The sequence below is a fragment of the Streptomyces sp. NPDC055632 genome (assembly GCF_053618675.1).
This window is the reverse complement of sequence record NZ_JBSHHY010000038.1, coordinates 1-55,621: the sequence shown is the minus strand read 5'-3', so window position 1 is coordinate 55,621 and position 55,621 is coordinate 1. Positions and strand designations below refer to the sequence as shown.

54 protein-coding genes and 2 pseudogenes are annotated in these 55,621 nt (G+C 72.8%); 35 read left to right on the top strand and 21 right to left on the bottom strand.

The annotated features are described in order from the left end of the window. Positions 1–168: 168 nt before the first annotated feature. Positions 169–540, top strand: coding sequence for a hypothetical protein (locus ACWGSR_RS32295; protein ID WP_453571934.1), 372 nt, complete (start codon positions 169–171; stop codon positions 538–540). A gap of 42 nt (positions 541–582) precedes the next feature. Here ACWGSR_RS32295 and ACWGSR_RS32290 read toward each other — a convergent pair whose 3' ends face one another. After that, on the bottom strand, positions 583–774 hold the full coding sequence (locus ACWGSR_RS32290; RefSeq protein ID WP_453571931.1) for a hypothetical protein: 192 nt from the start codon (positions 772–774) through the stop codon (positions 583–585). Between the two features lie 339 nt (positions 775–1,113). Between ACWGSR_RS32290 and ACWGSR_RS32285 the strand changes: the two genes are divergently transcribed. The 3 genes from ACWGSR_RS32285 to ACWGSR_RS32275 all read left to right on the top strand — a co-directional run bounded on the left by ACWGSR_RS32285 (position 1,114) and on the right by ACWGSR_RS32275 (position 2,627). Next, the gene (locus ACWGSR_RS32285) at positions 1,114–1,641 is read left to right on the top strand and encodes an RNA polymerase sigma factor (protein ID WP_453571928.1); all 528 of its coding nucleotides are present in this window, start codon (positions 1,114–1,116) and stop codon (positions 1,639–1,641) included. Next, on the top strand, positions 1,638–2,357 hold the full coding sequence (locus ACWGSR_RS32280) for a hypothetical protein (RefSeq protein ID WP_453571925.1): 720 nt from the start codon (positions 1,638–1,640) through the stop codon (positions 2,355–2,357). Before ACWGSR_RS32285 ends, ACWGSR_RS32280 begins: the two co-directional genes overlap by 4 nt. Before the next feature lie 93 nt (positions 2,358–2,450). Then, positions 2,451–2,627: a hypothetical protein gene (locus ACWGSR_RS32275; RefSeq protein WP_453571922.1), complete on the top strand. Its 177-nt coding sequence runs from the start codon at positions 2,451–2,453 to the stop codon at positions 2,625–2,627. 37 nt (positions 2,628–2,664) lie between these two features. Here ACWGSR_RS32275 and ACWGSR_RS32270 read toward each other — a convergent pair whose 3' ends face one another. Then, positions 2,665–3,201, bottom strand: coding sequence for a hypothetical protein (locus ACWGSR_RS32270; protein ID WP_453571919.1), 537 nt, complete (start codon positions 3,199–3,201; stop codon positions 2,665–2,667). A gap of 65 nt (positions 3,202–3,266) precedes the next feature. On the opposite strand from ACWGSR_RS32270, the gene ACWGSR_RS32265 reads away from it, so the two are divergent. Together ACWGSR_RS32265 and ACWGSR_RS32260 are read left to right on the top strand one after the other, a co-directional pair. Continuing rightward, positions 3,267–3,752 (top strand): hypothetical protein, encoded by a 486-nt coding sequence (locus ACWGSR_RS32265; protein WP_453571916.1) that lies wholly within the window; start codon positions 3,267–3,269, stop codon positions 3,750–3,752. A gap of 113 nt (positions 3,753–3,865) precedes the next feature. Continuing rightward, positions 3,866–4,384 (top strand): hypothetical protein, encoded by a 519-nt coding sequence (locus ACWGSR_RS32260; RefSeq protein WP_453571913.1) that lies wholly within the window; start codon positions 3,866–3,868, stop codon positions 4,382–4,384. Positions 4,385–4,412: 28 nt separating this feature from the next. Here the strand turns inward: ACWGSR_RS32260 and ACWGSR_RS32255 are convergent, their stop codons facing one another. Together ACWGSR_RS32255 and ACWGSR_RS32250 are read right to left on the bottom strand one after the other, a co-directional pair. Further along, on the bottom strand, positions 4,413–4,667 hold the full coding sequence (locus ACWGSR_RS32255; RefSeq protein ID WP_453571910.1) for a hypothetical protein: 255 nt from the start codon (positions 4,665–4,667) through the stop codon (positions 4,413–4,415). Between the two features lie 156 nt (positions 4,668–4,823). Next, complete coding sequence (locus ACWGSR_RS32250; RefSeq protein ID WP_453571907.1) at positions 4,824–5,513, bottom strand: hypothetical protein; 690 nt, start codon at positions 5,511–5,513, stop codon at positions 4,824–4,826. A gap of 41 nt (positions 5,514–5,554) precedes the next feature. Here ACWGSR_RS32250 and ACWGSR_RS32245 point away from each other — a divergent pair, with 41 nt between their 5' ends. Continuing rightward, positions 5,555–5,854 (top strand): transposase, encoded by a 300-nt coding sequence (locus ACWGSR_RS32245; RefSeq protein ID WP_453571905.1) that lies wholly within the window; start codon positions 5,555–5,557, stop codon positions 5,852–5,854. Next, on the top strand, positions 5,851–6,738 hold the full coding sequence (locus tag ACWGSR_RS32240; protein ID WP_453571902.1) for an IS3 family transposase: 888 nt from the start codon (positions 5,851–5,853) through the stop codon (positions 6,736–6,738). The genes ACWGSR_RS32245 and ACWGSR_RS32240 overlap by 4 nt, the downstream gene beginning before the upstream one ends. Here ACWGSR_RS32240 and ACWGSR_RS32235 read toward each other — a convergent pair. Beyond that, on the bottom strand, positions 6,684–6,956 hold the full coding sequence (locus ACWGSR_RS32235; RefSeq protein ID WP_453571899.1) for a DUF5959 family protein: 273 nt from the start codon (positions 6,954–6,956) through the stop codon (positions 6,684–6,686). The two genes, ACWGSR_RS32240 and ACWGSR_RS32235, sit on opposite strands and share 55 nt — an antisense overlap. Positions 6,957–7,123: 167 nt before the next feature. Here ACWGSR_RS32235 and ACWGSR_RS32230 point away from each other — a divergent pair. Then, positions 7,124–7,264, top strand: a pseudogene (locus ACWGSR_RS32230) (IS1380 family transposase); the annotation flags it as partial. 205 nt (positions 7,265–7,469) lie between these two features. On the opposite strand, the gene ACWGSR_RS32225 reads toward ACWGSR_RS32230, so the two are convergent. Together ACWGSR_RS32225 and ACWGSR_RS32220 are read right to left on the bottom strand one after the other, a co-directional pair. Beyond that, positions 7,470–8,555, bottom strand: a complete 1,086-nt coding sequence (locus tag ACWGSR_RS32225; protein WP_453571896.1) for a hypothetical protein — start codon at positions 8,553–8,555, stop codon at positions 7,470–7,472. 13 nt (positions 8,556–8,568) lie between these two features. Further along, entirely contained in the window at positions 8,569–9,588 is a 1,020-nt protein-coding gene (locus tag ACWGSR_RS32220) for a hypothetical protein (protein WP_453571893.1), read from the bottom strand. Between the two features lie 375 nt (positions 9,589–9,963). On the opposite strand from ACWGSR_RS32220, the pseudogene ACWGSR_RS32215 reads away from it, so the two are divergent. Beyond that, a pseudogene (locus ACWGSR_RS32215) lies at positions 9,964–10,738 on the top strand (transposase); the annotation flags it as partial. Positions 10,739–10,941: 203 nt separating this feature from the next. On the opposite strand, the gene ACWGSR_RS32210 reads toward ACWGSR_RS32215, so the two are convergent. Continuing rightward, on the bottom strand, positions 10,942–11,184 hold the full coding sequence (locus ACWGSR_RS32210) for a DUF6411 family protein (RefSeq protein WP_453571890.1): 243 nt from the start codon (positions 11,182–11,184) through the stop codon (positions 10,942–10,944). 242 nt (positions 11,185–11,426) lie between these two features. Beyond that, entirely contained in the window at positions 11,427–12,119 is a 693-nt protein-coding gene (locus ACWGSR_RS32205) for a TetR/AcrR family transcriptional regulator (RefSeq protein ID WP_453571887.1), read from the bottom strand. 114 nt (positions 12,120–12,233) lie between these two features. On the opposite strand from ACWGSR_RS32205, the gene ACWGSR_RS32200 reads away from it, so the two are divergent. The 5 genes from ACWGSR_RS32200 to ACWGSR_RS32180 all read left to right on the top strand — a co-directional run bounded on the left by ACWGSR_RS32200 (position 12,234) and on the right by ACWGSR_RS32180 (position 16,688). Further along, a complete protein-coding gene (locus ACWGSR_RS32200; RefSeq protein ID WP_453571884.1) occupies positions 12,234–13,190 on the top strand; it encodes an NAD(P)-dependent alcohol dehydrogenase in 957 nt (318 codons plus the stop codon). A 770-nt stretch (positions 13,191–13,960) separates the two neighbouring features. Continuing rightward, positions 13,961–14,434: a hypothetical protein gene (locus ACWGSR_RS32195; RefSeq protein ID WP_453571881.1), complete on the top strand. Its 474-nt coding sequence runs from the start codon at positions 13,961–13,963 to the stop codon at positions 14,432–14,434. A gap of 185 nt (positions 14,435–14,619) precedes the next feature. Then, a complete protein-coding gene (locus tag ACWGSR_RS32190) occupies positions 14,620–14,853 on the top strand; it encodes a hypothetical protein (protein WP_453571878.1) in 234 nt (77 codons plus the stop codon). Between the two features lie 622 nt (positions 14,854–15,475). Then, positions 15,476–16,141, top strand: coding sequence for a hypothetical protein (locus tag ACWGSR_RS32185; protein ID WP_453571875.1), 666 nt, complete (start codon positions 15,476–15,478; stop codon positions 16,139–16,141). A gap of 1 nt (position 16,142) precedes the next feature. After that, on the top strand, positions 16,143–16,688 hold the full coding sequence (locus ACWGSR_RS32180; protein ID WP_376242331.1) for a hypothetical protein: 546 nt from the start codon (positions 16,143–16,145) through the stop codon (positions 16,686–16,688). A gap of 232 nt (positions 16,689–16,920) precedes the next feature. Here the strand turns inward: ACWGSR_RS32180 and ACWGSR_RS32175 are convergent, their stop codons facing one another. Next, a complete protein-coding gene (locus tag ACWGSR_RS32175) occupies positions 16,921–17,715 on the bottom strand; it encodes an SDR family NAD(P)-dependent oxidoreductase (RefSeq protein ID WP_453571872.1) in 795 nt (264 codons plus the stop codon). A gap of 59 nt (positions 17,716–17,774) precedes the next feature. On the opposite strand from ACWGSR_RS32175, the gene ACWGSR_RS32170 reads away from it, so the two are divergent. After that, on the top strand, positions 17,775–18,170 hold the full coding sequence (locus ACWGSR_RS32170) for a MerR family transcriptional regulator (RefSeq protein ID WP_453571869.1): 396 nt from the start codon (positions 17,775–17,777) through the stop codon (positions 18,168–18,170). Between the two features lie 142 nt (positions 18,171–18,312). Here ACWGSR_RS32170 and tpg read toward each other — a convergent pair whose 3' ends face one another. Both tpg and tap read right to left on the bottom strand, forming a co-directional pair. Next, positions 18,313–18,870, bottom strand: a complete 558-nt coding sequence (gene tpg / locus ACWGSR_RS32165; RefSeq protein ID WP_453571866.1) for a telomere-protecting terminal protein Tpg — start codon at positions 18,868–18,870, stop codon at positions 18,313–18,315. A 12-nt stretch (positions 18,871–18,882) separates the two neighbouring features. Beyond that, entirely contained in the window at positions 18,883–21,048 is a 2,166-nt protein-coding gene (gene tap, locus ACWGSR_RS32160; RefSeq protein WP_453571863.1) for a telomere-associated protein Tap, read from the bottom strand. Positions 21,049–21,292: 244 nt separating this feature from the next. Between tap and ACWGSR_RS32155 the strand changes: the two genes are divergently transcribed. Both ACWGSR_RS32155 and ACWGSR_RS32150 read left to right on the top strand, forming a co-directional pair. Next, positions 21,293–22,540 carry a ParA family protein gene (locus ACWGSR_RS32155; RefSeq protein WP_453571860.1) on the top strand — a complete coding sequence of 416 codons (1,248 nt, stop codon included), beginning with the start codon at positions 21,293–21,295 and terminating at the stop codon, positions 22,538–22,540. Continuing rightward, the gene (locus tag ACWGSR_RS32150; protein ID WP_453571857.1) at positions 22,537–23,802 is read left to right on the top strand and encodes a ParB/RepB/Spo0J family partition protein; all 1,266 of its coding nucleotides are present in this window, start codon (positions 22,537–22,539) and stop codon (positions 23,800–23,802) included. Before ACWGSR_RS32155 ends, ACWGSR_RS32150 begins: the two co-directional genes overlap by 4 nt. 86 nt (positions 23,803–23,888) lie before the next feature. Here the strand turns inward: ACWGSR_RS32150 and ACWGSR_RS32145 are convergent, their stop codons facing one another. Further along, positions 23,889–24,266 carry a DUF6009 family protein gene (locus tag ACWGSR_RS32145; RefSeq protein ID WP_453571854.1) on the bottom strand — a complete coding sequence of 126 codons (378 nt, stop codon included), beginning with the start codon at positions 24,264–24,266 and terminating at the stop codon, positions 23,889–23,891. Continuing rightward, positions 24,263–25,780: a DNA primase family protein gene (locus tag ACWGSR_RS32140; protein WP_453571852.1), complete on the bottom strand. Its 1,518-nt coding sequence runs from the start codon at positions 25,778–25,780 to the stop codon at positions 24,263–24,265. Before ACWGSR_RS32140 ends, ACWGSR_RS32145 begins: the two co-directional genes overlap by 4 nt. An 876-nt stretch (positions 25,781–26,656) precedes the next feature. Between ACWGSR_RS32140 and ACWGSR_RS32135 the strand changes: the two genes are divergently transcribed. Next, positions 26,657–27,772 (top strand): bifunctional DNA primase/polymerase, encoded by a 1,116-nt coding sequence (locus ACWGSR_RS32135; protein ID WP_453571849.1) that lies wholly within the window; start codon positions 26,657–26,659, stop codon positions 27,770–27,772. A gap of 145 nt (positions 27,773–27,917) precedes the next feature. Here the strand turns inward: ACWGSR_RS32135 and ACWGSR_RS32130 are convergent, their stop codons facing one another. Both ACWGSR_RS32130 and ACWGSR_RS32125 read right to left on the bottom strand, forming a co-directional pair. Beyond that, positions 27,918–28,583 carry a ScbR family autoregulator-binding transcription factor gene (locus ACWGSR_RS32130; RefSeq protein WP_376242310.1) on the bottom strand — a complete coding sequence of 222 codons (666 nt, stop codon included), beginning with the start codon at positions 28,581–28,583 and terminating at the stop codon, positions 27,918–27,920. 264 nt (positions 28,584–28,847) lie between these two features. Next, entirely contained in the window at positions 28,848–29,819 is a 972-nt protein-coding gene (locus tag ACWGSR_RS32125) for a ScbA/BarX family gamma-butyrolactone biosynthesis protein (protein WP_453571845.1), read from the bottom strand. A gap of 513 nt (positions 29,820–30,332) precedes the next feature. Between ACWGSR_RS32125 and ACWGSR_RS32120 the strand changes: the two genes are divergently transcribed. The 5 genes from ACWGSR_RS32120 to ACWGSR_RS32100 all read left to right on the top strand — a co-directional run bounded on the left by ACWGSR_RS32120 (position 30,333) and on the right by ACWGSR_RS32100 (position 36,185). After that, positions 30,333–30,707 (top strand): DUF6009 family protein, encoded by a 375-nt coding sequence (locus tag ACWGSR_RS32120; RefSeq protein ID WP_376242306.1) that lies wholly within the window; start codon positions 30,333–30,335, stop codon positions 30,705–30,707. Between the two features lie 350 nt (positions 30,708–31,057). Continuing rightward, on the top strand, positions 31,058–31,678 hold the full coding sequence (locus ACWGSR_RS32115) for a ScbR family autoregulator-binding transcription factor (protein WP_453571841.1): 621 nt from the start codon (positions 31,058–31,060) through the stop codon (positions 31,676–31,678). A 231-nt stretch (positions 31,679–31,909) separates the two neighbouring features. Further along, positions 31,910–32,755, top strand: a complete 846-nt coding sequence (locus ACWGSR_RS32110) for an AfsR/SARP family transcriptional regulator (protein ID WP_376242302.1) — start codon at positions 31,910–31,912, stop codon at positions 32,753–32,755. A 66-nt stretch (positions 32,756–32,821) separates the two neighbouring features. Further along, on the top strand, positions 32,822–33,643 hold the full coding sequence (locus ACWGSR_RS32105) for an acyl carrier protein (protein ID WP_453571838.1): 822 nt from the start codon (positions 32,822–32,824) through the stop codon (positions 33,641–33,643). Positions 33,644–33,656: 13 nt separating this feature from the next. Next, positions 33,657–36,185: a LuxR C-terminal-related transcriptional regulator gene (locus ACWGSR_RS32100; protein WP_453571836.1), complete on the top strand. Its 2,529-nt coding sequence runs from the start codon at positions 33,657–33,659 to the stop codon at positions 36,183–36,185. A gap of 11 nt (positions 36,186–36,196) precedes the next feature. On the opposite strand, the gene ACWGSR_RS32095 is transcribed toward ACWGSR_RS32100, so the two are convergent. After that, on the bottom strand, positions 36,197–37,921 hold the full coding sequence (locus ACWGSR_RS32095) for a 3-hydroxyacyl-CoA dehydrogenase family protein (protein WP_453571833.1): 1,725 nt from the start codon (positions 37,919–37,921) through the stop codon (positions 36,197–36,199). An 11-nt stretch (positions 37,922–37,932) separates the two neighbouring features. Further along, positions 37,933–39,276 (bottom strand): crotonyl-CoA carboxylase/reductase, encoded by a 1,344-nt coding sequence (gene ccrA / locus ACWGSR_RS32090; protein ID WP_453571830.1) that lies wholly within the window; start codon positions 39,274–39,276, stop codon positions 37,933–37,935. Between the two features lie 203 nt (positions 39,277–39,479). Here ccrA and ACWGSR_RS32085 point away from each other — a divergent pair, with 203 nt between their 5' ends. Continuing rightward, a complete protein-coding gene (locus tag ACWGSR_RS32085; protein WP_453571828.1) occupies positions 39,480–40,499 on the top strand; it encodes a 3-oxoacyl-ACP synthase III family protein in 1,020 nt (339 codons plus the stop codon). 57 nt (positions 40,500–40,556) lie between these two features. On the opposite strand, the gene ACWGSR_RS32080 is transcribed toward ACWGSR_RS32085, so the two are convergent. Beyond that, positions 40,557–41,525 (bottom strand): AfsR/SARP family transcriptional regulator, encoded by a 969-nt coding sequence (locus ACWGSR_RS32080; protein ID WP_376242289.1) that lies wholly within the window; start codon positions 41,523–41,525, stop codon positions 40,557–40,559. Positions 41,526–41,780: 255 nt separating this feature from the next. On the opposite strand from ACWGSR_RS32080, the gene ACWGSR_RS32075 reads away from it, so the two are divergent. Further along, positions 41,781–42,602, top strand: a complete 822-nt coding sequence (locus ACWGSR_RS32075) for an AfsR/SARP family transcriptional regulator (protein ID WP_376242287.1) — start codon at positions 41,781–41,783, stop codon at positions 42,600–42,602. 197 nt (positions 42,603–42,799) lie between these two features. Next, positions 42,800–43,537 (top strand): thioesterase II family protein, encoded by a 738-nt coding sequence (locus ACWGSR_RS32070; protein ID WP_453571823.1) that lies wholly within the window; start codon positions 42,800–42,802, stop codon positions 43,535–43,537. 157 nt (positions 43,538–43,694) lie between these two features. Here the strand turns inward: ACWGSR_RS32070 and ACWGSR_RS32065 are convergent, their stop codons facing one another. Further along, positions 43,695–44,171 (bottom strand): nuclear transport factor 2 family protein, encoded by a 477-nt coding sequence (locus ACWGSR_RS32065; RefSeq protein WP_376245909.1) that lies wholly within the window; start codon positions 44,169–44,171, stop codon positions 43,695–43,697. A 246-nt stretch (positions 44,172–44,417) separates the two neighbouring features. On the opposite strand from ACWGSR_RS32065, the gene ACWGSR_RS32060 reads away from it, so the two are divergent. Beyond that, entirely contained in the window at positions 44,418–46,190 is a 1,773-nt protein-coding gene (locus ACWGSR_RS32060) for an FAD-dependent oxidoreductase (RefSeq protein ID WP_453571821.1), read from the top strand. Further along, positions 46,187–47,101: an SRPBCC family protein gene (locus ACWGSR_RS32055; RefSeq protein ID WP_453571818.1), complete on the top strand. Its 915-nt coding sequence runs from the start codon at positions 46,187–46,189 to the stop codon at positions 47,099–47,101. The genes ACWGSR_RS32060 and ACWGSR_RS32055 overlap by 4 nt, the downstream gene beginning before the upstream one ends. On the opposite strand, the gene ACWGSR_RS32050 is transcribed toward ACWGSR_RS32055, so the two are convergent. Next, entirely contained in the window at positions 47,034–47,876 is an 843-nt protein-coding gene (locus ACWGSR_RS32050; protein WP_376245918.1) for a thioesterase II family protein, read from the bottom strand. The genes ACWGSR_RS32055 and ACWGSR_RS32050 overlap by 68 nt on opposite strands. A gap of 120 nt (positions 47,877–47,996) precedes the next feature. Between ACWGSR_RS32050 and ACWGSR_RS32045 the strand changes: the two genes are divergently transcribed. From ACWGSR_RS32045 to ACWGSR_RS32020, 6 genes are all read left to right on the top strand, one after another. Continuing rightward, positions 47,997–48,542 (top strand): acyl carrier protein, encoded by a 546-nt coding sequence (locus ACWGSR_RS32045; protein WP_453571815.1) that lies wholly within the window; start codon positions 47,997–47,999, stop codon positions 48,540–48,542. After that, positions 48,532–49,500: an aromatase/cyclase gene (locus ACWGSR_RS32040; RefSeq protein WP_376245924.1), complete on the top strand. Its 969-nt coding sequence runs from the start codon at positions 48,532–48,534 to the stop codon at positions 49,498–49,500. Before ACWGSR_RS32045 ends, ACWGSR_RS32040 begins: the two co-directional genes overlap by 11 nt. Positions 49,501–49,673: 173 nt before the next feature. Beyond that, entirely contained in the window at positions 49,674–51,452 is a 1,779-nt protein-coding gene (locus ACWGSR_RS32035) for an acyl-CoA dehydrogenase (RefSeq protein WP_453571812.1), read from the top strand. Positions 51,453–51,610: 158 nt separating this feature from the next. After that, a complete protein-coding gene (locus ACWGSR_RS32030) occupies positions 51,611–52,450 on the top strand; it encodes a 4'-phosphopantetheinyl transferase family protein (RefSeq protein WP_383321461.1) in 840 nt (279 codons plus the stop codon). A gap of 204 nt (positions 52,451–52,654) precedes the next feature. After that, positions 52,655–55,015, top strand: coding sequence for a condensation domain-containing protein (locus tag ACWGSR_RS32025; protein WP_453571809.1), 2,361 nt, complete (start codon positions 52,655–52,657; stop codon positions 55,013–55,015). 64 nt (positions 55,016–55,079) lie between these two features. Next, a partial coding sequence (locus tag ACWGSR_RS32020) for an S-adenosylmethionine synthetase N-terminal domain-containing protein (RefSeq protein ID WP_453571807.1) occupies positions 55,080–55,621 on the top strand: 542 nt, incomplete at its 3' end.

Genomic DNA, 55,621 nt, shown 5'->3' with positions numbered 1-55,621 from the left:
CCTGGCCGCTCCGAGTCACCGGAGTCGCCAAGCCACTCCACCTGCCGACTCCGTACACGAAGGCCGCTCAGGGCCAAGATCGGTCCTGAGCGGCCTTCACGCACTAGCTGAGCAGCACCCCAATCCACCTCTCCACTCGCTACATAGACGACGGCTTCAGGGGCTCTGGTGCACGAAGGGCGGTCGGTAGGGATTGAATCACTGACTCCGTGGCGGGCGGCTCGTACGGACGGGATCGTCAACGAGATCCTGCGCCGCCGCCTGGCCGTCGAGGACGTCCGGCGTCAGGGCCGGCGCCTGCGCGTCCGGCAGGACAGTCCCTGGCCCGGGCGCCAGGACCTCGCCCTGGCCACCGAGGCCGAGGTCGAGGGGCGCGCCCTGCTCCTGGCGCTCGCACACCTCCTGGACGACGAGGCCGATCCCGAGGCGTACGTCCAGGAGTCCGTGCAGCGCCGCCACCTGACCGCGACCGTGCCCGGCGGGGCCGCGACCGGCGAGGTCGTCCTCTCCCGCGAAGGCCTCGCGCTCAAACCGAGCTGACCCGCCGACACCCCGCCGAGACCGTAGCCGGGGCGGGCTCGGCTACGGGGTGGGCAGGCGGCGGGCGAGGTCGGCGGCGAGCTGCCCGGCCGCCGGGCCGCGCCCGCCGGGGTCAAGCTGCTCCAGGAGCTGGAGCAGCTCGATCGCCTCGCGGGCCTCGGCGGTGGTGAGCAGGGCGAGGCGGGGTTCGTCGGGGTAGGTGCCGGTGACCGGCTCGGCGGTGTCGTGTTCCACGTCCTGCCCAACGCCGGGCGCTGCGGCGAGGGTACGGGATACCGACCTCGTTTCGGTCCTGCCGCAGGGGAGTTGGGGGTCACTCGATGGTGGTGGGAAATCGAGCGCACCCCTGGCCACAGTTGTGACAAGAGTCACGCAGGGCGCATGATCAGACACGAAGAGTCGCTCAAGAGTGCAGGTCAGCGCCCCGATCCAACTACCTTCCGCACTCAACTAGTTTCAAGGCGTGATATTCGTTCGGCTGCGCATGCGCGTTCGGCCGATTGGGCCGCTTGAGTGATCCCCGACGGCACCCGAGGTGCCGGTCACCCTGACAGCCCTCAACGAAGAGGATCCATGACCGACGACGTTCGTGAGGAGGACGGCCACGTCCCCGTGGCCGAGGCCCCGATCCGGTTCCCGCTGGATTTCGAAGGCCACTACCTCACCAACCAGGACGCCTTCCACCGCTTCGCCCTGAAAATTCTCCGGACGAACGCGCGGGCGGAGGAAGCCGTCCACCGCGCCTACGTGGAGATCCGCGAGCGCTGGGACGACCTGCTCTGTGAGCCCGACCTCCAGGCGCAGACCTGGCAGATCCTGCGCCGGGCGATCATCGACGAGCTGCTCGGCAGCAACCTGCGCGAGGAGCTCATCTCCCGCGACAGCGGCATCGGCCTGTACCCCGCCCTCGGCAAGCTGCCCCCGCGCCAGTTCGACGCGGTCGTCCTGCGCTTCATGGGCGGCTACGACACCGCGGACATCGCCTGGTACATGGGCCTCACGCCCAGCACCGTCACGTACCACATCCGCAAGGCCCAGGAACGCCTTGCTCCCATCCACCGCCGCGCCACGCGGCCGATCAAGAAGGAGGACACCCGGTGAGCGACTGGGAGAAGCTCTTCGCCGACGCCGACACGGCCGTCTGCGAACCCCGACGGCCCTTCGACGTCGGCGCCGGACTGCGCCGCATCGCCCAGGACACCCGTCACCTGCAGCCCGCCCCCGCCCGCACGCCCGGCCGGCCCAGCGCCCGCAGCCGGCTCGGGGCGATGGCCCGGGTCGCGGTCACCCAGGCCGGGGCGGCCAGCCACATCGAGGAGCTGACCGAGCTCCTGGCCGACGACGTCGACGGCGACGTCGCGCGGTTCGACGGCTGGACCAAGGGCGTCGACATCGAGGGCGCCCAGGTCTTCGCCTGCATGCTCTACCTCGCCCACCACCCCGAGTCCGCCCGCTTCTGGTGGCGGTTCGCCGCCGGCGCCGGCAACAGCGGAGCGGCCTACTGCCTCTACCTCGACCACCTCGCCCTCGGCGACGACCGCGAGGCCCGGTTCTGGAAGCGACAGGTCACCGCCCTGGTCCACCCGGACCCCGAGCAGGACCGCGACCTCGACCCGGAGGAGTTCCTCACGGCCCTGGAGCGCTTCACCGGCTACTCCGCCCGCAACAACGTCAGCCGGGCCGTCCTCACCGGCGGCCTGGAGGCCGACCTCGACCGGCTGGCCGACCACCACGCCGACGACGGCCTGGTCTGCCGCCCCGGCGCCCGCCTGAACGACCGCATCCAGGAGATCCGCGAACTCGCCGTCCGTCCCTGAAAAACAAGCAGGTCCGGCGCGGGGCCAAAGGTTCCGAGGCCGTCCAGCCCCCGCCGGACCATCACCAGCACCCCGAAGAACGGAGCACCTACCGTGAACCCTAACCGCCCTGCCCGCCCCGCGGGCCGGACCGCGCGAATCCGCCGCATCCGGCAGTGGATCGCCCGCCGCCGTACCGCCCTGGCCTCCAGCGCCCTGCGCGGCGCCGCCTACGCCACCGGTACCGGGGTGGTCGGCCTCGGCTTCTACCTGATCCAGCAGCGGCTCTGACCACCCGGCGCCGCAAGGGCCGGAGACCGTCGGTGTATCAGCCGGCGGCTCCGGCCCTTCGCCACGCCGCCAGAACCTCGCCGAACACGGCCTGGTCTTCCTCGCCGATCCCGCCATTCAGCGCGACACGGGTGGCCAGGGTACGGGCGGCGGGCAGGTCCAGGGCGAGGACCGCGAGGACCCGGTCCACAGATTCGATCAGGCCGGGCAGGTCGGTGTGGTGGACCGGCTGAAGGTAGCCGTCGAGCAGGTCGGCCAGGCGCTCGGCGTCGTCGTCGTGCCCGGTGGCCCGGACCAGCGCGCCGCGGCAGGCCCAGACCGCCTCCAGGGCGTGGGCGGGCAGGAGCAGGACCCGGACGTGGTCGGCGCGGTGGTCGGTGGTGACGCAGTCCGCGATCTGGTCGGCGGCCACCTGCCAGGTCAGGGCCGGCACCAGGTAGCGGGTGTCGTCCAGGGTGCGCATGGCGGCGGCCGCCACGGTACGCAAGGCCTCGCCGACCATACGGGCCTCGGTGTTCCAGAAGAACCCCGAGGGCAGGAAGACGGGGCGGGGGACGGTGCTGGCACGGTTCATGCGGGAGATCTGCCCAGACCGCCCGCCCACGACGCCCCGCCCTCAACCGCACGGAAGGAACCCCGGTGTTGGTCACCCTCGTCACCGCCGCCCTGGCCATCCTCGGCACGCTCCTCGGCGCGATCGTCTCCGGCCGGTTCCAGGAGCGGGCCGCCGAACGGGCCGTACGCATCGGCCACGGCGAAACGGTCCGGCGCGACCGCCTGGAGGCCGTCACCGCGCTGGCCGTGGCCGTCAGCGACCACCGCCGGACCCTGTGGAAGCGCGGCGAGGCCATCCTCAAAGGCGAGGACGACGGCCTGGTCCAGGCGCTGCGCGCCGAGAGCCAGGCGACCCGGGCCGCGGTCGCCCGCCCGCTGGTGACGATGCGCGTGCTGATCACCGACCCGGCCGTACGGGAGGCGGCCGACCGCATGATCACGCTGACCTACGCGATCCGCGAAGCGCTCGACAGCACCGAGGCGCTCGCGGCCGCCCGGCAGGAGGCCGTGGTCGCCCACGACGAGTTCGTGGACACCGCCGCCCGCTACCTCACCACCCAGACCGCCTGAACCACCCGCTCCCGGCCCGGCGAAGGACAACCCCGCCGGGTCCGCTCACCCCTTCCGGTGATCCCGCGCCCGAACCGCCGCCGGTCCCCGGCCGGGGTCTCGATGATCAGCCGGTGACCACACGACACCCCTACCGAAATACCCTGCGCCGCACGGCGGCCGCAGCCGTCCTCGCCGCCGTCCTGGGCCTTGCGGCCGGCTGCGCGGACGAACCGCCCGCCGGGCACGAGGAGCGGCTGAACAAGGCCGCCGGCGTCGCCTCCTTCAAGATCACCTGCACGAAGGACCTGTGGGACCGCACCAAGCTGGGTTCGACCTCTGTCACCGACTCGCACGAGGACGCCAAGCCCCGCAGGGCCGACGGCGAGGCCGGGCAGCGCGGCCTGGTCGAGATCACCCTCACCGGCGCGCAGCTCGTGGACTACCTCAAGACCCTGGAGCGGGACATCAGCGGCGGACCGGCCGCGAACTCCTCCATCGAGCCGCTCTCCCGGCGCATGTACGACGCCATCGCGCCGGTGGTCGACCGGATCGAGAAGGGCAAGCCGCCCACCGAGGCCCCCCGGGCGGTCGTCGACGACGCCGTCGGCCTAACCGACCCCACGCCGTCCAAGAGCACCGCGAAGAGCTGAACTCCGAGCGGTCCGGCCCGTACGCGGGTCAGGAAGCCCCGGCTACCTGTAGGCCACCCTCGGCGGTCCAGCTCTTCACCAGGCGCGCCTCGCCGCCGGCGGTGGCGGTCAGGGTGAGAACGGCTTCGTCCCGGCCGTGGGACCCGAGCCACTCCGTGAACTTCGCGTCGGCCGTCTCCGCCTTGGCCCAGACGCCGAGGACGGCCGGCCCGCCCGGACGGAAGCGGAGCTCCACCTCGTACTCGTACTTGACGTCCTGGTCCTCGAGGACCGTGCTGCCCACAGCGGTGGCCTTCCTGTGCTGATCGGGGTGCCCGGCGGGGAGGCGTTGGCTTCACGGGCGCGACCCCGCCGGGCACCTCCAGCGCGGCACAAAAGAGACGCGGCGAGCCGAGCGGAGACCAGGCGCTCACCTTTGTCCCTGGACGGGACGTGCCCCTCAGCTCACGGAAATGTAGAGCTGGTCATCATCCGTCAGACAGCCGCTGACTCCCAAGGACTGCCACATGTCGACCATGTGTTTGCCGCAGCACTGGATGGCCTTGTCCACGGCCGCGAATTCTTCCAGGAGGGGCAATGTCGGGGTCGAGTCGAGCACCTTCCGAATCGGCTCCCAGACCGGGCCCAGCATGTTGCGGACGGCCGTGTGGTCCGAGAATCCCTCCAGGAGTGGTGCGTTCCCGCTCGTTTCCTCCGTGGCGTCAGCGTGCGCAATCAGCATGAGGACCGCGCACGTACCCCAAAGCAACCTCTCGTACATCTCGTCCAAGTCGACCTGATGGGTCTGATACGCCAGCACCAGGTCAGACCATCCAGGGTCCACCTGATCGAGAAGGCCCGCGAAAGCCTCACGGTAGCCCTCGCCGACAAGATCAGCGAGAGTAGCCGGCCGGGTCTCTCCACCGTCGACCGTAATGGTGACCCACTGCCGCAGGAAGGCGTTGGCGATCAGATCGCACCGGAACTCGTCAGCCGCCTTGTACGCCCAGATTGCCGCGCACTCTTCGGGCGTCTTCGGGCGAGTCGTCTTGGGAGGCCGGGTTCCGGCTTCGGCCCGCATCCGCCCTAGCAGGGCGTGCCCGTACTCGTGCGCAACCAGATGGTGAAGCTTCCCCTTGATCGTGGACACCTGGAGACTGGGACCTGAGGTTCCAGAGGAAGTAGCACCAGGTGGGAAGCAAGTACACGAAGCGGTACACCGAGGAGTTCAAGCGGGACGCGATCGCGCTCGTCGACTCCACGGGTAAGACGGTCACCGCCGTCGCCCGGGACCTAGGGATCAGCTCAGAGTCTTTGCGCGGCTGGTACCGCCAGGCCGAGAGGGACCGGGGCGAGGGACGGCCCGGTGAGCTCACCATCGCCGAGAGGGAGGAGCTCAAGCGGCTGCGCAAGCTCGCCGCCGAGCAGGCCAAGACCATCGAGGTACTGCGAAAAGCCGCGGTCTTCTTCGCGAAGGAGAGCGATCGGTGAACGACACGTACGCGTTCATCGAGGCGGAGAAGACCACCCACGGCGTCGCTTTCCTCTGCAGGCTGCTGAAGGTGGCCCGCTCCTCTTTCTACGCCTGGCTCGCCGCGGCGAAGTCCCGGGCCTCCCGCCTGGCAGCCGACGAGGCCCTGGTGCACGAGATCGCCGTCATCCACGTCGCCTCCCGCCAGACCTACGGTGTCCCGCGCATCCACGCCGAACTGCGGCGGCTGGGACGGTGCGTGAACCGCAAGCGCATCGCCCGTCTGATGCGCGAGCACGGCATCCAGGGCGCCCACCGTCGCAAGAGGCGATCGCTGACCCGGCCTGACAGGAAGGCGAAGCCGGCACCGGACATAATCGGCCGCGACTTCCACGCCGAGATCCCCGGCACGAAGCTGGTCGGCGACATCACCACCCTGCCCACCGGCGAGGGCCGGCTCCACCTCGCCTGCTGGCTGGACCTGGCCACACGCGAGGTCGTCGGCTACTCGATGGCCGACCACCACCGCGCCACCCTCGTCGTCGACGCGTTGAAGATGGCTGCTGGCCGCGGCCGCCTCAGGCCCGGCTGCATAGTGCATTCGGACCGCGGTAGCGAATACACCAGCAGTCAATTTCGTTGTGAAATAGCCGAGTTGGGCCTCCGTCGGAGCTGCGGACGCACCGGATCCTGCTTCGACAACGCCGCCGCGGAAAGCTTCTGGGCCCTGCTCAAAGAAGAGATCGGCACTCGCGTCTGGCCCGACCGGGCCACCGCCCGTGCCGAGGTCTTCGACTTCATCGAGACCTTCTACAACCGCCGCCGGCTGCGCAGGCACAAGGTCTTCGGCTACCTCACCCCAGCCGAGACCCGACAGCGGCAACAGCACGCCCTCGCTGCGTAACGAACGAGTGTCCGAAATTGCGGGGAAACTTCATCGAGGTCATCGGACGTCACATAGACAGGGAAGCTGCCCTTGACTGTCTCGGTCTCCACAACGAACTCACAGTCCAGGACATCCCCGCCTGGGGCCGGCCGCGCCAGCACCCGCAGCGAGACAACGTGACCGCTCGTCCCCGGCGGATCGGCCAGATAAATCAGCTCGCCCAGATCGTCTTCCACCACAGCCCCTCCCACCGGCCTCGAACGGAAGCATCATTCCTGAGCCTGCTGACACACACGGCGCCGAGGTGGGTGTTACTGATCCTCAGCAACATTTCGCAGCCAGTTGATCACCTTCTGCTGCCGAAACTCCACGACAAACGTTCTCCGTTGCCACCTACGAAGCCACCGTCCGCAAGGTCGGCCTGGACACCGCGATATCAGCAGCGCTCACGCCGTGGCGGAAGGCTCGGGTGGTGCACGGTCCGGACAAGATCCTGCTGGACGTGGCCCTGACGGTCGCATTGGGCGGGGACTGCCTCGCGGATGGCCGGCCACCGCCACCGCGTACGAGCACGTGGAGAAGTGGCTCCGCTCGCGCTACTGCACGATCGTCTGGCATCGCACCCGTGCGTCGGGCACGCTCGTCGACCTGGTCGCCGCCGACTCGATGCCGTGCCCGGCCGGCGTCGCGCTCTACATGACGGGCCCGGGACGCGTCGCATGGCCGGGCCCGTCCTGTATCGGCGCAGGTCAGCGGAGCCGGACGGATGCGACCAGAGTGTTCAGGTCCGGCCAGAGCTTCTTGTTCGTCTCCGGCAGTACGACCCACAGCACCGAGGGGCGGACCCGCCCGGTGTCGACCACGAGGACCGCGTTCAGGTCCATCGTGGACGGCACCCCGCGTCTGTGGAAGTGGATCTCGCTGACCAGCAGCCAGGCGTCATGTCCGTCGACCTTCAGCGGCTGCGAGGCGACGTCGACCAGGACCGCCTGGTCGCGGGGGTACTCGTAGCGCCGCCGCTCGTCCATCACCGCGCCCGCCACGCCCCGCAGCTCCCCGGTGCCGCCGGCCGCGGCCATGATGTCCTCGTCGACCTGTGTGGACTTCACGAGTGCGCGCTGGCGCCCCTCCTGCTTGCGGGTGAAGCCGTCGAAGACCGGATCCAGCGTCTTGCTCCGGTCCCACGTGCCGCCCAGCTCCGCGTACTCCAGGGAGGAGTCCGTGACGGTGCCGATGACCGGTGAGCCCTCGCCCGGGTAGTCCGGCACCTCGACGGTGCCGGTGAGCCGCCGCTCCTCGGGCAGCGGGGAGGCGCCGGGGGTGAGAGTGGGCACGGGGATGCCCCGCTGCGGGGCGTCCGCGGTGCTGCCCGCGCAGGTGGCGGACGAGGAGTCCGGTGTGCTGTGCGCCTGCTGGACCACCTTGCCGCCGACCAGCACGGTGCACGTGAGAGTGCCCCCTTCCTGGTCCTCGCGGCTTCTGACGTCCAGATAGAAGTCGGCGCCCGCCGCCAGCTCGACGGTCTTGCGGTACGGCAGGATGACGACCCCGTGGGGCTCGTGGTTGCCGTTCGCCTCCCCGACGGTGAGGTTCACCGAGGGGTGGTCGCCCGTCGCGATGTAGGTGACCTCGACCCGCCGGGATTCCTTGTCCGGGGATGCCTTGTCGTCGCTCGGGTCGTCGAAGGCCAGGGCCAGGCCCACCACGCCGAGCGTGACCGCCTCGAAGAGGATCACCAGGGCGCCGACCAGGTAGAACCCGCCCGGGATCCGGTCGAAGGTCTTCTTGCCGCGGCCGGAGTGGAACTCGGGTTTCGCCCGGGATGTCTGCGTCATGTCGTCCTCCCCCTCACGCCCGGCCGCTGTCGCCGGACCGGCGGTCGGCCGGCTCGTCGGCGAACCGCATGGCCAGCAGACCCGCCTCCCGTGCCTCGTCCAGCATCCGGTGCAGGTCCTGGAACCGGGACCGGTCGGCGAGCCCCTCGATCTCGGCGACGGCCAACTCGTCCCGCACCGTGTTCACCACCAGCTCGTGCATGTCCTCGCCGAGTTGCTCCAGCTCTCGTACGGCCTCCCACTCGCGGTACGCCGCGTCCGCCGCGCGGGTGTTCTCGGCGTACCGCTCCAGCGCCTCCACCCGCTCCTCCAGCGCGCTCGACGATAGCCGCAGCGCCCGCCGCTGAGTCCGCAGCACCTCCTCCACCCGCGAACCGGAGGCGTCCCCGGCAGCGGTGCGCACCTTCCGCGCCAGCCGGGTGAGCTCGGCCAGGCGCTGGGCGATCTCGTACTGCTGGACCGGCAGCGTCACGTCGTTGGCGATGTCGTCCAGCAGCCCCTCCCGGTCGACCTGCGACTGGAGTACCGCCGTCACGGCGGCCTGGGCGCGCTCCATCCGGCGCAGCGGCGAGTGGCCCAGCAGCTCGCGTAGGGAGTCGTCGCCGAAGTCCTCGGCCAGGTAGTAGCGGCCGTGGCGCAGCCGGGCCACCCGCTGCCGCTCGTCGGTCCCGCAGCCGAGGACGACGATCAGCAGCCAGGCCAGCAGGTGCACGCCCACGGCGGTCAGAATGAACGCCTCGAACCCGAACTGGACCCCGACCCAGATCAGCCCCGCCTGCGCCGCGAGCCCGACGGCCAGGCCGGGCCACACACCGATCAGCGCCCACATGATCGTCACCGGCAGTAGCGCGCACACCGCGGAGACCCCCAGGGCCGTCCAGATGTCCGCCTTGGTACGGCCGCCCAGCCCCGGCTCCTCGGGCAGCGGCAGCGTGGCTGGGAAGAGTCCGTCGGCGGACCTCTCCAGCAGCGCGCGCTCCGCGTCCTCGAGGGCCGGATCCACCACCGGCCGCAGCGCAATGTCCTGCGCCATTCAGCAACACCCCCCACAGGTTGGGGGAGATCGTGACACACGCCGGAGGGGCTGCCCACGCCACCCCTGTTCCCGGCCGCCGACCGGGACGGCGCGAACCCGAAGACAAACTGTCTTCCACCCTTGGCCTGATGCCGCTGAGGCCGACGGGGTGCGACGCGCGGCCAGAGGCGCGAGAGGCGCCCCTGTCCGGTGGCCGGCGCCCCCAGTCCTGCGCCCGGTGACCCCTGTCCGGGCGCTGGCAATTGCCACTTCACACGCTTCTGTGCATTCCCTCGAATGTAACTGGCGCGTGCACCACGCTACTGAACTTGATTGGGTGATGTCGGAGTTGTTCGCCTGACGGCGGCCGGTCCGCTCCGGTAGCCCTGAACCGTGAGACACGCGCGGGGCGGCGGGTTGACCGACGCCGGGAGGGCCGCGAGGGAGCGGGTCCGGCTGCGGGCCGTGGAACGCTTCGGGGCCGGGCAGAAGAACAGGGAGATCGCTGCCGCGTTGCGGGTCAGCGAGCGGTCGGTGGAGCGGTGGCGCCGCCGGTGGCGCGAGCGCGGCGAAGCGGGGGTCCTGTCGGAAGGATCGCCGGGGCGGCCGAAGCTCGGCGACACACGGATCGCGAGGCTGGACAGTCGATGACACCGCCGCGCGCGAGAAGTTGGGGACGCGAGGGCTGCACCCGGTGGTCAGGGCCCGGGGCCGGGGCTCGGGCCGGGTGTCCATGGCCGGGCTGACCTGCTACAAGCCGGGGAAGCGGTCCAGGACGTTCTACTCGGTCCGCGAGTACCGGGGCCGCAAGGGCGAGCCGAAGGGCATCGGCCGGCGCGATCTGCGCGACCTTCTGGTCGGAGCGCACATCCAGCTCGGTGGCCCGATCGTGCTCGTGTGGGACAACCTGCGTATGCACCTGGTCGAGCCACTGCGGGAGTTCATCACCGCCCACGCCGACTGGCTCACCGTCTTCCAGCTTCCGAGCCACACGCCGGACTTGAACCCGCAAGAGGGTATCTGGTCGCTGGTCAAGCGCGACACCGGCGATCTCGCCGCAGCCGACCTCGGCCAGATCACCCGCACCGTCAAGCGCAGACTCAAACGGATCCAGTACCGCCCGGACCTGGTCGACGGCTGCTTGGCCGGCACCGGCCTGATCACGGACGGCGGACCGACATCACGAATTCAAGTTCAGTACTGCCCCGAAGGGCCCGGACCTTGGTCCCGGGCCTGCACTGCCGCGCGGGCCCGGGTCTGTTCGCGATCCAGGAGACCCACGACACCGACGCCAAAAGCCGGGCCCGCCGCAGACGCGCCGCGGCCCGGCTGCCGACGGGAGTCGGGTGCCGGGCCGAAGGGGACGCGGGGTCAGAAGGGCATGTGGCTGCGGGCGCGACGGCCGACGGAGCCGCTCTTGCCGACCGCCTTCGAGCTGCTGCGGAACGGCTTGCTGAAGAGGCGGCCCAGCGGGCCAGGGGCCTTGCCGCCTGCGCGGGAGCCCAGGCCGAGGGTCTTCTTGGTGCCGCGCTCGGGGTGCTTGGAGAGGCGGGGCAGGAAGAACGCCAGAACGGCGAGTACCACGCAGATGGCTATGATTCCGGCGATCATCATGGTCGGACTCCACTTCCTCGGTGGCGCGGTGACGCTTCGTCGTGCGTGACCACGCGTACCCGGCGAACCTTCATTCACGCCCCGGCTGTCAGCTGCACTACGGCGCAGCTAGGTTCTGTCCGGCGCGTGGCAAGGAGGCCCGGAAGCAGTAGGGCGGTGCAGGCACCGTGACGCCGAGCCCACTTCCCCGGCCACCTGCGGCCAGGGAAGTGGCTTGCGTCGCGATAGCTTCGGGCGTCGTCTCAGGACCTGAGGGCGTGGGGGTGGATCTGCTGGAGTCCCATCGGCGCTGCGGGTGGCAGAGGTTCGGCGTGATCGTGAGATCGCATGGACTGCAGGAAGTAGGCGAGCAGTCGCCGGGAGGCGGCCAGGGCGGTCTCCTGCGGCTGCCCCGCCAGGGAGCCGTTGGCCAGGAGCAGAAGGGTGATGTCGGAGGGGTCGAAGTCGGCGCGTAGTTGTCCGGTGTTTTTGGCGCGCTGCACGAGCTTGCTCAGGCCGTCTTCGGCGCGGGCGCGGCGGTGCTCGTAGTCGAGGGTGTCGGGGAAATGAGCGAGGAACGCGCCGGCGAAGCCCCGGTCGACGGCCTGCATGGTGCACACCTTCTCCAGGAGCAGGCGCATCCCGTGCCAGGGGTCGGGGTGGCGCAGGGCATCGTCCAGGGCGGTCGCGCACAGGGTGAGCTGTTCGGTGAAGGCGGCGGTGACGAGCGCGGCGCGAGTGGGAAAGCGCCGATAGAGGGTGGCGACGCCCACTCCCGCGCGGCGGGCGACAGCGCTCAGGGGGACGTCGATGCCCTGTTGTGTGAACGCTTCGCGGGCGGCTTCGAGGATGCGTTCACGGTTATGCCGGGCATCGGCGCGCAGTCCGACGCCCTCTGCGGCGGGATCATCGCCGGACGGCGGCTGGTGTGCTTTGTGAGATGGCTGAGCAGGCATTTCTCTCACTTCGATATAAGTGGAGGATAGCGTCCGTTTAGCGGGTTAGCGTGAATATACCGGCGGACGTAGTCGCTCCGCTCGCCCCCTCAGCACGCGAAACGAGAGAAGATCATGAGTGAGATGCGCGCCGCGCTCTTCGACCGCTACGGGCCCCCGGAGGTCCTGTACGTGGGCAGTATGCCCGTGCCGTCCGTCCGGCCCGATGAGGTGCTGGTACGGGTCCATGCCGTGAGCGTCAACGGCGGTGAGCTGCCCGGGCGGGCCGGGAAGCTACGCCTGGTCACGGGCCGCACCTTCCCGAAGGTGACCGGTATCGATTTCGCCGGTGAGGTCGCCGAGACCGGGTCGTCGGTGACCGGGGTACGGCTGGGGGACCGGGTATGGGGTCTGCTGGGCCGCAAGTCCGGCAGCATGGCCCAGTACGTCGCCGTCCGTCCCCGGCAGATCGCCCCCACCCCGGAGAACCTCACCCTGGTGCAGGCCATCTCTCTGCTGGCAGGTGGGACGACTGCGGTGACCGCTCTGCGCGACAAGGCCGCGCTCAAGTCAGGGGAGCGTCTGCTGGTGCGCGGCGCCGCCGGCGGCGTGGGCAGCGTCGCCGTACAGATCGGCAAACTCCTCGGCGCCCACGTCACCGCGCTGGCCGGCGCCGGGAACCTCGACTTCGTCCGCGACCTGGGCGCGGACGAAGCCTTCGACTACCGGACCACCCACCCCTCCCGTCTGGGCCGCTTCGACGTCGTCGTCGACACCGCCGGAACACGGCAACACATCTACCGCCGGCTCCTCGCCCCCGGCGGACGCATGGTCGCCGTCACCATCGACACCAGCAAGCCCTTCACCAGCCTCGCCCGCATCCTCGCCTCGACCGTCCACGGCACAGGACGCATCCGCGCCTTCAGTGGCAACCCCGACACCGCCCTGCTCACCGAACTCACTCGGCACGCCGAGAACGGCGACATCGTCCCCGTCCTCGACACCGTCCACCCCCTCGAAAAGATCGCTGATGCCCACCGGGCCCTGGAAGCCGGCGGGGTGCGCGGCAAGCACGTCATCCAGATCGCGTAGGCCGGAGAAGCACGGGCGCGGTGCGGTCGTCATGACGGAACGGTTAGCGGCGGAAGAAACGGTGCTGTACCCGGTTTCCACCATCGCGAGTTCACGCCTCACGCTCAGGACGCCGAGGTGCCACCGGCATCCGATCCCTGGTCGGTTCCGGCAGCCGGGCCTGCGGATTCGAACCGTCGGGCGCGTAGCTGTCGCACGGTCCAGGTGACACCTGCGATGACGAGGCCGGCGGACAGGCTCCCGAGGAACTCGGGCAGCGCGGAGATGAGAACGTCGGACACGGAACGGCGGGCACGCCACGACGGAGGCCCTGGCGTGCCGTGCTCCTCTATGCGGGGCGGCGACGGATGTGCTGTGCGCCCGAGCCCCTGGGCGCGTTCTGGGGGAAGGTCTCAGCGCGGGCGTTGTCGACCAAACGGTCGGCTCCAGGCCCATGCGTTCTCCGACCCACGATCATTCTGCCCGGCCGGCCCGCCCCACCGAGGCCGTTCGCCACTTCCTACCGAACTAGACGGAAGGTCCGCTTTTCATCCTGTGTGGGAGGAGAGAGGTACCGCCGTCCCCGAGTACCTGTCCGTGATGCGCGGACAGGAGTGATCTCGTCGGATAACGGCCCAGGGTTGTCCGAGCCGAGAAGCACCGGCCCGTCAGATCACTCGATGAATGCAGAATTCTGACAATTTTCTTCCCGGTCTAGACAGTGAGGTCCCGGGTGGGCATCCTGCGTGGAGACCGGGGAGAACCAGGTAAGGATCTGTCGGAAGGCTCCTATGGAGATCATCATCAAGGGCGCGAGCGAAGAGTTCGCCGAGAAGCTCGTCGCGCTCGCCACTCAGCATCACGCGGAACTGTCCATCAGCACCGTCCAGCCGGGCTGGACCGTCGACCGAGCCGAGCGTTATCTCCGTTCCCTGACCGCCAGCGGGCGCCGGATGGCCCAGATGGTCATCGTCGACGGCGACGGCTACCTCGAAGCCGACAAGTTGCGCAGCGAACTCGGCAAGCTCAACGGCCCGTCCAACTCCCTGAAGCGAGCCGTTGATCGTGGCGTCCGCAAGGACTGGTGGCCGGAGGGGACCCCGGCCCCCATCACCCCCGTGTCCAACCCCACCAACCCCTCCTGGCACCAGAACATCGCCTACCGGATGGACCAGGAACTCGTCCCCGTCTTCCGTCAGGCGCTCACCAGAGCCATGGGCTTCCCGCCGGCGGACAACGATGAGGACGACGACCAGCAGCCGTAAGCCTCCCATTCCATCGACATCCCCTCCCCCGGGCGAATCGCGGATGGCCTCGCCGTACCGCGCAAGGAGCAAGAGGGCGACCAGGAGGCACACCGAGACCTCCGCGACCACTCCCCCGGGTACGAGAAGCCTGTGATGCAGACCGACAACGCCCAATACCTCGAACTCGCCGCCCGGTCCGGTCGGTGACCACGCATCTCCCGATCATGGAGTCCGACCGCTGGTCGGCCTCGGTGGAGGCTTTCACCCCTGACCTCGGCCTGCCACTCGCGTCCGTGGACCTCGGGGACTACGCCAGCAGGACCGAGGCGGCCCGCGAGACGGCACACCGCGACGGACGGGTCGACGGCTGCGCTCCCCGAGGGCGGGCCGCGGCCCGCCGACTGCCGGAGCAGGCGGCACACAGTGCTGCAAGGTGATCTCCCCAAAGTGCTACGCCCCTTCAACCAAGGGGCACCGCGCCGTGAACGAGGAGGTGGCACCTTCGTCCGGGTGAGTCCCAGCAAGCTGGGACCGAAGCAGCGTGGTTGATGCCGGGAAGTGGTTGCCGTGCATACGTGGCGCACGCCTGCCTACGTGGACGCATCGTCGTGGCTGACTGTCGGTGGTGCGGGTTCAGGAGGGTGGGAGAGCGCTGACCCCGGGGAAAACCTGCTGGTAGTGGACCTGTACCAGCGTCGGGGAACGCAAGGGGGCTGGTGTCTGCGAGTCGTACCCGTGTGGCTTCGGGTTCATGGAGCGGCAGGTGCAGAGGACGTTCTAGATGTTGACCGACCACGTTTCCGCTGGTCAGAGCCTTGCTGGTTGGGAAAAACTTATGTCTCGGGGTCAAAACACCCCCCACTGACATGCCTGTGGAAGCAAGGTCGCCCGTGAAAATTGCGACCTCTATGCGCAATCTTGCGACGCCGGAAGAACCTTGCTTCTCCAGTCATAGAACATCGGCGCAACGCGCACATGGGTCGCGTCGTTGCTATGCATGTGCGCAATCGATACTGTGCGCTTCGTCTAGGTATCGATCATCAGGAGTGTCAGGAACCCATGCCCGCATCCGCTCCCGGAGATCCACGGCGTTCTCCGCGGACAGCACCACGCGCCCCCAGCGTCAACAGCCCCTTCGCGGTCGGCGCACTCCGCCCACGCGCCAACACCGTCGAGCTCCCCCCGGGCCACCGGGCAGAGATCACTCAGGAACGCGTCTCCGCCCAGTTCCTCGGCAAGTACTTCGCCCAGGACAGCCTCGACTTCCTGATGTGGCTCGCCCAGTACTACTGGAACGACCTCACAGGCCTGCGCGTCGTGCTCTACCTGATGGGCAGCCAAGAGGTCGGCGGCATCGTCAAGCGCACCCAGCGCAGGATCGCCACCGATCTGAAGCTGTCCGACGAAGCGGTTTCCCGCGCCATGACCAAAGCCCGGAAGATGGGTCTCGTCCATACGGTCTCCCGCGGCCGCCACCAACTCCAGCCCACCGTGACCCTCCGCGGCGGCTACGTGACCGTCGACACCCCTGTCCGGGGAGCCGCAGCGAAGCGGACGACCGTCAGGATCGAACAGCTCAGCCTGCTCAACGAGCTGGTCCTCGACGATCAGGTCCCGGAGGTGTTCCGGGAGATGGCAATGCCCGACGCCACGCTCCCACCGCCGTCTCCTCGACCCTCCAAGGAACCCAAGACCAGCCCCAGTACCCAGCAGCCGGAGGAGTGAGATGATCACAGCAACCTCTGTAAGCCCCGAACCACCCGAGCTGACCTACGGCTCGCTGAACGGCTTCGCTTATCTGCCGGCCATGCCAGGCATCGCGTACCGCGTCCTGACCAAAGTCGTCGGCATCCAGGAGCCCGGCGGACGCTGCATCATCACCGAGAACGAGCTCGCCGAGATGCTCAACGTTCATCGGTCGCTGGTCGGACGCGGATTCCAGTGCCTGGGTTACGCCCGACTCGTCTTCCGGCAGGCCAAGGGCGTCTACCGCCTCAATCCCATGATCAGCGGCTACCGCACCGTCGCCGACCAGCTCGCGGCCATCAACGAGATGGACCCCGAAGACCGGCTCGACATCGACGACTACCAAGAACGCTACGACCAGGCCGTCGCCGAGGCAGAGGAAGAGCGCCGCCGCCGTGCCGCCGCCCGCAAGAAGTCCCAGGGCACGGCCCCGACGGAATCCGCCGAGACCGACTCCGTGGAGGACCCCGCGGTCCTCGACTTCGCCGCCGCCAGAAGGACAAGGCGCAGGAGCGGCAAGAAGTAACACGGGAAACACTGAGGCCCCTGCCTGAGCAGGGGCCTCAATGCGTCTAGATATCGCCGTCAGAGTACTGCCTCCACCGCGATAGCACCATCTCGATCTTCAACCATCCGTGTCCGAACGACCCACCTGAGGTGTGCGTGCCGAGGGGACGATTGCGACGTGATCGCCACTTTGGTCTCCTGCGGCCGGCGCAACCTGCCGTAGGAGACCTCCGTCCACCGGGCGGAGGCGGTCATTCGCCGAGGCCCTGACCGAACCCGCCGTCCACGGGCAGTTCCATGCCCGTGGTGAAGGTGGCCTCGGCGGCGAGGTACAGCGCGGCGGCGACCTCTTCCACCGTGCCTCCTCGGCCCATCGGCGTGGAGGCGTTGCCCTGTTCGACGAACTCGGCGCGTTGCTCGTCGGTCAGTTCGGCGACGCCCATGGTGGGGGTGAGGATGAAGCCGGGGGCGATCGCATTGACGCGGATCTTGCGGGGGAGCAGTTCGGCGGCGAGCACCTTCATGAAGGCGGCGACGGCCTCCTTCGCCCCGGAGTAGGCGCTGAGACCGGGGAAGATGCGGTCGTTGGAGACGGTGGTGAACACGATCGAACCGCCCTCGGACATCAGCGGCGCCAGTCGCTGGACTGTGAAGAAGGCGCCCTTGGCGTTTACGTCGAAGACGCGGTCCCATGATTCTTCTGTGACCTCTTCGAGCGTCTGGAACTCGGCGATGCCCTGGTTGACGAACAGGTAGTCGATACCGCCGAGGCGGTCGGCGACCTGATCGCGCAGGGCGGCGATGGCGTTGATGTCGGTGGCGTCTGAGCGCACCGGGTGGGCCAGCGGGGTGCCGAGCGCTGCCTGGACCTCGGCAAGCCGCCGGTCGCTGCGTCCGGTGTACATGACGTCGGCACCGCGGTCGGTCAGGGCCTGGACGATGGCCCGGTCCATGCCGATGGTGCCGCCGGTGACGACAGCCCTCTTACCTGCCAGGGCCTTCGGATCGATGGTTGAACGTCCCTGGTCGCTGCGGTTCGTTGCCATGGCAGGTAAGCTAAACCTTGACGTCAATGTCAGAGTCAAATCTCTGTGGCGGGAGTCACATGTTCATCGGTGAGCTGTCGAAGCGGACCGGCGCCAGCACCAGGAGCCTGCGGTACTACGAGCAGCAGGGGTTGCTGCGACCGCAGCGGCGGGCCAGCGGCTACCGCGAGTTCGACGAGTCCGATGTGGCCGCCGTGCGCCGGGTCCGCATCCTGCTCACGGCCGGGCTCAATACCGACTTGATCCGGGAGGTGCTGCCCTGCATGGCCGAAGAGGGAGCCATCCTGGCGCCGACCTGCGAGGAGATGGCTCAGGACCTCAAGGACGAACGCGAGCGCCTGAACCGGTCCATCGAACAGCTCCAGGACGCCAGCGCCATGCTCAGCTCAATCATCCACGCAGGCGAAGCGATCGCCGCCGGGACCGGCCGCAACGACCCTTCCACCAGCCGATGAAGCCGCTGCTCGACGCCTTCTGCACCACCCAGGTCGCTCGAACCGCCGACACCGTCCGCTCAAGTCGCCAACTCGGGCGCTCACTCGCCGACTGACGTACTCAGGCACACCTCCGTCGCACAGAGCGGCCCCGGCGCGGCCCCTACAGGTCGAACTCCAGGTGCTCGACGTTCGTGAAGCGGACCTCCTCCAGGCTGCCCGCGCGGCGGCCGCCGTCCTGGAAGTACACCTCTCTGATTCCTTCGGCGGTGATCTCCTGGAGGCGCTGGTCGCCGGCGCCGGCGTCCTGGGCGTCGAAGAGGCGGGCGGCGTAGTGGGGTGGCAGTGCCACGGTCAGGTGGCGGATGCGGTCTTCGTCCGTCGTGCCGATCGGGGCGGTGTAGCCCATGCGGGCGCGGGTGTCGATGACGATGCCGCCGGTCGTGGCCGCCTTCTGCCGGGCCCTGGCCCGGACCTGGGGCTGCCAGCGCTTCTTCACCTCGCGCTCCAGGCGCGCGGCGAGGTCCGGGCGGGGCTTCTTGATCTGGCCCTTCACGTACCGTTCCACGGTGCGCTGGGAGACCCGCAGCAGCTGCGCGACCGCCTTGGTGCCGCCGAGCTGCTTGACCAGGTAGCGCATCTGCGCGCCGGCCGACTTCGGCGCGGGGCGGGTGAACGCCTTCTGCACCGCCTTCTCCAGGCCGTCCCCGAACAGGCTCATCGTGGCCTTCTCCTACTCTCCGTTGTCGACGTCGGTGACGGTGCCGTCCTTGATGTACCGGGCGAGGTTGAGGTCCGGGGCGTCGAAGCGCTCGCGGACCTCCTCGCCCCACAGGACGGTCTGGGTGCCCTCGTGCTTCACCAGGCCGGGGTTGATGCCGAGCTTGAAGCCGCCGGGCAGCGGCTTGCCCTGACGGTAGGGCAGGAAGTCCAACGGCGATTCGCCGTCGGCCGCGTACACGACGCAGTCGGACAGGATCGCGATCGGGTACTGCCCGGTGAACGACGCGTGCTTGACGATCTTCCGGTGGAGGTTGATCCGGGTGCGGGAGATGACGGCCGCGCGGATGTCCGGCCGCCACGTCGGGCGGGACAGGGCGCGCCACGGCTCCCCCGGCCGCCAGCCCTCGCCGCGCGGGCGCTCGCGCAGCTTGCCCAGGCCGCCCTTGACCGTCGCCTTGATCGCCGAGGCGACGACGGCCAGCTCCGGATCGCGGCCGCGGTGGCCGTCCATCGCGGCGAGGAACTCCTCCGGCGACAGGTCGGCGCCGACGCCCAGGTCGGCCATCGTGGCGAGGTAGGCGTCGCGCAGCCGGTTGTACCAGCCGTCCAGGTACCGGCCGTTCTCGTACCGTACGTACGCCTCCAGCGGAGCCACGTCGTACCCGAGCTCCACCGCGTACGCGACGGTCGGCGTCGCGTACCAGGCCGGTCCCCCCGGGCGGTCGCCCTTCGGCGTGAACGGGCTGGGCAGCAGGTCGCCGTCCAGCTCCACCCACTTGTCCTTGGCGACCTTCACGTGCGACAGGTCGACGTGGGAGAGGTCGACCAGCCAGCTTCCCGGCAGCTTCGGGTCGAATACGGGGTTCCTGACGCGGGTGGGTGCCCCGAGACCGACGACCAGGCCGTTGGCTCCGGCGGCGAAGGCCATGTTGACGTCGATGCCGACCAGGTGGCGCAGGGTGCACTCGGCGTCCGTCATCGGCCGCGCCCAGTCGTACGCCTCCTCGAAGAGCTTCTCCGCCGGGCCGCGCACGTGGAAGCGCGGCAGGTCCCTGAGCAGGGGGTGCCCGTCCGGGGCCTCGCAGGGCGCGCAGTCCACCGGGTCCTTGCCCAGGGAGGCGGGGTTGCGCTCGGAGTGCCGCTTGCCGTCCGCGTCGGGCTCCGAGGCGCGGGTCGGCGGGTGCAGGGCGGTCATCAGCTCCAGGCCGGTCACCGCGGTCGAGCCACGCGGCGTCATCACGCGGGAGGCGTACACGCCCAGGACGCGGGCGAGCTCCGCCGGCGGGAGCTGTCCCACGCTCCCCCAGTGCCGGGTGTCGAGGGCGTGCCAGGACGGGATGCAGAGCTGCACGCAGGCCCGTTCCGAGCCGGTGGCCGGGCGGTAGATCCGTGCCCACGGCCCGAAGCCGCGTTTCGTCAGCTTCCACTCCGCGCGGGCCAGCTGCTTGACGACCTTGTGGCTCTCGGGGATCCGGCCGGCGAGCCGCTCCTCCTCGGTGAGGGCGACGGGGAGGCCGTAGCGCTTCAGCGCGGCCTCGGTGAGAACGAGGAGCGGGTCGGCGTCCTTGCCCGGCCCGGACAGCTTGGGCTGGCCGAGCCTGCCCTCGCGCAGCGTCCACTCCACCAGTGAGGGGAGCGACTTGGCCGGGATCTCCAGGAGGAGGCCGCCCGGGCAGTACGCCAGTGCCTGGCCGGTCTCGTCGACGTCGACGACGGCGAGCGGGCCGTTCGCGAACCGTGCGTCCGCCCTGTCGGGCGTGCCGGGTGTGCGGGGCGCAGAGGTGTCGGCCGGGGGTGTCCTCCGGGGGGCCGGAGGAGGGTTGGTGAGGACGGGGGTGGGTCGGGGCTGCGTTTCCCGAGCCGGGCGTGTGTGAGCCGTCTCCGCTTCCGGGGCCGGGTCCGGGTCCGGTGTCTCCGTGGGGGGAGTGTCGGTATCGGCGGGGTAGAGCTTCGCGAGGCCGTCGAGGAGGCGTGCGTACGCGTCGCGCTCCGGCGGGCGCGGCTCGGTCCTGCCGGACTCCCAGGCGCTGACCGTGGCCCGGCGTACCTGGAGTGCGCTCGCCACCTCGTCGATCGTCAGGCCGTGCGCGCTGCGCAGACGCTTGCGTTCCGTCGGCGGCGGGAGCGGGGCGCGGGACGCGAGCAGGGCGTCGACCGCGTCGAACAACTCGGACATGGAACACCTCCGGGCCGACACCTTACCTGGTGAAACGTACATATCGCGTACGTTCGGCGTACGAAACGCGTGCATGGGGAGTGGGCGTGTGCTGTGGGGTTCCGGGGTTATCACGGCGTGATAGGTCGGCGAGGGCCGGAGCGGGGTGAGGGGTTATCACGGCGTGATAACCCGAGAGGAGTTCGTAACCTTCCTAACGCGTCAATGGCAGAAGTTGATCTCAGTCGTTAGTAGGGTGACGTCCATGACGTCACTCGAAACGGGCGGCGACCGGGAGAAGGTCGTCACCAAGCTCACCAGCACCCTCCGGCAGGACCTCAAGGTCCGGGCCGCTCTCCACGGTCTCGACATGCAGAACGCCGTCGAAGCCGGGATCACCGCCTGGCGCGGTCTGGGGTCGAACCTGGCCGCCGTCGACACCGCCGGTGCGGAGACCTACTCCACCTTCCTTCCCGCCGGGCTGTGGGACGGCTTCCGCGACGACTGCAAGAGTCGTGGGGTCTCCCTCACCCAGGGCATCGCCCAGGCCGTCGCCCTCTGGCTCGACAACAACCCCGTCCCCGAGGCGAAGCGGCCCGCGATGGTCCGGCGCGTCATCGTCTGCAACCAGAAGGGCGGTGTGGGCAAGACCGCCATCACCGCCGGGCTCGGTGAGGCCCTCGCCGAGAACGCGGCCGAGCTCGTCCCCGTCCGGGTCTCCAAGCACTTCGCCGCGCTGCTCGAAGCCGACGACCGCCCCGAGGATCCCCTCGCCCTGGAAGACCTTCCCGGGCTCGGTCAGCGTGTTCTGCTCGTCGACTTCGACCCGCAGGGCCACCTCACCAAGCAGCTCGGCCACGAACTGCTCCCCATGGGCGGGGACTCCCTCACCAACCACATGGCCGGCGAGGGCAAGGGCGAACTGGCCGATCTGGTCGTCTCCGTCGAGGAGGACCGCTTCGGCGACCGGCTGGACCTCCTGCCCGCCTGCACCGACGCCTTCCTCCTCGACGTCCGCCTCGCCTCCGTACGGGCCCGTGAGGCCGCCCTCGAACGTGCCCTGCGCGCCGTCGAGGCCGACTACGACGTCATCGTCGTCGACTGCCCCCCGAGCCTCGGCCTCAGCATGGACGCCGCGTCGTACTACGGACGCCGCCGCGACAACGAGGAGACCGGCAACTCCGGCGTCCTCATCATCGTCCAGGCCGAGGACAGCAGCGCCGACGCCTACGGCCTGCTGACCGCGCAGATCGAGGACATGCGCGGCGACCTCGCCCTCGACATCGACTACCTCGGCCTCGTCGTCAACCACTACGACGCCCGCCGCGGGTACATCGCGACGTCCTCCCTCCAGTCCTGGATGGACATAAAGGATCCGCGTGTCGTCGGCGTCATCGGTGACCTCAAGGAGCAGAAGGAGGCCGTCCGCGCCAAGCGGCCCCTCCTCGCCTACGCACCCCGGTGCGAGCAGTCCGTCGCGCTCCGCGCCCTCGCCCGGGAGATCAGCAAGTGAGCAAGGCCAAGAACCTCGGGGCCGGATCCTCCTTCGCGCAGGCCCGTCCCATCAGTGCCCGCCGGGCCGCCATCGGTGCGGCCACGGCCGCGCCCACCGAGGGCGTTCCCGACCCCACGGAGCTTCCGCTCGGTCTCATCAGCCAGAACCCGGACAACCCGCGCGAGGAGCTCCGCGATCTCGAAGGGCTGGCCGACAGCATCCGCGAGATCGGTCTCGTCAACTCCATCACCGTCGCCACCGTCGACTCCTATCTGGCCGAGCGGCCCGAACGGGCCGAGGACGTGGACGAGGGGGCGCGGTACATCGTCGTCGACGGCCACCGCCGGCTCGAAGCGGCGCGGCTTGCCGGTGCCACCGTGATCCGGGTCAGCGTCAACAACCACCTCGTCGCCACCGACGAGGCCCTGCTCGAAGCCGCGTTCGTGGCCAACGTCCACCGCGACGACATGAACCCGATCGAGCAGGCCCACGCGCTGAAGAAGCTCGTGGAGTTCTACGGCTCGCAGAACAAGGCCGCGAAGCGCCTCGGCATCGGCCAGTCGACCATCTCCTCCAAGCTCTCGATCCTCGACCTGGACCACGGACTCCAGGCCGATCTCGTCGAGGGGCGCCGGACGATCGAGCACGTCCGCAATCTGTCCAAGCTGCCTCCCGAGCAGCAGCGGGCGAAGGCCGACGCACGGGCGGAGGCGGCGGAGCAGAGGTCCGCCGCCAAGCGCGACCTATCACGGCGTGATAACCCGCCGGTCGTTCACGAGGTGGCGGTCTCGGGTGGGGGCGGAACCACGGACGGGAGCGTCTTGAGTGGGGGTGCCTCGGGAGAGAGCGTCTCGGGTGGAGGCGTCTCGGGTGGGGGCGTCTCGGGAGATGGTGCCGCGGACGGGGGAGCCGTGGACGGGGGAGCCGTCGACCTATCACGCCGTGATAACCCGGTGGGCGACGACCGTGGGTCCCTCGTGGACGAGGTGCCCGCGCCCAGGAGTGCGCAGGAGGCTCCGGCTGCTCCGGCGGTGCCGGTCGTCGCTCCGGTGCCGGCCGTTCCCGAGGTGCCGCTGCACGACGGCGTGGCGCTGATGGACATGGCCTTCGACCGCCTCGGCCCGGGGCAGCGCAGTGCGTTCATCCAGCACTACTTCAAGCGCAGTACGGGGGTGGGGGCCGTCATCGCGGACATGCGGGGGGACCTCGCCGTGCAGGACCGGAACTCGCTGGCGGCCATCCTGGAGCAGGTCGCCGCGGGTCTCCGTGAAGGCGCGTAGGACGGCACCACGGAACCGGCGATGCCTTCGTCCCCCGGTGGGGGAGGGGCATCGCCGGCGCCGGGGCGGGCGGGGCGTCCCCGTCCCTACGTGAGCAGACGGGGGGCGTCGGTGCCCTTGGAGCGCTGGGTCTTGCTGCCCTTGGCGCCGGGCGCGAGGGTGCGGGGGTCGACCGCTTCGGCCGGTGCCCCCGTCGCGTACAGGCCCTCGGGGTCGTTGTCCCGGTCGTGGGGGAGCAGCCAGAAGACGCGGCGGCGGAACGTGCCCGAGGAACGGGACGCCTTGGCCTGCGGGCTGAGCTGGGCGTAGCCGATCATCCGCCCGTCGCGGTGGTAGGCGGGCCTGCCCCGCCGGGTCGGGAGGCGGTCCAGGCTCTGCCGGACGTAGTCGAGGTCCTCGACGTTCTCGAGCCAGACGAGCTCGGATTCGTCGCGGATCTCCTCGTCGGTGATGAGGGAGCTCATGTGGTCTCCTCGTCCGCGAGCACCGCCATGCCGATGCCTGGGTAGTACTTGCGGGAGTTGGACAGGATCATTTCCTTGGGCGAGGCCAGTCCGACGAGCTCCCGTGCCCGTGCCGCGAAGGCCCGGGAGGAGATGGCGGGCGCGCCTTCATTCTGGCACCAGCTCCGGTAGGCGGCGTACAGGCTCGCCTGTTCCGCCCGGTGGTCCGGGTTGAGCAGACAGCACTCCTCGAAGAAGCGACCGGTGTGGTCCTCCGTCTCGGCGTACGCGGTGGTGGCGATGCGGACGCGCTCGGGGCCGGTGAGGTCCCGGTCGCCGGCGAGGTAGCGGCGGGAGCCGTCGATGAGCCAGTTGAGGATTCCGGGGCCCTCCTCCGTGACGAGCAGATCGGCCAGGTTGTCGATCTTCCGGTCGTCGGAGACGACCCTCTCGAAGGGGAGCAGGCGGATGCGGCGCCAGAAGGCGAAGCCGCCGGTGTTGACCTCGGGGCGGTGGTTGCCCAGGAGCCAGAGCTTGTGCGTCGGCTCGAAGCTGAAGAAGTCCTGGCGCATCCGGCGGGCCTTGATGCGGTCGCCGCCCGTCAGGAGTTTGACCCGGGCCTCGTCGAAGCGGTCGCCGGGCTTCACCTCGCTGCAGACGATGACGCGTCGTCCGTGCAGTTCGGCCAGGTCCGTGGGGTGGCCTTCGTACGGCCGGGCCATCAGGAAGCCGGGCGGCGCCGCGTCGGCGTAGTCGCCCAGGAGCTTCAGGAGCACGTCCAGCAGAACCGATTTTCCGTTCTTGCCGGAACCGAAGAGGAAGGGCATCACCTGTCCGCCCACGTCGCCGGTGATCGAGTACCCGAGGAGCACCTGGAGGAAGTCGATCATCTCCGCGCCCTCGGCGTCCTCGCCGAAGGTGTCGGTGAGGAACCGGAGCCAGCGGGGGGTGGGCATGGCCCGGGGGCTGACGGACGTGGAACGGGAGTGGAAGTCCTTGTCCGAGGCGGCGGGCCGGACCGCGCCGGTGCGCAGGTCCACGATCCCCGCCGGGGTGCACAGGGCGTACGGGTCGGCGTCCAGGGAGGCGGCGTTGAGGACCATGCCCGGGGCGGACTTCGCCTGCGTCAGCATCGCGTTCATGCCGCCGGTGCTCAGGGCGCGGCGGCGGTGCTGGCGCATGGCCGTGTCCGTGTACACGCCCCGCGGGTCGGTGACGGCGATGTTCTCCGCCAGGTCGCCGGCGGCCCACAGGACCGTGTCGTCCTCGTCGATCTGCCAGCGGGTGGTGTCCCAGCGGTACCAGCCCAGGCCGGGCACGTGCCGGTAGTCGTGGGAGTAGAGCCTGGCGAAGAGCTTGGCGTTGCCGCGGTCGCTGAGGGTGTCGGGCAGCAGGCCCGTCGGGCCGGCGTGCTCCCCGGGCGGCCGGGGCGCGCCGGGGGGCGCCTGCTGGGGAGGAGCGTCGGAGAAGTGGGCCAGGATCTGCGCGGCCACCGCCTGGGCGTCGAAAAGTTTGTCGTCGGGACCGACAGTCATACGTCCCCCCTGGAGCCCCTCGGGCGTGCGTGGCCGATGCTTGGGGAACAGCCGTGAGTGACCGATCCCGCCGGAGGGGGGACGGATCCGGACTGGGGCGCGCAGGAAGAGGGAACCCGCTGATCCGGTTCGGTTCCCCGACGGCCCGGGGCGGGACGGCCTCCGTGGGAGAACCGACCGCGCCAGGGCTGCCTTAAGTCGCTGCGCGGAAAACGCAGTTCACCGGCCATGTTCTTCCCCCACCAGCGACCGAAGCGACTCATCAATGACATGAACAGTACCGAAGGCAGATCACGACGTTCGGGATCCTACAGAAAAAAACCGTCCGGTCTGTCAGAATCAAGTTCGAGCCAATCATTGCTACCCCGGTGGACGCAACCCGCTGGCCGAGGGGCGTGCAGCGACCCAAGAGACCCAGGCGCGTACGTCCGGCCCGGAGCGACCCGGGAGGGAAGGCCCGGTCGGGGCGGAGCCGGGGAGAGCGACTGTGGGCGAGCGACCGGAGCGCTTCGGGTAGCTCCCGGACCGGGGGAGGAAATCCCAGGTCAGGGGGTTGGGTGGGACTTCTCGGCGACTCAAGCGACCGAAGCTTCGGGTATATGAGGGTTCCCTGTGTGCGCGTGCGCGTCATACATAGGGAGACTCAGTCGCTTCAGTCGCTTTCTGAGGGTGTTCACCCTTCCGACCTGCGGTTTTCCCGGCGACCCGAGCCGTCCGGCGGAGAGAGCCGGGTCGCTTGACCCCGCCTCCGGTAGCTGGTTCCCTCTCAGGACATGAGCGAGGAGGCGTTTTTCCCGAGGAGTTCACCCGCTCCCCGGGTGTTCGGAACGTCCTGTGCACGAGGTCCGGTCGCTTCGGTCGCTGCCAGGAGTCGCCATGCCCGCTGAACTGGGCTTTCCCTCCAGCGACTCAGGAGCTGCCGCTCGGGCGCCCGTACCGGCCGCCCCTTCGGTCACTGCGCGGTGGTGTGCCCGGCAGGGCTGGCCGGTCCTCCCGCTGGCCCCCGGCCGCAAGACGCCCGCGGCCAACTGCGAGGCCTGCCGCGAGCCGGGCCACCGCTACGAGGCCTGTCCCTGCCCCGAGGCCGGCCGCTGGTGCCACGGCTTCCGGGCCGCGACCCTCGACACCGCGCGCATCGACCGCTGGTGGGGCGGCGACGCACGCTTCGGCGTCGGCGTCGCCTGCGGTCCCGCGGGGCTCGTCGTGATCGACGTCGACGCGCATCCGGACCGCGAACCGCCCGCCCGGGACCGCCTGCTGCCGGGCATCGGGATCGACGAGCGGGTCGACGTGGCCGGCATCGCCACCGGCTTCCACACCCTCGCGGTGCTCGCCGCGCTCAGGGGCCGCCCCAGTCCGGCGGAGGACACGACGACCCTGCGCGTACGGACGCCCTCGGGCGGGATGCACATCTGGTACCGGGTCACCGACGGGCGCCGCTGGCAGTGTTCGACCGGCTCGACCGGAGGCCGCGCCCTGGCCTGGCAGGTCGACGTACGGGCCCACGGGGGCTACATCATCGCCCCGGGCACCACCACGGCCGCGGGCACCTACACCGCGCTCGGGGAGGCCCGCAGGCCCGCGCCGCTGCCCGGATGGCTGGCCGCCGAGCTCGAACGCACCGGTCACGCCCCCGTCGAACGGGCCGCTCCCGTCCGGCAGGTCGTACCGCCCAGGGCGCGTCGGGCCGTCGTCGCGGCGGGCGGCGGGCGCGACCCGGCCGAGCGGGTCCTCGCGGGCGTCCTCGCCGAGGTCGCCGCCTGCGGCGCGGTCGCCGAGGGAGCCGGCTTCACCGACAGGCTGAACCGGGCCGCCTACACCGCCGGGGGCCTGGTCGCCGCCGGCCATCTGTCCTCCGAGGAGGCGTACGAGGCGCTCCGCCGGACCGCCGAGGCGGCCCGTCCCGGCCAGGAGGCGAGGGTGGACCGGATCGTCAGGGGCGGCCTGGCGGCTGGTGCCGTGCGGCCGCTGCACCTCCGTGCCCGCTCGTGACGCGAGCGGGAGACCGGCGGACGGACCCGTGTTGCAAAGAGAACCGCCCGCCCGGTATATTTTTGTTCGCCACGGAGGCCGGGCGGGGGCGTGTGTCTTCGGGGTGTGTGTTTTTCGGGGGTGTGGCCGTGCCGTGTCGGCCCGGTCAGCCGACCGTGGCGTCCGGGGCGGTCGCCCGGAGGCGCAGTTCGGCCGCGATCGTCTCGCCGCGGCCCTCCGTGAGGTCGACGGAGGCGAGGACCGAGGAGACGGCCACGCTGGGCAGTACGTACCGCAGCAGGCTGGAGGCCCGGGACAGTAGGTCCTGGTAGTCGCACACGGCCTGGGACATGGCCTGGACCCCGCCGAAGGAGCCCACCAGGACGTCGGCGGCCTCGGAGGGCACGGCGTGGGGGAGTAGCTCCCCCTTGATCCGGGCCTCGTCGAGGAGCGCCCTGACCACCTCGGTCCAGTAGGTGAACGGGCCGCTGCGGTCGAGGCCGTGGGCCTGCTGGTCGAGCGAGAGCCGTACGCCGGCCCGGACCATCGGCTCGGTCTGCAGCCGGTAGGCGTGCAGCATCACCGTGTCCGCGAGCTCCTGGATCTTGTAGCTCCGGGGCGGCACGGGAAGGAGCTGGTCCTGCTCGTGGATGACCCCTTGGGCGAGGTCCTCCTTCGAGGGGAAATGGAAGTACAGGGCCCCCTTGGTCACTCCGGCGGTGTTGAGGATCTCGCTGATCGTCGCCATCTGATAGCCACGTTCCTCGAAGACCTTGGCCGCTGCCGAGAGGATCGTCTGTCGTGTACGGACTGATCGGTCCTGCTTGACCACTTTCGCCTCTTTCTTGCGGTGAACCTGAGGGCGCCATAAAAAAACCGCCCAGTATGTATCTTACATCCAGCGGTGCTCGGCGCAGCTCTCCGAACCCAATTGATCAACATCTGAACAATCGGGAACGTGGTGGGTGGGCGAGGCGGAAAAGCGGGAGGGAGGGCGGCGGGGGCCGCCGTGATGGTGCGGGCCGGTCTCCTCGGGGCCGGGGGCGTGCGCCCCGAGGACCGGAACGGTGCGTCGCCGTGCGGGGGCCGTGCCGGATTACTCGGGGCAGGGCGCGGCCGCGGTCACGGTGGCGCTGAAGACGGGTTCGCCCTCCTGGTGTCCGGTCACGAGGACGGACTCCCCGGCGCTCGTGCCGGGCAGGCGGCGGGCGGTGATGAAGCAGGGCGCGTCCAGCTCCGCGTACCGGCTGAACGTGCCGGTCAGACCGAGGGCGAGAGCCGGGCGGCCCAGGGTCGCGGCGGTGGCCTGGCGGGCTGCTTCGAGCAGCATCATGCCGGGTACGTGGTCGACGGGGTGGTCGAAGAGGATGGGGTGGCGGGTGTCCACGCGGAGCTGCCAGTTGTCCCGCTCGCCGGTGGGCGACAGGACGACGTCCGTGGGCGAGATCCGCCCGACGGTCTGCGGGGCGGTGGGGGCGGTGAGCGGGATCCGCGGGCGGCCGGAGGCCAGCCGCTCGGCGCGCATGCGGGTGTAGACCCTGGACGGCACACAGGTGAAGTCGGCGGAGCCGGTCGCGGCGATCCGGCCGTTGCGGCGGATCACCGCGTCGTAGCGGAAACCGGCGACGGAACGGCCGCGGCGCTTGACGCCGGAGCAGGTGATCTCGATGTCGAGCGAGGCCGGCGCGTCGTCGACCAGGAGACCGTCCGGGCACACCACGAAGTCGAGCGACCACATCAGGAAGCTGTGGTCGAGCGGGACGCCGTACTCGGCGTGGGCCAGGAGGCAGCCGGCCTGGCGGATGGTCTCGGCGGATATGAGCGGGTCGTGGCGACCGTCCACCGCGGTGAAGAAGCTGTGGGCGCGGGGCCACTGGGCGGAGACGACGAAGCGGTCGTCGCCCGTGCGCTTCCAGTCGGTGAGCATCACCTCGGCGACGCTCGCTCTGTGGACGAACTCCTTGGGCACCGTCGTGGTGAGCGACGGGTAGCGCAGAGCGGCCGTCCAGGCCGGTGCGTGGTTCTCGGGGCAAGTCGTGTCTGCTGAGCGGAAGGTGCTGGTGGACATGGTTCCCCCTGAGGTGTGTTTGGCTCGAACGTGCGTGACGTCCCCTCAGGCAGCGAAGATACAGACCAACCGGTTTATTTTCTACGGGGTCGCCACACTCCCTTCGCGAATGCACCCAAGTTTCCCCACCGGACACCTCGGCAATGTGTTTGACGTGCGGGAATGTGCCTGTGGCAACTGCCTCCGAGAAGGGGGAGGGCGTGCGGCGCAGGGTGTGCATACTGCCTTTTCCAGGCGTCGGACCGGGCCCGTCGCGGGGGTCCTCCAGAGGGTCCCGAGCGGTCTTCGAGCGATCCTCGGCCGCCGTGGCCGTGGCCGGGGCCGGGGCCGATGGGCGCTGGGGCGGGGACGGGGTGGGAGGGGACCTTCGGCGAGGGCGGGACGGACCGCCGGCGGGGGAGTGCGTAGGGCCGGTGGCAGGGGTGTGTACGGCCCGTTGAGCTGCGGCTCCACGCGTGCTCCAGGGGCCGGTGCCAGGATCGGGGCCGGCCCGCTCGCGGACGAGGAGACGGCATGAGCGCCCTCATCACGGACGACGAGCTCGCCCACGAGGTGGGCCTCGTCTGGCTGGAGGACACCAGCCGGCTCGACTACGTCCGGCAGACCCTGGACCGGCTGCCGACCCGGTGCGGCAGACCCGCCCACCACCGTGACGGACGGATGGTCGGATACGCCCTGCTGGGGCCTGCGGCCAAGCCCTCGCGCCTCTCGGGCACGTTCAGGCGGCGGGTGTTCTGGCTGCTGCCGCACGACCGGGACACCGCTCCCGACGGGCTGTACGCCACGGGATCGCCCGCCGAGGCCGTGGACGTCCGGACCCTGGCCCCGGGCGACAAGGGGCGCAGGACGGAGCGTTCACGGGGCGGTTCCGGGTCCGCGGTGGCCTGACGGCGGCGGGCGCGGGCGTCGTACCGGGAGGCCCGGCCCCTTTCCGACGGTGCGCCGTCGCCCGGCCGACCATGTGGAAGACGCCTTCCTCGCGGCCGCTCCGGCTGCCTCCGGAGCCCCGACGCGGGTCGTCCCGCGCCCTCTTGCGCCCGGTTGTGTGCCACCGCACGATAGAAACCGCGCGAGCGGTTTGTTAGAGTTGCGCGGGGCCTGCCGGGGAAGGGCCGGGTCGTGGCGGTGAAGGTGCCCGAGCGACACCGGCCCGCCTCCCCCGTGGAGCCCCGGAGCAAGCACGTCCTTCCGGCCTGCCCCTCGGCGGGTGCGGCCCCTCTGCAATGACGGAGCAGTCGATGGTCAAACAGGAGCGCGCGGCGCGCACGCGCGAGACCCTGATCCGGTCCGCGGCCGAGGTGTTCGACCGGGAGGGCTTCTCCGCGGCATCGCTCTCGGTGATCAGCTCCCGGGCCGGGGTCAGCAACGGGGCGCTGCACTTCCACTTCGAGAACAAGGCGGCCCTCGCCGACGTCGTGGAGGCGGAGGCGCTGATAAGGCTGCGGGCCGTCAGTGACGCCGGCCCCCCGGCCGGTGCGGGCCGCGTGCAGCTCCTGGTCGACGCCACCCAGGGGCTCGCCGCCGCGCTGCGCCGCGACGTGGTGCTGCGGGCGGGCTTCTCGCTGAACGGCGAGCCGGTCCGAACGGTCCGCGTCGACCTGCGGGAACACTGGCGGCGCTGGGTCGAGGAGGCGGTGAAGCACGCCGAGTCGGAGGGCGAGCTGCGCCCCGAGGTGGCGGCGCAGGACGTGGTGACCGCCGTGGTGGCCGCGACCGTGGGCTTCGAGGTGCTCGGCGTACGGGACGCGGAGTGGCTCTCGACGGCCACGGTCGGGCGGTTCTGGCGGCTGCTGCTGCCGACGCTCGTACCGAAGGCCGCCCTGTCCGACGTCAAGGTCGAGGGGACGCGGTCCCCGTAAGGACCCGTCAGTCTGTTTCACCCTGTCCGGAACCGGTTTCCCGGGACCGGACAGGACTCGCCGAGCAGGTGCGACGGCTGCGTGGATCGATGAACCCGCAGGTCAGAGGCGCTCCTTGAGGAAGCGTCGAATCTTCTTCCCAGTTAAAACAGCGCGGTCGGTTTCGTATTGACAAACCGCGTGTCCTGTTTTTTACTGAGCCAGGCTTCATCTGCGGACAGGGGAGTACGCGTGGACATCGAAGTACTGGGCGCACTGGCGGTGCGGGAGCAAGGAGTCTCCATCACGCCGACGGCCCCCAAACCACGGCAGGTTCTGGCGCTGCTGGCGCTCCATGCCGACCAGGTCGTCCCGGTGTCGGCGCTGATCGAGGAGCTGTGGGCGGGCGCACCGCCGCGCAGCGCCCGCACCACCCTGCAGACCTACGTGCTGCAGCTGCGGGCCCTCATCGCGACCGCCCTGGAACAGGCCGCGTCCGACGGGGAGGAGAACCCCACCGGGCGGCGCACCGCCAAGGACGTGCTCGTGACGCTGCCGGGCGGCTACCTGCTCGACAGCGGCGGCGGCACCACCGACGTCCGCGAGTTCGACCGGCTCGCCGGCATGGGGTACCGGGCGATGGACTCGGGCGACTTCCCGGGCGCGGCCCGGCTGCTGCGCGAGGCGCTGTCGCTGTGGTCCGGTCCCGCCTTCTCCGACGTGCAGGGCGGGGTGCAGCTCGACATGGAGGCCCGGCGCCTGGAGGAGACCCGGCTCTGCGCGCTCGACCAGCGCATCGACGCCGACCTGCGGCTCGGCCGCCACCGCGAGCTGCTCGCCGAACTCACCGTGCTTGCCAGCCGCTACCGCACCCACGAGAACCTGCACGGGCAGTTCATGCTCGCCCTGCACCGCTCCGGGCGCCGCGGCGAGGCCCTCGACGTCTACCAGCGGCTGCGCGGCACCCTCGTGCGCGAGCTGGGCCTGGAGCCCTCCGCGGCCCTGCGCAGGCTCCAGCGCGCGATCCTCATGGCCGGTCCCGAGAGCGTCGTCGAGGCGGTCGAGAACGCCGACGACCGGCTCGTCCGCGTGGGCTGAGCCGGGCCGTGCGCGCGCCCCGCGCACGCGACCGGCCGCGCCGCCGACATCCTGGAGAAGGCACCGATGACCAGTGACCGAACCGTTCCTCCCGGCGACCTCCTGACCGACGTCCTCACCGTCCTCGCCGACGTCCTGCGCGTGCGGCCGGAGAGGATCGACCCGGAGCAGACGTTCCAGTCCCTCGGCTTCGACTCGCTGCTGACCGTCGAGTTCGTCGCCGTCCTCAACGCGCGGTACGGGCTCCGGATCCTGCCCACGGAGCTCTACGACCACCCGTCGCCCGCGGCCTTCGCCCGCCGGCTCGCCCGGGAGCAGGGGCTGACCGAGGGGGCGGGGGCGGTAGCCGGGGCGGGATCCGTGCCCGGAGCGGGGCCGGTCACCGGAGCCGGGTCGGTTCCCGGAGCCGGGTCCGTCTCCGCGACGGTGCGGGCCGGCGTGCCGTACGCCTCCGACGCGCACCCCGTCCCGTACGGGGAATTCCGCCAGGAGTCCGGGAGCCGCGCCCCTGCCGACGGCGGCGCGATCCTCGACGTCCTGCGCGAGCAGCTGGCGGCGATCCTGGGCTGCGACGCCTGGGAGATCGACCCCTCCGCGTCCTTCCCGCTCCTCGGCGTGGACTCGATCATCGGCACCGAGCTCGTCACCGTCCTCAACCGCACCTTCGGGCTGCGGGAGCGGGCCGCCGCGCTCCACGACCACCCGAACCTCGCGGCGCTGGCCGCCCACGTCGCCGTCCGCACCGGGGCCGCGCCCGCCCCGGCTCCGGCCGCGTCCGCCGCCGGGACGGCGGCGCACGGCACCGAACTCGACGTACTGCTCGACGCGGTGCGCGACGACAGGCTCACCGTGGACGAGGCACTCGTCCTGCTGGGTCGACACGGCTGAGGGGCCGACCGGCGTGGAGAGCCCGTTGGACGCGGTGGATCCGGTGGGGGAGCCGGTGGGCCCGGTGGGCGGCCCGGTGGGGCGGGTGGGCACGGGTGGTGCGGGAGGTCTCGGCGGGCCGCTCGACAGTCCCGCCGGCGCGCCCGTGGCGGCCCTGCTGCGCGGTCTGACCGGCCCCGGCGGCCCGGTCGCCGGAGCGCTCGCCGTCGTCACCGGAAGCTCCGGCACGGGCAAGACCGCCCTGCTCAACGCCGCCGCCCGGCGGGCCCGCGCCGCCGGGGCGGCCGTCCTCGCCGCCACGGCCTCGCCCGCCGAGCAGGAGCTCCCGCTCGGCGTCCTCGGCCAGCTCCTCGGCGGCGCCGCACTGCCCGAACTCCCCGGCGACGCCCGGGCGGCCGCCTTCGAGGAGGGCTTCCGCAGGCTGCGGGACCGGGCCGCGCGGGAGCCCGTACTGGTCACCGTGGACGACGTCCAGTACGCCGACGAGCCCTCCGCCCGCGCCCTGCTCTACCTCGCCGGCCGGCTCGGACCCCACCGGCTGCTGCTCCTGGTCGCCGGACAGCAGTGGACCCGTACCGCGCCGCCGCCCGCCCTGGCCCAGCTCCTGCGCCACCCCGCCGCGCACCGGACGGCCCTCGCCACCCTCACCCCGGAGCAGACCGCCGGCCTCCTCGCCGGGACCGGCGCCCTGGACGCGGACGCCGCACGGCGGCTCGCCCCCGCCTGGCACCGCGTCACCGGCGGCAACCCGCGCCTGCTGCGCGCCCTCCTGGAGGACCACGCGGCCTGCGCCCCCCTGCGTCCGGCCCGCCCGGTCGTCGGCACCGCCGTCAAACGCGCCGTCGGCCGCTGCCTGCGGGCCGCGGGTCCCGCCGCGGGCGAGGCCGCCCGGGCGCTCGCCGTCCTCGGGGACGGCGCCACCCTCGCGCTCGTCGGCGGGCTCCTCGGCACCCACGACCGGGCCGCCGTGCCCGCCCTGGCCGAACTCGACGCCATGGGGCTGCTCGCCTCGGGCCGACTGCGCCACGAAGGCGTCCGGGCCGCCGTGCTGGAAGAACTGGCGCCCGACGACTGCGCCCGGCTCCACGAGCGCGCCGCCCGGCTCCTGCACGAGGACGGGGCTCCGCCCGCCGCCGTCGCCCGGCACCTGGCCGCCGCCCACGCCGCCGCCCCGGACGCACCCGCCGCCCGCCCGCCCTGGGCCGTGCCCGTCCTGGCCGAGGCCGCCGGGGCGGCCCTGCGCGCGGGCGACCCGTGGCGCGCCGCCGAACTCCTGCGCACCGCCCACCGGTCGGGCCCGGACGCGCGGCACGCCGACGCGGTCCTCGTGGACCTCGCCTGCGCGGAGTGGGAGACCGACCCCGGCTCCGTCACCCGGCACCTGCCCGCCCTGGCACACGCCCTGGAACGGGGCCGCCTCGACCCCCGGCAGGCCCTCGCCGCCGCCGGGCCCCTGCTGTGGCACGGGCGGCCGGAGGCGCCGGCCGCCGCCGCGATCGCGCTGCGCGCGCTGACCGGGCGGATCTGGCCCCGGCCGGACGGCGTCCACGCCGGTGCCGGTGCCGGTGGGACCCTCGTCTCCGGGACCGGCGGGCCCTGGGCCGACGGCGCCGGGTCCGCGACCGCCGTGACGGGCACGCCCGAGCGGGTCCTGCGGGCCCTCGCGCTCGGCCACGCGCCCCGGCCCGCCGTCGCCGAACTCCTCGGCGCCCTCCCGCACACCTGGCGGCTCCCGCGCCCCCGGGCCTGGTCCGCGCTGCTCGCCGAGGGGGCCGCGTGGACCCAGGGCTCGCCCGCCCGCCGGGCCGTGCTCGAAGCGGCGGCGGCCGTGCTCTACCAGCGGACCGGGGAGCACCGGGCCGCCTCCCGGCACGCGGCGAGCGCCCTGGAGCTGGTGGACCCGGCGGCCTGGGGCGTCGCGGCCGGGGTCCCGCTGGCCGCCGCCGTCGACGCCGCCACGGCCCGCGCCGCCCACGACGAGGCGGCGGAACTGCTGCGGGTCCCCGTGCCGGAGGAGATGTTCCGCACCACCGCGGGCCTGCCGTACCTGCTCGCGCGCGGCCGGCACCAGCTCGCCGCGGGCCGGTTCGCGGCCGCCCGCGACGACTTCCACACCTGCCGGGACCTGATGGCCGACTGGGGTCTCGAACCGGCCGGGGCGCTGGACTGGCGGACCGGTCCCGTGGACGCGTCCCGGCCGGGGGAGGGCGGGCGCGGGGCGGTGGTCCCGCTGACCGGGAGCCGTGACGCCACCGGGCCCGCCGGCCCCCGGGCAGGGAACTCCTCCGCTGAGAAGGGGAGTCCCCTGGCCGTGCTCAGCCGGGCCGAGCGGCGGGTGGTGGGGCTGGTCGCCGAGGGCTGCACCAACCGGGCCGTCGCGGCCCGCCTGTTCGTCACCCCGAGCACCGTCGAACAGCACCTGACCCGCGTCTACCGCAAGCTCGGCGTGCGCTCCCGCGCCGACCTCACGGCCCTGTGGCGGGCCGCCGCCGACGGGGACGCGGCGCCCCGCGAGGACCGGGGCGCGGTGGTGGGGGAGTGACCGCCGCCTCGTCAGCCGCGCCGGGCGGCCGTACGGAACCCCCTGCGGTTCTTGCGGCCGAGCGCCCCGGTGGCGACCAGGTCGGCAAGCAGCGGGGCCGGCGCGTGCTCGGGGGCCCGCAGCTGCTCGTACAGCCGCTTCTGGATCGCGAGGGACACGTCGAGGCCGATGGTGTCGAGCAGGGCGAACGGCCCCATGGGGAAGCCGAATCCGCGCCGGACCGCCTCGTCGGTCTCCTCGATGTCGGTGCCATGGCGTTCGAGCAGGGCGACGGCCGCGCCCAGGTACGGGAAGAGCAGGGCGTTCACGATGAAGCCGGCCCGGTCGGGGCAGTCGACGGCGGTCTTGCCGAGGCCCTCGGTGAAGGCCCGGGCGGTCGCCGCCGCGCCGTCGGAGGTCTCGGCGGTCCGGGTGATCTCGACCAGCCGCATCAGCGGCGCCGGGTTGAAGAAGTGCAGTCCGACGACGTCGGCCGGACGGCCGGAGGCGGCGGCGCAGTCCGCGACCGACAGACTGGAGGTGGTGGTCGCCAGCAGCGCGCCCGGGTCGGCCGTACGGCCCAGGGCGGCGAACAGCTCCCGCTTGACCTCCTCGTCCTCCGCCACGGCCTCGACGACCAGGTCGCACCCGGCGACGGCCGCGACGCCGGCGGCGCCCGTGAGCCGGGCCAGGGCGGCGTCCCGGGCCCCGGCGGTGGTCCGGCCGCGCTCGACGGAGCGGTCCAGGGAGGCGCCGACGGCCGCGAGGGCGGCCGCCGCCTTCTCCCGGCTCCGGGCGACGAGCACCGTCGGGTGTCCGGCCGCCGCCGTCACCTCCGCGATGCCGCGGGCCATCGCGCCCGAGCCGAGGACGCCGACCGTGCGCACCGGCCGGACGCCGGCGGCGCCGGGGGAGCCGGCGGGCGGGCGCGGCGCCCGGCCCTCGTCGTCGTAGCGGTGGAAGCCCTCGCCGGTCTTGCGGCCGAGCAGTCCGGCGCCGACCGTGCGGGTCAGCAGCGCGGCGGGCTCGAAGGAGACGTCGCCGGTGCGCTCGCGCAGTCGCGTCAGCGCGGCGTGCGCGGTGTCCAGGCCGATGGCGTCGAGGAGTTCGAAGGGGCCCTGCGGCAGCCCGCAGCCCAGCCGCATCGCGGTGTCGATGTCGTCGCGGGAGGCGTGGCCCTCGTCGAGGAAGGCGACGGCCCGGTTGAGGTGGGCGAGGACCAGGGCGGTGGCGTCGGCGGCCGGGCGGGCGCCCAGGGCCACCGGCGTCAGGCCGAGGGAGGCGATCAGGGCGTCGACCGCCGCCGCCGCGTCCGGCGAGGTCAGGGCGGTGCGCACCGGTTCGACGGTGCCGCCCGGGCCCGGCGGGACCAGGAAGCGCAGTCCGGCCACGTCGGCGGGCCGGCCCGAGGCGATCGCGAGCCGGGCCGGGGGGAGTTCGGCGGAGGTGGTCACCAGGACGGCCCCGGGGGCCGCGGCCGCCAGCTGCCGCAGGACCTCCGTCTTGACGCCGAGGTCCTCGGTCACGGCCTCGACGACGAGGGAGGCCCGGCCCACCCGCGCCAGGTCGTCGGTGAAGACGGCGCGGTCCGCGGCGCCGTCGGGTGCGGCGGCCTTGGCCCGGCGGGCCACCCGGTGCCGTACGTCGGGGTCCGCGTCGACCGCGACGACCTCGTGTCCGGCGGCCAGGGCCAGCCGCAGCAGGCTCTCGCCGAGGCTGCCGAGGCCGACGACGGCGGTGATCGGTGCCTGGGTCATGGCGGGCTCCCTCAGCCTTCCTGCGTACGGAACCGGTTGATGGCGTCGAGGTGCTTGGCGCGCAGCTCCTCGTCCCGCACGCCCAGCCCCTCGCGGGGTGCGAGCGCGAGGACGCCGACCTTGCCCTGGTGGAGGTTGCGGTGGACGTCGTAGGCGGCCTGGCCGGTCTCCTCCAGGGAGTAGACCTTCGACAGGGTCGGATGGATCTTGCCCTTGACGATCAGGCGGTTGGCCTCCCAGGCCTCGCGGTAGTTCGCGAAGTGCGAGCCGATGATCCGCTTGAGCGACATCCACAGGTAGCGGTTGTCGTACTCGTGCCGGAAGCCGGAGGTCGAGGCACAGGTGACGACGGTGCCGCCCTTGCGGGTGACGTACACGCTCGCGCCGAAGGTCTCGCGGCCCGGGTGCTCGAAGACGATGTCCACGTCCTCGCCGCCGGTCAGCTCGCGGATGCGCTTGCCGAACCGCTTCCACTCGCGCGGGTCCTGGGTGTTCTCGTCCTTCCAGAACGTGTAGCCCTCGGCGTTGCGGTCGATGACCGCCTCGGCGCCCATGGACCGGCAGATCTCCGCCTTCTCCGGGGAGGACACCACGCAGACGGGGTTGGCCCCGCCGGCCAGGGCGAGCTGGGTGGCGTACGAGCCGAGGCCGCCGCTGGCGCCCCAGATCAGGACGTTGTCGCCCTGCTTCATCCCGGCGCCGTTGCGGGAGACGAGCTGGCGGTACGCCGTCGAGTTGACCAGGCCGGGGCTCGCGGCCTCCTCCCAGGTCAGATGCTCGGGCTTGGGCATGAGCTGGTTCGACTTGACGAGCGCCAGCTCCGCCAGGCCGCCGAAGTTGGTCTCGAAGCCCCAGATGCGCTGCTCGGGGTCGAGCATCGTGTCGCCGTGTCCGTCGGCGGACTCCAGCTCCACGGACAGGCAGTGCGCGACGACCCGGTCGCCGGCCTTCCAGCGGTTCACCCCGGGACCGGTGCGCAGCACCACGCCCGCCAGGTCCGAACCCAGCACGTGGTACGGCAGGTCGTGGCGCCGGGTCAGCTCGGAGAGGCGGCCGTAGCGCTCCAGGAACCCGAAGGTGGGCAGCGGTTCGAAGATCGAGCTCCACACGGTGTTGTAGTTGACGGCGCTCGCCATCACCGCGATCAGCGCCTCCCCGGGGCCGGGCTCCGGGGTGGGCACCTCCTGGAGGTGCAGGGACTTGCGGGGGTCCTTGTCCGCCGAGGCCATCCCCTCGAACATGTCCGTCTCGTCCCGGCGCACCACGCTGCCCCGGTACGACTCGGGCAGTGGCAGGGCCGCGACGTCGGCCGGCGCCACGCCCTCGGCGAGCAGGGCATTGACGATCTCGTCCACGTGAAATCCCTTGCGAGTAGAGGGGACGCTCCGCGGTCAGGCTAGGCCGGTTTCCGACGCCCGGGGACCCCTAATTCCTCCGGTGCGCACCCCTGTTTTTTCCCTGGGGTCGAACAGGGGATGTACGCCGCTCGCGGAACGCTCATGCTGTCGTCCGGCCCCGCCGGAAAACGGCTAGGAGAATTCATGAACGGAATCGCGGCATGACCGTCTACTCGCCCCCGGCGGGATCCATCGGAATCCTCGGCACCGGCTCGTACCTGCCCGGAGAACCGGTCGGCAACGACACCGTCGCGGCCCGCGCCGGGGTCACCGCCGAGTGGATCGAGCGGAAGACCGGCATCGTGGAGCGCCACTACGCCGCCGACCACGAGGCCGCCTCGGACCTGGCCGCCGAGGCGGCCGTCCGCGCCCTCGACGACGCCGGGCTGCGGGCCCGGGACGTGGGCTGGATCGTCGTGGCCACCTCGACGCCCGACCACCCCCAGCCGGCCACCGCCGCCCTGGTGCAGCACCGCATCGGCGCCGCCGGGGCCATGGCCTTCGACGTCAACGCCGTCTGCGCGGGCTTCGCCACCGCCCTGCACACCGGCGCGCGGCTGCTCGCGGTCCCCGAGGCCGACGGCGGGCGGCGCTGCGCCCTGGTCGTCGGTGCCGAGGTGTACTCGCGGATCCTCGACCGCGGGGACCGGCGCACCGCGCCGCTCTTCGGGGACGGCGCGGGGGCCGTGGTCCTGGGCCCGGTGGCCCCGGGGCGCGGACTGCTGGGCACCGGCATGGGCTCGTACGGGCACCTGCACGGGCTGATCGGGGTCGAGGCGGGCGGCAGCCGGCTCCCCGCCTCGGAGAAGACCCTGCTGCGGGGCGACCATTACTTCCGGATGCGGGGCCGGGACGTGCGGGACTTCGTCGTACGGGAGCTCCCGGCGGCCGTCGCGGGGACCCTGGAGGCCTTCGCGGTGGACCCGGGCGAGGTGGCCCACTTCGTGCCGCACCAGGCCAACGGCGAGATGCTGCGCTCGCTGGCCGGCTCCCTGGGGCTGCCGCGGGCGCGCGTGCACCTGACGGTGGACCGGCACGGGAACACCGGGGCCGCGTCCGTCCCCGTCACCCTCGACCACGTGGCCCGCGACGGCGCGCTCGCCGAGGACGACCTGCTGTTCCTCGCGGGCTTCGGCGGCGGGATGACGGTGGGGACGGCGCTGCTGCGCTGGGGCCATTAGGGCGTGTGCCGAGCCCGAAGGGCGGGCCCGGCGAGCCCGCCCTTCGGGGTGCGGCGGTCAGACGAGGGTGGGGCCGCCCGTGAGCAGGTGGAGGCGGTGCAGCAGGTCCTCCTGCTGCCGGGTCAGCACGTCGATGCGGGAGCGCAGCCGGGCCACCTCGCTCCCGAGGTCGAGCAGCGCCGCGTCCGCCCCGAGGGCGGCCGGCGGCACGGAGAGCTCCGTGGCGGACAGCGGGGCCCGGTGCAGGATCGCCTCCATCCGCGAGCGCAGCGCCGGGCCCGGCCCGACCCCGAGCCCGTCGGCCAGCCGGCGGCAGGCCCGCTCGTACGCGCCGAGGGCCTCGGTGGGCCGCCCGGCCCGGCACAGCGCGACCATCAGCAGGTCGTGGAACCGCTCGCGCACCGGGTGCTCGGCGGTCAGCCGCTCCAGCTCGAACACGACCCGCTCGGCGGGCCCGCTGCGCAGGCTCGCCTCGTACAGGACCTCCAGGGCGGTCAGCCGCTGCTCCTCCAGGCGGTCCGCCTCCGCGGCGCAGAGGGCGCCGCGCACGCTCCCCTCAAGCGCCGGGCCCCGCCACAGCGCCAGCGCCCGGCGCAGCACGGTGACGGCCAGGGCCGGTTCGTCCGCCGCCGCGGCCCGGCCCTCGGCGGCGAGCCGGTGGAAGCGCTGGGCGTCGGTGGTGGCCGGGCCGAGCCGCAGCAGATAGCCGGGCGGGCGGGTCGTGATCCATGCGGACCCGCCGTCGCCGGGCAGCAGCCGGCGCAGCCGGGCCACATGGGCCTGGAGGGCGTTGGCCGGGGACGCGGGCGGTGCGTCGCCCCACAGTTCGTCGACGAGCCGGTCGGCGGCGAGCACCTGACCGGGCCGGGCCGCGAGGGCGCCGAGCAGGGCGCTCTGCTTCGCGCCGGACGGCACGGCGCGCTCGCCGGTCCGCGCGTCGAGCACCTCGACCGGGCCCAGGATGCGGAAGTCCACCGGCCCGTGGCCGGGGTCCCGGGGCGCTTCGTGCTCCACGGTGCCATTCACGTGGCACGGCTCCTTCCGAGGATTCGCCGGGGCCTCGCGGAAAGCGGTGTGAACTTCCGCCCGAACCCGGAACACCTGTTCCGCGGTTCATCCCTCGTATGAAATCTAGCAGTCGATTTTTCCCCGGCAAGGACGGGAAATAGAGACCCGCTCGACAGGCGCTGGAGATTTCCGGGACCGCCCCCTGTGCTTCGCTACCGTTCCTACGTCGAAGGCTGAAAATCGATGCGAACTCGACCACGTACGGAGGAAACCGTGAGGATTCAGGTTCTGGGTCCGTTGAGTGCCGAGGTCAACGGGGGCTCGATTGTTCCGACGGCCGGGAAGCCGCGCCAGATTCTGGCCCTTCTCGCGCTGTACCCGGGACGGGTGATCCCCGTACCGACGCTGATGGAGGAGATCTGGGGGACCGAGCTCCCGCAGAGCGCCCTCACCACCCTGCAGACCTACATCCTCCAGCTGCGCCGGCGGCTGGGCACGGCCATGGGGCCGGGCGCCCCCGGCGGGGCCAAGGAGGTGCTCGCCACCCGCCACGGCGGCTATCTGATGCAGATCGCCCCCGAGTCGGTCGACGTGCACGAGTACGAGGGGCTCGTCGGCAGGGGGCAGAAGGCCTTCGAGGAGGGCGAGGACGAGCAGGCCGCCGACCTGCTGCGCAGGGCGCTCGCCCTGTGGCAGGGCCCGGCCCTCGTCGACGTGCGGGTCGGGCCGATCCTGGAGATAGAGGTCATGCGGCTGGAGGAGAGCCGGCTGGTGACCGTGGAGCGCCGGATCGACGCGGACCTCCGCCTGGGCCGGCACACCGAACTCATCGTCGAGCTGGCCGAACTGATCGCGCGCCACCCGCAGCACGAGGGCCTGCACTCGCAGGCCATGGTGGCGCTCTACCGCTCCGGCCGCCAGGCGACCGCGCTCGACGTCTACCGGCGCCTGCGCACCCGGCTCATCGACGACCTCGGCGTCGAGCCCTCGCCGCAGCTCCAGCGCCTCCACCGGGCGATGCTCATGGTGGACCCGGCCCTGGACGTGGCCTCCGGGCCGCGCCGCAGCTCCACGTTCGACCTCTACGCGGCGTAGGGGCCGTCCGGCGGATCGGGGTCGGGAAGGCCCCTCGGGGTCGGGAAGGCGCCGGGGTCGGACAGGCTTCTTAGGGTCGGACAGCCCCCGGGGGTCGGAAAGACCCCGGGCCGGCCCCCGCGGCGGCGGGTTCGAGCGGACCTCCAGCGCGGTGCGCGAGGGTCCGGGCGGGAACCGACGACCGCGGGAGGACCGGCATGGGCGTGCAACTGGTGTGCTTCGCGCACGCGGGCGCCGGCGTCAGTGCCTTCCGGCGGTGGCGGGAGCTGAGCGGCGGCGCCCTGGAACCGCGGCCCTGGCTGCTGCCCGGCCGCGACGGACGCCGGCGCGAGCCCCGGGTCACCGGGCGCGCCGCGCTCCTGGACGACCTGCGCGCGCTCCTCGACGACCCGCCGACCGGGCCGTACGTCCTCTACGGGCACAGCCTGGGCGGCATGATCGCCTACACCCTGACCCGGGCCCTGCACGAGGCCGGGGCGCCGCTGCCCGAGCTGCTGGCCGTCGGGGCGTGCCCGCCGCCCCACGCGCCCCTGGGGCTGCCCCGGGCCGCGGACGCCCCCGACGGGGAACTCGTCCGGTTCCTCGACTCCTTCGGCGCCGCGCCGCCCGGAGCCGTGCCCGGCGACCTGTGGCACCGCAAGGTGCTGCCCGTGCTCCGCGACGACCTGCGGCTCGCCGCGGACCTGCGCGCCGCCGCCCTGACCCCGTCCGCCGCCGGGCCGCTGCCCGTTCCGGTGCTTGCCGTCGCCGGCACCGAGGACGCCCTGGCGACGCCGGACGACCTCGCGGGCTGGTCCGGGTGGACCACCGGACGGTTCGTCCGGCGCACCGTGCCCGGCGGCCACTTCTTCGTACGGGACCGCGCACTGCCCCGGCTGATCGGCCGCGCGGGCCGCGTCCTGCTGCGCGGCGACCTGCAGACGGCCGGCTGCTGACGGCCGTCTGCCGGCGGCTCACGGCCGAGCCCGGCCGCCACCGCTGGAACGCGCGAACGCGCCGTACCGGGGCTCTTCCCCGGTACGGCGCGTTCGTTCGTACGTGAGGTTCTGCCGGTACGGCGCGTCCGCGGCCCCGTCGGACGGGGCCCGCGGGTCAGAACGACAGGTGGTCCGGGGTGATGCGGCGCTCCCGCACAAGCAGCCGGTCGCCGTCGCGTACGAGGACGTCCTCCACGACCGCGCTCGTGCCCGGTTCCGACACGGGGTTCCACGGGCGCGTCACCCACACCATCGAGGAGAAGCGCGTGCGCAGCGTGCCGTCGGGCCGCTCGTCGACCTGGAGCATGCCGTACCAGTGCCGGCGGCGCACGGGCTCGGTCCCGAAGCGCGCGTGGTGCGCGGCGCGCAGGGACCGGGCGATCTCCCCGCGCCCCACCGACTTCTTCCGCACCGGGGACGGGGTCAGCGTCCCGTCCTCCGTGAAGGTCTCCGCGAAGGCCTCGGCCCGCAGGTCGTCGAGGAGTTCGGCCTGCCGGGCGTAGAAGCGCTGCGCCTCGACGTACGGGTCGGCGGCGGGCGCGGGCACCGAGGCCGCGAAGGCCGCCTGGGGATGGGTGGTGTAGGTGCTCATGCCGCTCCTCGGGAGTCGTCGAACGCTTCCGGACCCGTCCCGTTCCTGCGGTCCAGCGCGTCCGGACAGCATCCGTGGCGCCGATCGAGAGTTGTTCGAAGATTCCTCAAGCGGTCCTGCGGACAGTGAGGGCACCGGATCGGACCGACCGGTTCCGACCGGTTCAGATCGATCCAGTTCGGTCCGGTTCGGTACCGATCGATCAGGTTCGGCGCCGTACCGCGCCCCCCGAGAGGAGAAACACCCGTGACCTCCCACGTCCTGGTCGTCGGCGCCGGTCCGGTCGGCCTCACCGCCGCGCACGAACTCGCCCGCCGCGGCCTGCGGGTGCGCCTGATCGACGGGGCCCCGGGCCCCGCCGTCACCAGCCGCGCCGTCGCCGTGCACCCGCGCACCCTGGAGACCCTCGACCAGATGGGCGTCGCGGAGCCCTTCGTCGCCGCCGGCCGGCGGAACCGGGCGTTCACGATGTACGCGCGCGGCAGCCGGCTCGTCCGCCTGGAGGCGGACTACTCCTCGATGCCCACCCGGTACCCGTACACCGTCCTCCTGGAGCAGACCCGCACCGAGGCCCTGCTGCGCGAGGCCGTCGCCCGGCTCGGCGTCCGGGTCGAGTGGGGGACCCGGCTGACCTCGCTCGCGCAGGACCGCGACGGCGTCCGCGCCCGGCTCGAACACGCCGACGACACCACCGAGGAGTACGCCACCGGCTGGCTGGTCGGCTGCGACGGCGGACACAGCACCGTGCGCAAGCAGCTCGGGCTGCCGCTGATCGGCGAGTCCAGCGAGACCTGGGAGCTCGCCGACGCGCCCGTCACCGTCGACCTCCCGCCGGACACCATCTACTGGGTCCACACCGGCCGCCAGGCCCTGATGATGGTGCCGTACAGCCGTGAGGGACAGTGGCGGCTCCTCGACACCTCCCCCGTCGGCACCGGTGCGAAGAACGGTGCGAAGGGCGGGCGGGACACCGGCGTCCCCTCCGTCGCCGAGCGCTTCGGCGCCAAGCTGAGCGCCGGTCTCGGCCGCGAGGTCCGGGTGGGCGAGCCCGAGTGGACCTCCGTCTTCACCTTCCAGCAGCGCATGGTGCCCCGCATGCACGACGGCCGCGTCTTCGTCTGCGGGGACGCCGCCCACGTGCACAGCCCCGCCTCCGGCCAGGGCATGAACACCGGCGTCCAGGAGGCCTACAACCTCGCCTGGAAGCTCGCCATGGTCGTCCGCGGCGAGGCCGGGCGCGGCCTCCTCGACACCTACGGCGAGGAGCGCGTGCCCGTCGGCAGGGCCCTGCTCGGCTCCACCCGCAAGGCCACCTTCCTGGTCCAGTTCAAGAACACCGTGGCCGGGTTCGCGCTGCCGGTCGTCTTCACCCTCGTCCGCAACGTCGGCCCGCTGCGCCGCGCCATCCAGCGCAAGGTCCTCGGCGCGATGTCCGGACTCCGGCTCGGCTACCCCGAGAGCAGCCTCACCACCCGGCGGCCCGACGGCCGGGGCCCGGCCTTCGGCACCCGGGCCGCCGCGGCCGCGGCCCGCCACCCCGGCGGCCCCGGGGCGGACGCGCTGCGCGACGAACTGCGCGACGTCCGCTGGACGCTCCTGGTCGCCGACGGTCCCGAGCGGGTCCGGCGGACGGCCGGGGCCGTCCGCGAGGCCTTCGGCTCCTGGCTGTCCGTACGGACCATCGGCGGCCCGGCCGGAACCCCCGGAGGGCTCCCCGACCCGGACGGGCGGCTGCGCGCGGCCCTGGGCCTGGCGCCTGGCGCCTGGGTCCTTGTCCGGCCCGACGGCTACACGGCCTCGGGCGGCGCCGAACTGACCGCGGCCGCCCTGGACGGGGCCCTGGCCCCGCTGGACCGGGCCGCCGCGCCCGCCGACGCGGACGTTCCCGTCGGTGCCGAAGTCCCCGCCGACGCGGACTCCCCTGTCGATGCGGACGTCCTCACCGGTACGGACGCTCCCGCAGGTACGGTCACGGAGCCCCGTACCGCTCCCGCCCGGGTCCTGGAGGGCCACCGGTGACCGGGCCCGCACGGAACCGCGGCACGGTGCACCGGACCGAGATCGGGGCGCCCGCCGGACTGGTGTACGGACTGCTCGCCGACGCCCCGCAGTGGCCCCTGTACCTGCCGGACGCCGTCCACGTGGAACGCCTCCCGTGCGACGGGCCCGGCGAGCGGCTGCGCAGGTGGGACGTCACCGGCGGGGTCCTCCGCCCGCGCACCCTGCGGCGCCTCCCGGACGCCGCCCCGCGCCGGATCGCCTTCCGCGAGGAGGACCCGGCGGACCCGGACGGCGCGCCGTCCGGGAGCTGGACCGTCGAGGACCTGGGCGCCGAACGCGCCCTGCTGGTCCTGGAGGTGGACGCCCCCGCGCCGGCCGGGAGCCGCTCGCCGGAGGCCGTCGCCGCGCGGGACGGCGCCGTGGCCGCCCTCCGCGAGGAGGCCGGCCACCTGGCCCGGCTGGCCGCGCACTGGGAACGCCTCGACGAACTCGTCCTCTGCTTCGAGGACTCGGTGCGCGTCGACGCCCCGCCGCAGCGCGTGTACGCGCTCCTGGAGGGCCCCGGCCCCCGCCCGTACCGCGTCCCGGCCGTCCCGCCCGACTCCGTGCGGGTCCGCCTGCCCGGGCGCGGGCTCGTCGTCCACAAGCAGCCGCGGACCCCCGCCCCGCTGGCCGTCCACACCGGGATCTGGACGGTCGCCGACGACGGCGCGGGCGCCACCCTCCTCACCTCCCGGCACGGGGTGCTGCTCCAGGCCGGGCCCGTCACCGGGCTCTTCGGCCCCGACGCCACCTCCGAGACGGTCCGCCGGCACGTCCGCCGGACCCTGGGCCGGCGCAGCGCCTCGGTGATGGAGCAGGTCAGGCGGTACGCGGAGGAGGGGGAGGAGGAGTGGCGGCAGGAGGACGAGCGGTGGCGGGTCGCGTGAACACGGTCCGCCGCGCGCCCGGGCGCGGGCCGGGGCCGAGGTGCGCGACGACCGTCGCGAGCACCTCCTCGGCCCGGTCCGTCAGGAAGAAGTGCCCGCCGGGGAACACCTCGGCGGTGAACGGGCCGGTGGTGTGCTCCTCCCAGGCCAGCACCCCCTCGACGTCGGCCACCGGGTCCCGGTCCCCGGTCAGCGCGACGACCGGGCACGTCAGCGCGGGCCCCGGCCGGTACGCGTACGTCTCCACCGCCCGGTAGTCGGCGCGCAGCGCCGGCAGGACCATCGCCAGCAGCTCGGGATCCCGCAGCAGCGCGGCGTCCGTGCCGCCGAGCGCGTCCATCTCGGCCAGCAGCCGTTCGTCCCCGGCCGCACCGAGGCCGCCCTCGAACGGGATCGACGGCGCCGGGCGCCCCGAGGCGAACAGGACCGCCGGCACCTCGCCGGCCGCCTCCAGGCGGCGGGCCACCTCGAAGCCGAGGGTGGCGCCCATGCTGTGCCCGAAGAGGGCCAGCGGCCGGTCGCGGTACGGGGCCAGGGCCGCGGTGATCCGGTCGGCGAGCACCTGGAGGTCCGCCACCGGCTCCTCGCCGCGCCGGTCCTGGCGGCCCGGGTACTGGACGGCCAGCACGTCCACCGCGGGCGCGAGCGCGTGCGCCACCGGGAGGAAGAAACCCGCGGAACCGCCGCCGTGCGGCAGGCACACCAGCCGGACCGGGGCCTGCGGAGCGGGCCTGAACCTCCTGAACCAGCTTCCCGCACCAGGGCTTTCGCTCATCCCCCCACCCTTCCCGTTCGACCGTCGCGTCCAGCATCCACCGGAGCGGCCGGCGTGTCCGACGACCGCCGTCCGGAGTCCGAGCCGTTGTCCACGCCTTCTCGAGAGGGTGCTGAGAGCGTGCCGAGCACGTCGCGTCCGCGCCGCCGCGGCTCCCCGCCCGCGGCCCGGCGCCGCAGCCTTCCGGAGGACCGCATGCCCGTGCCCGTACGGCCCGCCCAGACCCGGCACGAACCGGCCCGCCCCGCCCGCCCCGCGCGCTCCGGCGGCGCGGCGCGGGGCGGTGCGGGCGACGGGGACGTGCGGGCCAGGATCACCGCCTACCTCGCGCGATTCCTCCCCGTGCACGGACTCGCCGACGACGAGGACATCTTCGGCCTCGGCTACGTGAGCTCCGTGTTCGGGCTCGAACTGCTGGCCTTCGTCGAGGAGGAGTTCGGCGTCACGGCCGGCCGGGAGGACCTGGACCTGGAGGACTTCCGGTCCGTGGGCGCCCTGGTGGCGTTCGTCGGGGCGCGGACCTCCGGGACGGCGGCGGCCCCGGACCCGTCCAGGGGCCCCGTACGCGCCGTGGACGGCGGTTCGAGGGCTCGTCGAGCGATCCTCCGGCGGGGCGGAGCAGAGTCGGACGCAAGGGCGAGAGAGGGGTGGACCGATGTCGGATGAGAGAGTGCGTCGCACGTCGTACACGGTGGACGTGGCCGCCCCGGCGGGCGTGCTGTACGGACTGGTCGCGGACACCACGGAGTGGCCGCTGCTCGTGCCGCCAGCGATCCACGTCGAGCGGCTGGACTTCGACGGGGTCCAGGACCGGTTCCGCATGTGGGTGACGGCCAACGGCTCCGTCACCTCGTGGATCTCCCGCAGGCACCTGGACCCGGCGCGGCGCACGATCGACTTCCACCAGGAGGTCGCGGCGGCCCCCGCCTCGCACATGGGCGGCCGCTGGATCGTCGAGGAGCTGGGCGCCGACCGCTCGCGGATCACGCTGCTGCACGACTTCACGGTGGCGGGCGACGACCCCGCGGGCGCCGAGTGGCTGACCCGCGCCACCGACGACAACAGCCGCGCGGAGCTCGCCCGGCTGAAGGAGGCCGCCGAGCTGTGGACCCGGCTCGACGGACTCCGGCTGACCTTCGAGGAGTCGGTGCGCGTCAACGGACCCGCCGAACTCGTCTACGACTTCCTGTACGGGATCGGCGACTGGCCCGAGCACCTGGCCCACGTCGTCCGGGCCGACGTGCGCGAGGACCTGCCCGGCGTCCAGGTCGTCACCACGGACACCCGTGCCCCCGGCGGACCCGCCGTCACCACCGAGTCCGTGCGGGTCTGCTTCCCCCACGCGGGCCGGATCGTCTTCAAGGAGACCCGCACCTCCCCGCTGCTCGCCGCCCACTGCGGCGAGTGGACCGTCACCCCGGACGAGAGCGGCGTCACCGCCGCCGTCACCCACAGCGTCCTGCTGCGGGAGGAGGCCGTCGAGTCCGTCCTGGGACGCGGCGCCGACCTCGCCCAGGCCCGCCGGTACGTGCGCGACACCCTGGGCGCCGCCGGCGCGGCCACCCTCGGACGCGCCCGCCGCCACGCGGAGTCCGCCGTCCGCGTGCTGTGCCCGGGGCAGTGACCGGGCAGCCCATGACCACGACGCCCGACACGCTGATGCCCGACACGCCGACGCCGCCGCCGTACGCCGGAACGCGCGCGGCCGGAGCCGCAACCGGATCTGCGAACGACCCCCTGACCGGAGCCGTGAACGAACCCGTGACCGGATTCGTGAGCGACCCCCCGACCGGAGCCGTGAGCGAACCCGTGACCGGATTCGTGAGCGACCCCCCGACCGGAGCCGTGAGCGACTCCGCCACCGGACCCGCGCCCGAGGCGCGGGCGCTGGAGCGGGCCGCCCGGCTCGAGTCCCTGCTCGGCGACCCGCTGCGGCCCGCCAACCCGCACGGCATCGCCGCCCTCGTCGCCGCGGACGACCTGCGCAGGCCGCCCGCCGCCACCGAGCGCCTCCTCACCGAGCACGGGCTCGGCGCCGAGTTCGTGCCCGCCGCCCTCGGCGGCCGGCTGACCCGGGCCGACCTGCTCGCGAAGGTGCTGCGCCCGGTCTTCCGCCGCGACCTCGCCCTCGGCTTCGGCTTCGGCATCACCTCGCTGTTCGCCACCGCCGCGGTCTGGGCCGCCGGCAGCCCCCGCCAGCGCGAGGAGACCGCCGGTCTCCTCCTCGGCGGCGGCCGGGCCTCGATCGTCCACCACGAACTCGCCCACGCGAACGCCATCCTGCGCGACGAGTTCACGGCCCGCTCCGTGCCCGGCGGCCACCTGCTCAGCGGGCGCAAGGACGTCGTCATGAACGCCGCGCGCTCGGGCGCGTACGTCGTCTACGCCCGCACCGCGGCCGAACGCGGGCCGCGCAGCCACTCCGTCTTCCTGCTGCGCCCCGGCGACCTGCCCGGGGACACGGTGCGGCACCTGCCCCGCGTGCACACCCCCGGCATGCGCGGCGGCCTCTTCTCCGGCCTGGAGCTCGCCGGCTGCCCCGTGCCCGGGGACGCCATGGTCGGCCGCCCCGGCGAGGGCGTCGCCCTCGCGCTGCGCACCTTCCAGGTCAACCGCTGCCTCATCCCCGCCGTCGCCGTCTCCTCCGTCGACACCGTGCTGCACTCGGCCGTCCGCGCCGTCACCACCGGCCGCAGCGCCCCCGTGGCCCGGCGCTGGCACAAGCCGCTCACCGGGGTCTTCGCCGACCTGCTCGCCTGCGACGCCATGGCCACCGTCGCCCTGCGCTCCCTGAGCCTGCTGCCCGAACGCACCCACGTGCTCGCCGCGGCGGTCAAGTACGTCGTGCCCGACCTGCTGCGCGACGACCTGGAGGAGCTCGCCTCCGTGCTCGGCGCCCACGGCTACGAGCACGGCAGCCCGCAGTACGGCGCCCTGGAGAAGGTCGTCCGCGACCTGCCCGTCGCCGGGCTCGGCCACGCCGGCACCGCCGCCTGCCAGGCCGTCATCGTCCCCCAGCTGCGCACCCTCGCCGCGCGCTCCTGGTTCCGGGCCGAGGAGCCCCCGCCCGAGCTCTTCCGCCCGGGCGCCGCCCTGCCCGACCTCGACTACCGGCTGCTCGGCTTCGCCGGGGGCGACGACTTCCTGCCGGCCACCCTGGTGGCCTGCGCCGACCGGCTCTCCGCGCACCGCGCCCTCGGCGGCGCCCTCGCCGTGCTCGGCGAACTGGCCGAGGGGTTCGTCGGCGAACTCCGGGCGCTGCGCACGGCCTGCGCCGCGCTGCCCACCGGGCACGCGGGCCTCTCCGACCCGGCGGTCGTCGTCCTCGGCGACCGGTACGCGCTGGTCCTGGCCGCCGCCGCGGTCCTCGGGGTCTGGGAGGGGCAGGACGGCACCGACCCCTTCCTCGCCGATCCCGCCTGGGCGGTCCTCGCCCTGACCCGGCTCGCCGGGCGGCTGGGCATCGCCGCGCCCGAGCCGCCCGCCGGCTGTGCGGAGCACCTGCTCGCCGAGGTCGTCGGACGCTACCGCGCGGGCCGCAGCTACGACCTCGACGGCACGTCGCCCGACCGGTGAGCCGCGCGACCCGCGCGCGCCGGGCCCCGACGACCGGTGGGCCGTGCGACCCGCACGCCGTGCACCCCGACGACCGGTGAGCCGCACGCCGCGCACCCCGAGCACCGCCGCCCCGCGCGGGCGGTGCGCCCCAGCAGCCGCAGAGGAGGTCAGGAACCGTGCCGGAGCAGCACCGCGTCCCGGACGGGCGCGCCGTCCCGTCCCCCGTCCACGTCACCGGGCCCGGGGGCCCCTGGGACGCCCTGCACGAGGACCTGGAGGGACTCGGCAGCGCCGTGGTGTACGCGACCTGGGGGGAGTGGCTGACGGCCGCCCTCGCCGCCCCGGAGCTGCGACGCCTCCTCGGCCGCGACTGGCCGCGCTACCGGCGCACCGAGGACGCCGCCGTCCGCTACCGCTTCGTCACCTCGCGGATGGTCGTCAAGTACACGGCCGCCGCGGCGCTGCGGACGGATCCCGCCGCGCTCGACCTCGCGTACAAGATCGGTGGACGGCCCTACATCCGCGGCTTCGACCAGATCGACGTCAGCCTGAGCCACACGGACGACCTGATCGCCGTCGGCGTCAGCCGCACCGGCCGCATCGGGGTCGACGTGGAACCGGCCGGCCGGCGGATGTCCTTCGAACTGCTCCACGACCACATGTGCACCCCGGCCGAGCAGGCCGAGCTCGCCGGCCTGTCCGAGGAGCGCAAGGCCGCCGAGCTGCTGCGCCTGTGGACCCTGAAGGAGGCCTACACGAAGGCGCTGGGCCAAGGGCTGAGGCTGGGGTTCACGGAGTTCGGCTTCGGCCTGGAGAGCGGGGACCTGACGGCCCCCGACGGCAGCCCGGCCGCGCGCGGCGAGTGGGCCTTCGGGACCCACCGGGTGCTCGACCGCTACCTGCTCAGCGTGGCCCGCCACGACGCGGGTCTCGACCCCGATCCGGACACCGCCGTCCGCACCATGCTCGACGACGGGTTCCTGGGCGCCGTCGAGGAGATGCTCGCGGCCGGCTGACGCGCCGACTGACGCGCCGACCGGCCCGGTGACCGGGCCGGGAGCCGTCGTGTCAGCGCCGTGTCAGCCGCGCGTCGGCGCCGCGTGGCGCGCCCGCCCATACTCCCGACGCCTCGCCGATTCCGTACAGAACGCGACCGATCGCACAGAACAGAACCGACCGCAGCGCACCGCGCCGAACCGACCCGGGAGGGACCGATGACCATGGCCGCACCCCAGGCCGTGACGGTGGTCATCGCCCCCGGCCGGCCGAGCTCGCTGGAGCTGCACGGTCCGCTGGCGCCCGCCGCCCTCGAACCGCTGCTCGACCGGTTCCCGCCGCCCCGGCCCGCGCTGCGCCGGCACTCCCCGGTCCACCACACGCTCCGGCTGCCCCTCTCCTTCGACGCGGGGCGGCTGGCCGACCTCCTGACCGGGCCGGAGACCGCCCCCCGCGCGGCGCCGGAGGAGCACGGGGAGGGTGCTCAGGAGGACGTACGGGAGGGCATCCGGGACGGCGTACGGGACGGTCTTCCGGGTCCGGAGTCCGTCGAGTCCGTCGAGTCCGCCGGTTCGGTCGAGTCCGCCGAGTCCGCCGAGTCCAACGAGTCGGTCGAGCCCCTCGCGTCCGTCGAGCCCGCCGAGTCGGTCACGTCCGTCGAGCCCGTCGACTCCGCCGAGCCCGCCGGGTCCCTCGCCCCCGTCGATTCCTTCCCCCGCGGTCCGGCCGCCTTCGTCGCCGCCCGGCGGCCGTACCCGCTCTCCCACGGACACCCCGCCGCCCCCCGCCAGCAGGACATCCTCCTCGGCTCCCTCACCCACCCCGGCGCCGGGTTCCACGTCGAGCAGGTCCACTGGCACTGGTACGGACCGCTCGACCCCGAGCGGTTCCGGGCGGCCTGGCAGCGCGTCACCGACCAGGAGGCCGTGCTGCGCGCCGTCCTGGCCCGCCCCGCCCCGCACCACCCGCCCCGCGTCGTCGTGCGCCCCTCCGCCGTCCCGCAGATCGCCCGCCGTTCCCAGGGGGCCGCGGAGTGGAACACGCTGGTCGCCGCCGAGCGGCTGCGCGAGTTCGACCTGATGCGCGGCGGTCCGCTGCGCATCGTGCTCGTCGACGAGGTCCGGGACGCCGGCCCTCCGGGCACCCGGATCCTCGCCACCTACCACCAGGCCCTGATCGACACCCGCAGCATGGGCCTGCTGCTGCGCTCCTTCTACCGCGCCTACCTCGACGACGGGCGCGCGCGCGGCGGCGAGCGCCGCCCCGACGTGCGCGACCACCTCCGCTGGGTACAGGGCCAGGACCTCGGTCCCGCCCGGGCGTTCTGGTCCCGTGCCGCGCCTCCGGCGGGCGCGGCCACCCTGCCCGCCCGGGTCACCGGCGACGTCACCGGCCGACGGGGCCACGGCCGGGCCTGGCAGCGCCTGACCCCGCACGAGACGGTCCGGCTGCGCGACTGGGCCGCCGGTCACGGGGCCACCGAGAGCACCGTCGTCCAGGCCGCCTGGGCGCTGCTGCTCCACCGTGCCCACCGCGCCCGTCCCGCCCCCGCCCCGGTGGCCTTCGCCGCGGCCGTGTCCGGCCGGGGCATCGCCCTCGACGGGGCCGAGGGGATGCCGGGCGCCCTGGCCAACCCGCTGCCCGTGGCCGTGGACGTCGGCCCCCGCACCCGGATCCGCGACCTGCTGGCCGCCCTGACCGACCGGGCCCTCGACACCACCGCGTACGAATGGGTCTCCGCCGGGCAGATCCACGGCTGGTCGGGCCGGGCGGCCGACGACGAACTCACCGAGTCCGTCGTCGTCTTCCAGCCGCCGGACCTCCTGGCCGCGCGCTCCGGACCTCTCTGCGGACCGCTCTCCGACCCGGCCGCCGAACTGCGGGAGGACCTGGCCGCCGAGGGCGTGCGCGTGGAGCCTCCGGAGCTGTTCGGCGCGCACACGGGCGTGCCCATGACCCTCGCCGCCCGCCACGACGGTGTGGGCGGACTGGCCCTGACCGTCGTCCACGACCGCGCCCGCGTCGCGGACGCCGACGCCTCCGAGTGCCTGGCGCAACTGCTCCGGCTGCTGCGCGACCTCCCCCTCGCCGTCGAGGGGTCCACGCCCGTCGAGGAGGTCCTCGGCCTCCTGGAGGGCCGCCCGGTGCCCCGCATGGCGCACCGACCGCCGTCCTCCCTGCGCCTGCTGCGCCCCGGCGCGGGGCCGGGCGCGGGCGTGATCTGCCTGATCCCGCCGCCGGGCTCCCCGGAGAACTGCTACGACGTGCTGGCCCGCGACCACCGCGGGCCCCAGACGCTGGCCACCGTCACCGCGCCCGCGGACGCGACGGCCTGCCTGACCGCCCTGGGCCCGGCCCTGGCCGCCCGCGAACCCGTCCTGCTCGGCGGGTACTCGGGCGCGGGCGCCCTCGCGTACGGCGTGGCGCAGCGGATCGCCGCCCACGGCTGGGCGCCCCCGCTCGTCGCGATCGGCGGCGCCCCGGGGGCCGCACCCGACGCCGCCCGCGACCTCGCCGCGGTCCTCGCCGCCACCGCCGCGCACGCGGCGGCCGGCGGGGCGGGCGGGGCCGAAGGACTCGTATGACCCACGCACCGGCCGGGCGGCACCGGAACCGGCCGGCCGTCCCTCCCACCACCTGGAGTTCGCCATGACCCGCCGTCTGTTCACCTCGGAGTCCGTGACCGAGGGGCATCCGGACAAGATCGCCGACCAGATCAGCGACACCATCCTCGACGCCCTGCTGAGCCAGGACCCGACCTCGCGCGTCGCCGTGGAGACCATGATCACCACCGGCCTCGTGCACATCGCGGGCGAGGTGACCACCAAGGCGTACGCGCCGATCGCCCAGCTCGTGCGGAACAAGATCCTGGAGATCGGCTACGACTCCTCGAAGAAGGGCTTCGACGGCGCCTCCTGCGGCGTGTCGGTGTCCATCGGGGCGCAGTCCCCGGACATCGCCCAGGGCGTCGACACCGCGTACGAGAAGCGGGTCGGGGACGTCTCCGGGGGCACCTCCGGGAACGCTTCCGGGGACGCCTCCGACGGCGACGGGCTGGACGCGCAGGGCGCGGGCGACCAGGGCCTGATGTTCGGCTACGCGTCGGACGAGACGCCCGAGCTGATGCCGCTGCCGATCCACCTCGCGCACCGGCTGTCGCGCCGGCTGACCGAGGTCCGCAAGAACGGGAC

Bases quoted from the DNA above. Each gene is read 5' to 3' on its own strand.
- ACWGSR_RS32125 (WP_453571845.1), bottom strand. From the start codon at position 29,819: ATGTCCACCAGCACCTTCCGCTCAGCAGACACGACTTGCCCCGAGAAC.
- ACWGSR_RS32185 (WP_453571875.1), top strand. From the start codon at position 15,476: ATGCCCGCATCCGCTCCCGGAGATCCACGGCGTTCTCCGCGGACAGCA.
- ACWGSR_RS32170 (WP_453571869.1), top strand. From the start codon at position 17,775: ATGTTCATCGGTGAGCTGTCGAAGCGGACCGGCGCCAGCACCAGGAGC.
- ACWGSR_RS32155 (WP_453571860.1), top strand. From the start codon at position 21,293: ATGACGTCACTCGAAACGGGCGGCGACCGGGAGAAGGTCGTCACCAAG.
- ACWGSR_RS32270 (WP_453571919.1), bottom strand. From the start codon at position 3,201: ATGAACCGTGCCAGCACCGTCCCCCGCCCCGTCTTCCTGCCCTCGGGG.
- ACWGSR_RS32070 (WP_453571823.1), top strand. From the start codon at position 42,800: ATGGGCGTGCAACTGGTGTGCTTCGCGCACGCGGGCGCCGGCGTCAGT.
- ACWGSR_RS32210 (WP_453571890.1), bottom strand. From the start codon at position 11,184: ATGATGATCGCCGGAATCATAGCCATCTGCGTGGTACTCGCCGTTCTG.
- ACWGSR_RS32105 (WP_453571838.1), top strand. From the start codon at position 32,822: ATGACCAGTGACCGAACCGTTCCTCCCGGCGACCTCCTGACCGACGTC.
- ACWGSR_RS32220 (WP_453571893.1), bottom strand. From the start codon at position 9,588: ATGGCGCAGGACATTGCGCTGCGGCCGGTGGTGGATCCGGCCCTCGAG.
- tpg (WP_453571866.1), bottom strand. From the start codon at position 18,870: ATGAGCCTGTTCGGGGACGGCCTGGAGAAGGCGGTGCAGAAGGCGTTC.
- ACWGSR_RS32285 (WP_453571928.1), top strand. From the start codon at position 1,114: ATGACCGACGACGTTCGTGAGGAGGACGGCCACGTCCCCGTGGCCGAG.
- ACWGSR_RS32115 (WP_453571841.1), top strand. From the start codon at position 31,058: ATGGTCAAACAGGAGCGCGCGGCGCGCACGCGCGAGACCCTGATCCGG.
- ACWGSR_RS32065 (WP_376245909.1), bottom strand. From the start codon at position 44,171: ATGAGCACCTACACCACCCATCCCCAGGCGGCCTTCGCGGCCTCGGTG.
- ACWGSR_RS32135 (WP_453571849.1), top strand. From the start codon at position 26,657: ATGCCCGCTGAACTGGGCTTTCCCTCCAGCGACTCAGGAGCTGCCGCT.
- ACWGSR_RS32200 (WP_453571884.1), top strand. From the start codon at position 12,234: ATGAGTGAGATGCGCGCCGCGCTCTTCGACCGCTACGGGCCCCCGGAG.
- ACWGSR_RS32085 (WP_453571828.1), top strand. From the start codon at position 39,480: ATGACCGTCTACTCGCCCCCGGCGGGATCCATCGGAATCCTCGGCACC.
- ACWGSR_RS32140 (WP_453571852.1), bottom strand. From the start codon at position 25,780: ATGACTGTCGGTCCCGACGACAAACTTTTCGACGCCCAGGCGGTGGCC.
- ACWGSR_RS32175 (WP_453571872.1), bottom strand. From the start codon at position 17,715: ATGGCAACGAACCGCAGCGACCAGGGACGTTCAACCATCGATCCGAAG.
- ACWGSR_RS32095 (WP_453571833.1), bottom strand. From the start codon at position 37,921: ATGACCCAGGCACCGATCACCGCCGTCGTCGGCCTCGGCAGCCTCGGC.
- ACWGSR_RS32040 (WP_376245924.1), top strand. From the start codon at position 48,532: ATGTCGGATGAGAGAGTGCGTCGCACGTCGTACACGGTGGACGTGGCC.
- tap (WP_453571863.1), bottom strand. From the start codon at position 21,048: ATGTCCGAGTTGTTCGACGCGGTCGACGCCCTGCTCGCGTCCCGCGCC.
- ACWGSR_RS32050 (WP_376245918.1), bottom strand. From the start codon at position 47,876: ATGAGCGAAAGCCCTGGTGCGGGAAGCTGGTTCAGGAGGTTCAGGCCC.
- ACWGSR_RS32180 (WP_376242331.1), top strand. From the start codon at position 16,143: ATGATCACAGCAACCTCTGTAAGCCCCGAACCACCCGAGCTGACCTAC.
- ACWGSR_RS32120 (WP_376242306.1), top strand. From the start codon at position 30,333: ATGAGCGCCCTCATCACGGACGACGAGCTCGCCCACGAGGTGGGCCTC.
- ACWGSR_RS32225 (WP_453571896.1), bottom strand. From the start codon at position 8,555: ATGACGCAGACATCCCGGGCGAAACCCGAGTTCCACTCCGGCCGCGGC.
- ACWGSR_RS32205 (WP_453571887.1), bottom strand. From the start codon at position 12,119: ATGCCTGCTCAGCCATCTCACAAAGCACACCAGCCGCCGTCCGGCGAT.
- ACWGSR_RS32195 (WP_453571881.1), top strand. From the start codon at position 13,961: ATGGAGATCATCATCAAGGGCGCGAGCGAAGAGTTCGCCGAGAAGCTC.
- ACWGSR_RS32145 (WP_453571854.1), bottom strand. From the start codon at position 24,266: ATGAGCTCCCTCATCACCGACGAGGAGATCCGCGACGAATCCGAGCTC.
- ACWGSR_RS32025 (WP_453571809.1), top strand. From the start codon at position 52,655: ATGGCCGCACCCCAGGCCGTGACGGTGGTCATCGCCCCCGGCCGGCCG.